At 71.3% G+C, this 57,671-nt stretch carries 45 protein-coding genes (1 of these 45 cut by a window edge); 23 read left to right on the top strand and 22 right to left on the bottom strand.

The annotated features are described in order from the left end of the window. The 3 genes from ACLQ2R_RS06510 to ACLQ2R_RS06500 form a co-directional block, all read left to right on the top strand. Positions 1-760 carry the 3' portion of a pseudouridine-5'-phosphate glycosidase gene (locus tag ACLQ2R_RS06510; RefSeq protein WP_425958407.1) on the top strand. It extends 179 nt beyond the left edge of the window, so the window shows 760 of its 939 coding nt (coding positions 180-939); its start codon lies off the left edge, out of view; the stop codon is at positions 758-760. A 7-nt stretch (positions 761-767) separates the two neighbouring features. After that, on the top strand, positions 768-1,718 hold the full coding sequence (locus ACLQ2R_RS06505; RefSeq protein ID WP_425958406.1) for a carbohydrate kinase family protein: 951 nt from the start codon (positions 768-770) through the stop codon (positions 1,716-1,718). A gap of 64 nt (positions 1,719-1,782) precedes the next feature. Beyond that, complete coding sequence (locus ACLQ2R_RS06500) at positions 1,783-3,579, top strand: hypothetical protein (RefSeq protein ID WP_425958405.1); 1,797 nt, start codon at positions 1,783-1,785, stop codon at positions 3,577-3,579. A 116-nt stretch (positions 3,580-3,695) separates the two neighbouring features. Here the strand turns inward: ACLQ2R_RS06500 and ACLQ2R_RS06495 are convergent, their stop codons facing one another. Together ACLQ2R_RS06495 and ACLQ2R_RS06490 are read right to left on the bottom strand one after the other, a co-directional pair. Continuing rightward, complete coding sequence (locus tag ACLQ2R_RS06495; protein ID WP_425958404.1) at positions 3,696-5,702, bottom strand: hypothetical protein; 2,007 nt, start codon at positions 5,700-5,702, stop codon at positions 3,696-3,698. After that, positions 5,699-6,415, bottom strand: a complete 717-nt coding sequence (locus ACLQ2R_RS06490; RefSeq protein ID WP_425958403.1) for an SIR2 family NAD-dependent protein deacylase — start codon at positions 6,413-6,415, stop codon at positions 5,699-5,701. Before ACLQ2R_RS06490 ends, ACLQ2R_RS06495 begins: the two co-directional genes overlap by 4 nt. Positions 6,416-7,081: 666 nt before the next feature. Here ACLQ2R_RS06490 and fxsT (ACLQ2R_RS06485) point away from each other — a divergent pair. Continuing rightward, a complete protein-coding gene (fxsT, locus tag ACLQ2R_RS06485) occupies positions 7,082-9,613 on the top strand; it encodes an FxSxx-COOH system tetratricopeptide repeat protein (protein WP_425958402.1) in 2,532 nt (843 codons plus the stop codon). Positions 9,614-9,676: 63 nt separating this feature from the next. On the opposite strand, the gene ACLQ2R_RS06480 is transcribed toward fxsT (ACLQ2R_RS06485), so the two are convergent. Further along, positions 9,677-10,915, bottom strand: a complete 1,239-nt coding sequence (locus ACLQ2R_RS06480) for an FxsB family cyclophane-forming radical SAM/SPASM peptide maturase (RefSeq protein WP_425958401.1) — start codon at positions 10,913-10,915, stop codon at positions 9,677-9,679. Between the two features lie 359 nt (positions 10,916-11,274). Between ACLQ2R_RS06480 and ACLQ2R_RS06475 the strand changes: the two genes are divergently transcribed. Next, complete coding sequence (locus tag ACLQ2R_RS06475) at positions 11,275-12,582, top strand: HEXXH motif domain-containing protein (protein WP_425958400.1); 1,308 nt, start codon at positions 11,275-11,277, stop codon at positions 12,580-12,582. On the opposite strand, the gene fxsT (ACLQ2R_RS06470) is transcribed toward ACLQ2R_RS06475, so the two are convergent. Continuing rightward, positions 12,579-15,053, bottom strand: coding sequence for an FxSxx-COOH system tetratricopeptide repeat protein (gene fxsT, locus ACLQ2R_RS06470; protein WP_425958399.1), 2,475 nt, complete (start codon positions 15,051-15,053; stop codon positions 12,579-12,581). The genes ACLQ2R_RS06475 and fxsT (ACLQ2R_RS06470) overlap by 4 nt on opposite strands. Positions 15,054-15,401: 348 nt before the next feature. Here fxsT (ACLQ2R_RS06470) and ACLQ2R_RS06465 point away from each other — a divergent pair, with 348 nt between their 5' ends. After that, the gene (locus ACLQ2R_RS06465) at positions 15,402-15,590 is read left to right on the top strand and encodes a hypothetical protein (RefSeq protein WP_425958398.1); all 189 of its coding nucleotides are present in this window, start codon (positions 15,402-15,404) and stop codon (positions 15,588-15,590) included. Positions 15,591-15,835: 245 nt separating this feature from the next. Then, on the top strand, positions 15,836-17,539 hold the full coding sequence (locus ACLQ2R_RS06460; protein WP_425958397.1) for a tetratricopeptide repeat protein: 1,704 nt from the start codon (positions 15,836-15,838) through the stop codon (positions 17,537-17,539). Positions 17,540-17,608: 69 nt separating this feature from the next. Here the strand turns inward: ACLQ2R_RS06460 and ACLQ2R_RS06455 are convergent, their stop codons facing one another. After that, the gene (locus ACLQ2R_RS06455) at positions 17,609-18,430 is read right to left on the bottom strand and encodes a hypothetical protein (protein WP_425958396.1); all 822 of its coding nucleotides are present in this window, start codon (positions 18,428-18,430) and stop codon (positions 17,609-17,611) included. 267 nt (positions 18,431-18,697) lie between these two features. After that, positions 18,698-19,120, bottom strand: coding sequence for a DoxX family protein (locus ACLQ2R_RS06450; protein ID WP_425958395.1), 423 nt, complete (start codon positions 19,118-19,120; stop codon positions 18,698-18,700). A 77-nt stretch (positions 19,121-19,197) separates the two neighbouring features. Here ACLQ2R_RS06450 and ACLQ2R_RS06445 point away from each other — a divergent pair, with 77 nt between their 5' ends. Beyond that, entirely contained in the window at positions 19,198-19,701 is a 504-nt protein-coding gene (locus ACLQ2R_RS06445) for a MarR family winged helix-turn-helix transcriptional regulator (protein ID WP_425958394.1), read from the top strand. Between the two features lie 167 nt (positions 19,702-19,868). Here ACLQ2R_RS06445 and ACLQ2R_RS06440 read toward each other — a convergent pair whose 3' ends face one another. Then, complete coding sequence (locus ACLQ2R_RS06440) at positions 19,869-21,206, bottom strand: glycoside hydrolase family 6 protein (protein ID WP_425958393.1); 1,338 nt, start codon at positions 21,204-21,206, stop codon at positions 19,869-19,871. 546 nt (positions 21,207-21,752) lie between these two features. On the opposite strand from ACLQ2R_RS06440, the gene ACLQ2R_RS06435 reads away from it, so the two are divergent. The 3 genes from ACLQ2R_RS06435 (at position 21,753) to ACLQ2R_RS06425 (ending at position 25,834) form a co-directional block, all read left to right on the top strand. Beyond that, complete coding sequence (locus tag ACLQ2R_RS06435) at positions 21,753-22,904, top strand: sensor histidine kinase (RefSeq protein WP_425958392.1); 1,152 nt, start codon at positions 21,753-21,755, stop codon at positions 22,902-22,904. Between the two features lie 116 nt (positions 22,905-23,020). Then, positions 23,021-23,686, top strand: a complete 666-nt coding sequence (locus ACLQ2R_RS06430; RefSeq protein WP_425958391.1) for a response regulator — start codon at positions 23,021-23,023, stop codon at positions 23,684-23,686. 189 nt (positions 23,687-23,875) lie between these two features. Further along, on the top strand, positions 23,876-25,834 hold the full coding sequence (locus ACLQ2R_RS06425) for an alpha/beta fold hydrolase (RefSeq protein ID WP_425958390.1): 1,959 nt from the start codon (positions 23,876-23,878) through the stop codon (positions 25,832-25,834). A 113-nt stretch (positions 25,835-25,947) separates the two neighbouring features. Here ACLQ2R_RS06425 and ACLQ2R_RS06420 read toward each other — a convergent pair whose 3' ends face one another. From ACLQ2R_RS06420 to ACLQ2R_RS06405, 4 genes are read right to left on the bottom strand one after another with little or no spacing between them, the layout of a single operon-like run. Further along, positions 25,948-27,105: an acyl-CoA dehydrogenase family protein gene (locus ACLQ2R_RS06420; RefSeq protein ID WP_425958389.1), complete on the bottom strand. Its 1,158-nt coding sequence runs from the start codon at positions 27,103-27,105 to the stop codon at positions 25,948-25,950. Between the two features lie 2 nt (positions 27,106-27,107). Next, positions 27,108-28,100: a hydroxymethylglutaryl-CoA lyase gene (locus ACLQ2R_RS06415; RefSeq protein WP_425958388.1), complete on the bottom strand. Its 993-nt coding sequence runs from the start codon at positions 28,098-28,100 to the stop codon at positions 27,108-27,110. Next, a complete protein-coding gene (locus tag ACLQ2R_RS06410; protein WP_425958387.1) occupies positions 28,097-30,115 on the bottom strand; it encodes a biotin carboxylase N-terminal domain-containing protein in 2,019 nt (672 codons plus the stop codon). The genes ACLQ2R_RS06415 and ACLQ2R_RS06410 overlap by 4 nt, the downstream gene beginning before the upstream one ends. Before the next feature lie 44 nt (positions 30,116-30,159). Continuing rightward, a complete protein-coding gene (locus ACLQ2R_RS06405; RefSeq protein ID WP_425958386.1) occupies positions 30,160-31,728 on the bottom strand; it encodes a carboxyl transferase domain-containing protein in 1,569 nt (522 codons plus the stop codon). A gap of 156 nt (positions 31,729-31,884) precedes the next feature. Between ACLQ2R_RS06405 and ACLQ2R_RS06400 the strand changes: the two genes are divergently transcribed. The 4 genes from ACLQ2R_RS06400 (at position 31,885) to ACLQ2R_RS06385 (ending at position 36,789) form a co-directional block, all read left to right on the top strand. Beyond that, entirely contained in the window at positions 31,885-32,484 is a 600-nt protein-coding gene (locus tag ACLQ2R_RS06400) for a TetR/AcrR family transcriptional regulator (protein WP_425958664.1), read from the top strand. A gap of 424 nt (positions 32,485-32,908) precedes the next feature. Then, positions 32,909-33,499: an HPP family protein gene (locus ACLQ2R_RS06395; protein WP_425958385.1), complete on the top strand. Its 591-nt coding sequence runs from the start codon at positions 32,909-32,911 to the stop codon at positions 33,497-33,499. Between the two features lie 438 nt (positions 33,500-33,937). After that, positions 33,938-36,154 (top strand): thiamine pyrophosphate-dependent enzyme, encoded by a 2,217-nt coding sequence (locus ACLQ2R_RS06390; RefSeq protein WP_425958384.1) that lies wholly within the window; start codon positions 33,938-33,940, stop codon positions 36,152-36,154. A 230-nt stretch (positions 36,155-36,384) separates the two neighbouring features. Next, positions 36,385-36,789, top strand: a complete 405-nt coding sequence (locus tag ACLQ2R_RS06385; RefSeq protein WP_425958383.1) for a DUF2730 family protein — start codon at positions 36,385-36,387, stop codon at positions 36,787-36,789. Positions 36,790-36,945: 156 nt separating this feature from the next. Here the strand turns inward: ACLQ2R_RS06385 and ACLQ2R_RS06380 are convergent, their stop codons facing one another. From ACLQ2R_RS06380 to ACLQ2R_RS06340, 9 genes are all read right to left on the bottom strand, one after another. Then, a complete protein-coding gene (locus tag ACLQ2R_RS06380; RefSeq protein ID WP_425958382.1) occupies positions 36,946-37,326 on the bottom strand; it encodes a hypothetical protein in 381 nt (126 codons plus the stop codon). A 111-nt stretch (positions 37,327-37,437) separates the two neighbouring features. Beyond that, positions 37,438-38,958 carry an aldehyde dehydrogenase (NADP(+)) gene (locus ACLQ2R_RS06375; RefSeq protein ID WP_425958381.1) on the bottom strand — a complete coding sequence of 507 codons (1,521 nt, stop codon included), beginning with the start codon at positions 38,956-38,958 and terminating at the stop codon, positions 37,438-37,440. Positions 38,959-39,088: 130 nt separating this feature from the next. Further along, positions 39,089-40,096, bottom strand: coding sequence for an aldo/keto reductase (locus ACLQ2R_RS06370; protein WP_425958380.1), 1,008 nt, complete (start codon positions 40,094-40,096; stop codon positions 39,089-39,091). A gap of 28 nt (positions 40,097-40,124) precedes the next feature. Next, positions 40,125-40,946 (bottom strand): phytanoyl-CoA dioxygenase family protein, encoded by an 822-nt coding sequence (locus tag ACLQ2R_RS06365; RefSeq protein ID WP_425958379.1) that lies wholly within the window; start codon positions 40,944-40,946, stop codon positions 40,125-40,127. 58 nt (positions 40,947-41,004) lie between these two features. Further along, positions 41,005-41,712: a FadR/GntR family transcriptional regulator gene (locus ACLQ2R_RS06360; protein ID WP_425958378.1), complete on the bottom strand. Its 708-nt coding sequence runs from the start codon at positions 41,710-41,712 to the stop codon at positions 41,005-41,007. A gap of 32 nt (positions 41,713-41,744) precedes the next feature. Further along, the gene (locus tag ACLQ2R_RS06355; RefSeq protein WP_425958377.1) at positions 41,745-42,770 is read right to left on the bottom strand and encodes an ABC transporter substrate-binding protein; all 1,026 of its coding nucleotides are present in this window, start codon (positions 42,768-42,770) and stop codon (positions 41,745-41,747) included. Between the two features lie 105 nt (positions 42,771-42,875). After that, positions 42,876-43,904, bottom strand: a complete 1,029-nt coding sequence (locus ACLQ2R_RS06350; RefSeq protein ID WP_425958376.1) for an ABC transporter permease — start codon at positions 43,902-43,904, stop codon at positions 42,876-42,878. Continuing rightward, complete coding sequence (locus ACLQ2R_RS06345; protein WP_425958375.1) at positions 43,901-45,610, bottom strand: sugar ABC transporter ATP-binding protein; 1,710 nt, start codon at positions 45,608-45,610, stop codon at positions 43,901-43,903. The genes ACLQ2R_RS06350 and ACLQ2R_RS06345 overlap by 4 nt, the downstream gene beginning before the upstream one ends. After that, positions 45,607-46,911 (bottom strand): enolase C-terminal domain-like protein, encoded by a 1,305-nt coding sequence (locus ACLQ2R_RS06340; RefSeq protein WP_425958374.1) that lies wholly within the window; start codon positions 46,909-46,911, stop codon positions 45,607-45,609. Before ACLQ2R_RS06340 ends, ACLQ2R_RS06345 begins: the two co-directional genes overlap by 4 nt. Before the next feature lie 387 nt (positions 46,912-47,298). Between ACLQ2R_RS06340 and ACLQ2R_RS06335 the strand changes: the two genes are divergently transcribed. Both ACLQ2R_RS06335 and ACLQ2R_RS06330 read left to right on the top strand, forming a co-directional pair. Next, on the top strand, positions 47,299-48,201 hold the full coding sequence (locus ACLQ2R_RS06335) for a fumarylacetoacetate hydrolase family protein (RefSeq protein ID WP_425958373.1): 903 nt from the start codon (positions 47,299-47,301) through the stop codon (positions 48,199-48,201). Then, positions 48,198-50,111 (top strand): aldehyde ferredoxin oxidoreductase family protein, encoded by a 1,914-nt coding sequence (locus ACLQ2R_RS06330; RefSeq protein WP_425958372.1) that lies wholly within the window; start codon positions 48,198-48,200, stop codon positions 50,109-50,111. Before ACLQ2R_RS06335 ends, ACLQ2R_RS06330 begins: the two co-directional genes overlap by 4 nt. 62 nt (positions 50,112-50,173) lie before the next feature. Here the strand turns inward: ACLQ2R_RS06330 and ACLQ2R_RS06325 are convergent, their stop codons facing one another. Then, complete coding sequence (locus ACLQ2R_RS06325) at positions 50,174-51,316, bottom strand: magnesium and cobalt transport protein CorA (RefSeq protein ID WP_425958371.1); 1,143 nt, start codon at positions 51,314-51,316, stop codon at positions 50,174-50,176. 10 nt (positions 51,317-51,326) lie between these two features. After that, positions 51,327-51,803, bottom strand: a complete 477-nt coding sequence (locus ACLQ2R_RS06320; protein WP_425958370.1) for a nuclear transport factor 2 family protein — start codon at positions 51,801-51,803, stop codon at positions 51,327-51,329. Between the two features lie 171 nt (positions 51,804-51,974). Between ACLQ2R_RS06320 and ACLQ2R_RS06315 the strand changes: the two genes are divergently transcribed. The 6 genes from ACLQ2R_RS06315 to ACLQ2R_RS06290 all read left to right on the top strand — a co-directional run bounded on the left by ACLQ2R_RS06315 (position 51,975) and on the right by ACLQ2R_RS06290 (position 57,555). Further along, a complete protein-coding gene (locus ACLQ2R_RS06315; protein WP_425958369.1) occupies positions 51,975-52,688 on the top strand; it encodes a M50 family metallopeptidase in 714 nt (237 codons plus the stop codon). Between the two features lie 847 nt (positions 52,689-53,535). After that, the gene (locus tag ACLQ2R_RS06310; RefSeq protein WP_425958368.1) at positions 53,536-54,237 is read left to right on the top strand and encodes a sensor histidine kinase; all 702 of its coding nucleotides are present in this window, start codon (positions 53,536-53,538) and stop codon (positions 54,235-54,237) included. 148 nt (positions 54,238-54,385) lie between these two features. Beyond that, positions 54,386-57,052 carry a class III lanthionine synthetase LanKC gene (lanKC, locus tag ACLQ2R_RS06305; protein WP_425958367.1) on the top strand — a complete coding sequence of 889 codons (2,667 nt, stop codon included), beginning with the start codon at positions 54,386-54,388 and terminating at the stop codon, positions 57,050-57,052. A 4-nt stretch (positions 57,053-57,056) separates the two neighbouring features. Continuing rightward, on the top strand, positions 57,057-57,188 hold the full coding sequence (locus tag ACLQ2R_RS06300; protein WP_425958365.1) for a SapB/AmfS family lanthipeptide: 132 nt from the start codon (positions 57,057-57,059) through the stop codon (positions 57,186-57,188). A 51-nt stretch (positions 57,189-57,239) separates the two neighbouring features. After that, positions 57,240-57,374, top strand: a complete 135-nt coding sequence (locus ACLQ2R_RS06295) for a SapB/AmfS family lanthipeptide (protein WP_350944088.1) — start codon at positions 57,240-57,242, stop codon at positions 57,372-57,374. Between the two features lie 49 nt (positions 57,375-57,423). Further along, positions 57,424-57,555, top strand: coding sequence for a SapB/AmfS family lanthipeptide (locus tag ACLQ2R_RS06290; protein ID WP_362511959.1), 132 nt, complete (start codon positions 57,424-57,426; stop codon positions 57,553-57,555). Positions 57,556-57,671: the final 116 nt, after the last annotated feature.

Below are 57,671 nucleotides of genomic sequence, written 5' to 3'. Positions count from 1 at the left end.
GGCGGTACCGGCGACGATCGCGGTGCTGGACGGGGTGGCGCACATCGGCCTCGACAAGGACCGGCTGGAGCGCGTCGCCGGTGAGCCGGGCCTGCACAAGCTGGGCTTCCGCGACCTGCCCGCCGCCGCCGCGCTCGGGGCGAGCGGGGCGACCACCGTCTCGGCCACCTCGTTCCTGGCCGCCAGGGCGGGCATCCGGATCTTCGCCACCGGCGGGCTGGGCGGCGTGCACCGCGGCTGGACCGAGGACCAGGACGAGTCCGCCGACCTCGACATGCTGAGCCGTACCCGCATCACCGTGGTCTGCGCGGGCGTGAAGTCGATCCTGGACGTCCCGGCCACCCTCCAGCGGCTGGAGACGCGCGGCGTCACGATCGCGGGCTACCGGACCGGCGAGTTCCCCGGCTTCTACCTGCACTCCTCGGGCGAGCCGATCGACTGGCGGATCGAGACCCCGGACGAGGCCGCCGGCATCATGCGGGCCCAGGACGAGCTCGGCGGGCCGCGGACCGCGCTGATCGTCGCCAACCCGGTGCCGCGGGACGAGCAGCTCGACCCCGCCCTGCACGACCGGGTCCTGGCCGAGGCCCTCGCCTCGGCGCGGGAGGAGGGGATCACCGGCCAGGCCATCACCCCGTTCCTGCTGGGCTACCTGGTACGCGGCACCGACGGCGCCTCGCTGGAGGCGAACCTGGCCGCCGTACGGGGCAACGTCCGGCTCGCCGGGCGGATCGCGACCTGCTGGAGCCGGGGAGACTGAGGGCGCCGTGACCGGAAACGGCCTGTTGATCATCGGTGACGTGGTGACCGACGTCGTCGCGCTGCACGCCGGGTCCGCCCGGTCCGGCCTGGCCGTCGGCACCGACACCGCCGCCGACATCGTGCTGCGCCCCGGCGGCTCCGGGGCCAACACGGCCTCCTGGGCCGCCCGCCTGGGGGCCGACGTCCGCATCCTGACCCGCGCCGGTTTCGACACCGCCGACTGGCACGCGGCCGAACTGCGGCGCTCCGGGGTACGGGCGCACCTGCGGGTCGACCCCGACCGGCCGACGGCGGTGGTGATCGCCATGGTCGACGTGACCGGGGAGCGGTCCATGCTCACCAACCGCGGCGCCGGAGGGCACATCGGCACGGGCGACTGGGACGAGAGCCTGCTGGAGGGGGTGGGCCACCTGCACCTGTCCGGCTACACCCTGTTCGCCGAACCGGGGCTGCAACTCGCCCGGCTGGCCATGGCGGAGGCGTCGCGGCGCGGCGTCTCGATCAGCGTGGATCCCGCCTCGACCGGGTTCCTGCGCTCGTTCGGCGTCGAGCGTTTCCTGCTGGAGACCGCGACGGCCCGGCTGATCGTCCCCAACCTGGACGAGGCGCTGCTGCTCACCGGGGAGGCCACCCCCGAGGGGGCGGCGGAGCGCCTGAGCCTGCGTTACGGCGCCGCCGCGGTGAAGCTCGGCTCCCGTGGCGCGCTGATGGCCAGGGACGGAAAGTTGGCCGCACGCCTTCCCGCGCTGGCCACCGAGGTGGTTGACTCCATTGGTGCGGGGGACGCGTTCGCCGCCGGGCTGCTGACGGCCCTGCTGAGCGGGGCCGACGACGAGGCCGCGCTCGACGCGGGACGTCGCGCCGGCGCGGAGGCCGTAACGGTCCTGGGCGGTCGGCCGCGTGTCCTTCCGTCTGATTTGGGTACGAACGAGCTTTACCCTCTTAACACCAATTGATAGCTTGCGGCGTAAGCTGCACCACTAGCCACACGCGTCACTCTGGGGAGGTTGCGGTCCGCCGATGGATGCAGAGTCATCGATCTGCCTGAGCGATCTGGTGCCGGCCCTGCGCTGGAGCCGCCCCCAGCAGATCGCCGAAGCCCTGGCCGACCCCCGCCTGCCCGCCGGCTGGTGGTCGTCGGTCTCCCTTCCCAAGGCCCTCGGCACCGCCGGGCTCGACTGGGTCTGCGACGGGCTGGCCCGGCTCTCGCTGTCGCGCTGGGATCACCTGCCGCTGAGCGACGTGCTGCCCGCCCTGCACGTCCACACGGTCGACCCCACCCTGCCGGGCTGGCCCGAGCAGGCCCGCTCGGCCGTCACCGGGCTGGGCGGATGGGCCCGCCTGCGCCGGCTGACCGCCGGGGATCTGAGCGGGCCCGCCATGCCCCCCTCCCCCGAGGTGGTGGTCACCGCGATGTTCCGCGAGGTGCTGAGCCGCATCCCGGGGATCGCCGAGCAGGCGGCACCGGACCCCGCGGCGGCCGGGTCGCACGCCCAGCAGCCCTCGCACACCCAGCAGTCCCAGGCGCAGCCCCAGCCCCCGGTTCAGCCCCCCGTTCGGTCCCAGGCTCCCGCGCAGCCGTCCGCGCCCCAGATCCCGGCGCAGGCCCCCGCGCGGACTCCGGTCCCGGCCCGCTCCCCGGCGCCGCGGGTGCCCCAGACCGCGCAGGAGCGGCAGGCCCCCGCACCCGCAGCCGCCGCGCCCACCGTCCCTGCCGCGCCGGCCGCCGAGGCGGCAGGTGCCGACGTGCGCGTCGACCTCAGCGGGTTCCCGCTGGTACGCCTGGTGGACAACATGTTCCGCGACTGGGGCCCGCTGGACCTCGCGGTCGCGGTGGAACGGCTCTTCGCGGTCGACCCCATCAGCCTGCGCGCGCTGGCGCACAAGCTGAACGCCGACCGCGACGCGTTGTCGGCGGCCCAGCGTTCCGCCGAGGAGCGCATCCTGCTCTGGCTGCGCTCCTCGGAGTCCGCACCCCTCACCGGCCACATGTTCGGGCTGACCGAGTGGCTGGGCGCCGCCGCCACCAAGGAGCAGCTGATCGGCGCCGACACCGCGCACCCGGTCGAGGTCCCCACGCTGCGCACCCCGCTCTGGCGGGTGCTCGTCACGCTCATGCCGGACCGGCGTCTCCAGGACGACTGGCTCGTCGTGGGCGACCTGGGCGGCCTGCGTGACCGGACGCGCCGTCTGCTGGCGAGCAAGCCCTCCGATTCCGACGCGGTCGTGCTGATGGAGAACCAGCTCGGCATCCGCGCCCACTCGGCCCAGGCCTGGCTGGACGCCCTCGCCGCCAGCGCCGCGCAACAGCCCTCCCACGAGGAGCCCTCCACGGAGGAGACCAGGCAGCTGCCCCGCCGCACGCCGGGAGCCAACGGCCACCACCATCGCGGCGGCCAGCCGGTCCCGCAGGTCAGCACCAGCTCCATCGACCCCCGTGCCGCGCTGGCCACGCTCTCGGCCCTGTCCGGCGGCAACACCCGGCCGCACCTGATCACCAGCCGGCGGGCCCCGATGCACCCGCCCGCGAGCCCGACCGCCGACCCGAGCCGCTGGCAGCGCATAGAGGTGACCAGCGACCACCTGCGGGGCGGCCCGGTGGCCGTGCCCGAGGGGTACGCCACCCGCCTGGGCATGCGCCCCGGCACGCTGCTCTCGGTGACCGGCCCCGGCGACAACGCCGTGGTCCTGGTCTGGCGGGACCACCCTGTCTTCGACTCGCTGCAACCCGTGCTGATGCGCCTGAACGCCCGCCCCGGCGACCAGGTCTACGTCACGGTGGACGGCTACCGCCTGGACGCCCAGCTCCCCGCCTGAGCTTCGCGAACGTTGCTCCTTCCCACGGACGTCCGTGGGAAGGACACGTCAGGCGAGACCTTGGTGGACGCCAAGGCGCACCGGATCCGTTCCCTCGTCATCGGCCCCGGCGCCCTTCAAGGGGCGGCGAGGCGCAGCCGATCCGCCTCCGCCACCAGATGACGGGGAAGCCTGGGCCTACTCGCCGCCTTCGCACGCCAAGCCAGATCCGCCGCCGAGGCGGCATCGCCGGCCAGCACTGCGACCTTCGCCGCGTACAGCAGCGCCGGGCCGTGCTCTTCCGTCCCCGCCAGCACCGCCTTGATCTCGCGCTCCGCCTCTGGGAACCGCCCCAGTGAGGCGAGCGCGAGCGCGTAGGCGGCCCTGCTGGACGGCCACTGCAGCGGCTTGACCCGAATGAGGTCACGTAACGCCGCCTCCGCGCTGCCTAGTCCGGCGAGGATCTCACCCCGTGCCCGCAACGCCTCGGGCAGGTTCCCCTCCCCGATCAGGACGCCGTCGAGCACCTCCCTCGCCGCGTCGGGATGACCGTCATACCAGAGCATCCAGGCGAGCTCGATCTGAACGCCCATGTCGTGGGGCACTCGGCGCGTCGCCGAGCCCAGTTCCCGTACCGCCTCAGAGGAGCGCCCCTGGGCCAGCCGCAGTCGGCCGATCCCGGCGAGCAGGCCGCCCACGGCGGAGGTCGCGCCCACCGTCTCGAACAGGCCCGCGGCGGTGTGGTAGTGCGAGACGGCCGCCTCGAGGTTCTCCCGGCGATGCGCGATGTTGCCGAGAAGGGATTCGATCTCCGCCCGAGCCCTGGTGCTGTCACCGCACCACTCGAGAGCTTCCTCGGCCTGTTCGGCCGCCTGCGCGAAATCCCCGTCCCGGAGCGAGATCTCCGCCATCCGCAGGTGCTCCTCGAACGACGTCGGGCTCCGAGCCTCCACGGAAAGACGGTCATTCTGCAGGATCGGCTGGATGAGGCGTTCGTGTGACAGTTCACACCACCGCGCACCCGCGTTGACGTCCTCGCGAAGGATGTCCCGGTCCACCAGCGCCTCGATGAGGGCGTTCGGCTCACCGGCGGTGACGGTTTTCCTCAGGTGGACGGTCTCCCGGGTCCCTAGCTCGGTGATGAAGGTGCGGCGCAACCAGCTCCTGAGCCCGTCGGCGTCGCCTCCGAGATGTTCGCGGGCGACGTCGGCGATCATCCGCTCGACGAGGTCGATGAGTGAGCGGTCCGCGTTCGCGAACCTGCGGACGTGATCGGCGGAGATGACCTGTACGTCCCGGGGCAGGGACTGCCACAGGGCGGAACAGACCGCCTGCAACCGCACGGGTTCGACCTCTTCGGTGTCGGCGACGACGTCCTTCCCGGACACCCTGCCGACCCGGATCATCCGGAGGTTCTCCGCGAGTTCCTCCGCCGCGCCCGGGGCGAACGAGCGCCCGGTCCCCTGAAGGGGACCTTCGATCGCCCGGACCGTGTCGGTCATGTCGAGAGGGGCCAGGAAAAAGCGGCTCTTGAGCGGACCGGCCAGTCGCGGCTCGTGGGGAAGGAGCCCTGCGAGGTGGTCGTCCCGGATCGAGACGAGAAGGCGCAGGTTCGGATCCTCGTCCAGCGCCTCGACGAGCTGGCCGACGAGCCCCCTCTGGTACGGCCGACGGTGGGGAAGGTCCGCGAACAGCTCCTCCGCCTGGTCGATCGCGACCAGGGTGAGAACCCGATCGCCGTACGCGTCCCAATGTGCCGGACGCCGCTTCAGGAATTCGCGGATCGTAAGCCCGGCCAGCCGCGTGGGCGTCTCCTCCGGCGACCACGACGACAGCAGCGCGAATACGTGCGGGTTGTGCCGGGAGAGTTCCGCCGACGGGAAAGGGGAACCGTGCGAGACGCGGCCGATCGGCAGCACGTCCGTCCTGCCCGGGTCCAGCAGGGGGAGCACGCCCGCCTGGAGCAGGGAGGTCTTGCCCACCCCGGACGGCCCGTACAGCACGGTCAGCCGTCCGCCCTGCCACAGGTCCGCCACCTGGTAGGACTCCCTGGTCCGGCCGAAGAACTTCGCGTCGTCCCGGCGGCGGAACGCTCGTAGGCCGACGTACGGCTGCCCGGTGGGCGGGTGACGATCCAGGCTCACGACGGATCCATCCTCCGGCGCAGCTCGCCGCAGAACTCCTCCGCCGTTCCCCAGAAAATGGAGATCTGCGAGCTTTCGTAGTATCTGTCCAACCAGCGTTTGACCTCCCTGATGTCCGCCTTCGCGCTGGCGAGCGACGGGGTGAGCTGGACGCTCACGTGCCTGCGGCGGTTGACCCCGCACACCGTTTTCAGCAGCCCGTGGAAAAGCACCCTGAAGGTCCAGTCCCGCAGGCTGTAGCCGACGAACAGCAGGGAACGCGTGGTCAGGGCCGCCCGGATGGAGGGGGGCAGGATTCTCTGGTCACCCTCGACGCCCCCGGCGGCGAGGGTGGTGAGGAATTCCAGGTAGTCGTCCTCGGTGAGCACGATCGACGCCGGATCTCGCAGACTGCCGTGCAGATGGTAGACGAGCGGCGCGCTGGGCCGCGGATTCCAGCCGTCCTCGCTCGCGAACAGCTCCTCCGCGTACTCCAGGCCCTCGTTCCACGGACAGACGGCCGCGTTCGGCTTTTTCCCCTCGAGCTCCAGAGAGCGCGCGATGAAATTGTCATAGTTTGTCGTGAGATACACCGGTAGTCGAAACTCGGCGAGCAGGCCATGAGGCTCCAGCGGCTGACCGTAGTCGGGCTCGTGCCCGGATTTCAGCTCTTCGCAGACCTGCTTCTTGACCCAGAGGGGGTCGCCGTATTTCATCACCGCGTACTGCGTCACCCGGGGAAGATCGTGATCGTCCTCGAAAGGATATCCCCATCGCCGAGCCATCTCGCGGCTCAATCCCACTCCCGTCGGGAGGGCTCCCACACACGCTCCCGACCCCAGGAATGGCGTGCAGTCCCCACTTTTCAGCTGGTCGAGCAGGCGCTCCCACTCGGGTTCCCCCATGTTGTGCACGCAGGGCACCACCTCACGGTCAGGAGGGCGGACAGGCTGACGACCCCGATGTCATCCGACTCTATGTGCACATTCAACCTTCCGGAAGAAAACTCCCTCTCCCACCCGCGTCGCCGACGGAACGACACCGGATCATTCAACGCCCGCTTCGTGAAGCGACGCGGCGGGCACGGGGATCGAGCCATGGAGGTGACGATCGAAGCCCTTCCCCGGAAACGGCCACCGCGCTTTTCACGTCGAAAATCTCCCACATCACCGCCACCCTGAATCGTCGATCTTGAATAACCTTCACATCGGCATGCTCGTTTCACACCGCATCGAACGGACGGCCGCCGGAACCCGAATTCGAGACGTCCGAAAAGCATAATGAGCATCTCTCCCAATTCGGGTCATCACTTTACGCGTACGATGGGAAGTCGCGCTTTCCAGAACCGGCCTTCAGAATGGCCGCAGGCTTTCCGGTGGCGAGAAACGAGGCCCCAGGCGATGGAACTCTCACGTGCGGCGAACACCGTGCCCGAACGGCAGCCCGAGGTCTGGGAGAGGGTACCGCCCCGCAACCGGAACTTCACCGGACGGGACGACCTGCTGCGCAGTCTCCGTCAGAACATGAACACCGTGACGGCCATCGTGCCTCAGCCCCAGGCGCTGCAGGGATGGGGCGGCGCGGGCAAGACCCACCTCGCCATCGAGTACGCCTACCGCTACCGCTCGCACTACGACCTGGTCTGGTGGATCCCGGCCGACCAGCGCGTGCTGGTGCCCTCCGCGCTGGCCGCGATGGCGCCGTACCTGGGTCTTCCCCCGGCATCGGCGACCGGCGTCGAGGAGGCCGCGGAGTCCGTCCGCAGAGCCCTGCAGAACGGCGATCCCTACCGCAGATGGTTGCTGGTCTTCGACAACGCCGAGGAGCCCGGACAGGTCGAGGAGTTCATCCCCCGCGGGCCCGGCCACGTCCTGATCACCTCTCGCAACCCCAGGTGGGAGGACCACTTCGACACGCTCCGGGTCGACGTCTTCATCCGGGACGAGAGCATCGCGTTCCTGAACAAGCGCCTGCGCCGGGATGTGCCCACCGCCGACGCCTTCCGCCTGGCCGAGCAACTCGGCGACCTTCCGCTGGCCCTGGAACAGGCCGGCGCCCTCCAGTACGAGACGGGCATGTCCATCGACGAGTACCTGGAGCAACTCGAAGAGCAGACCAGCCTGCTGCTGGGCGTCAACAGGGCGTCGGGATACCCGCTCTCGATGACGGCCGCCTGGAAGGTCTCGGTGTCGCTTCTGGAGGACCGCCTGCCGGAGGCCGTCACGCTCCTGCGCACCTGTGCCTTCTTCGGCCCGGAACCGATTCCTCGCGACGTCTTCCGCAGGGGCGGCAAGGCCGCCGCAGCCTCCCCGCTGGGCAAGATCCTGTCCGACCCGATCCTGCTCGCCAGGGCGTTGAGCGAGCTGGGGCGCTTCGCACTGGCCAGGATCGAGTCCACGAACCGGACGATCCAGGTACACCGTCTCATCCAGGCGCTTCTTCGCGACGACCTGGCCGAGGAGGAGAAGAGGAGGACACGGCACGAGGTCCATCTGCTGCTTGCGGGCAGCGCGCCGAAGGACCCCGACAACACCGACAAATGGCGGAGTTTCGAGGAACTCGTCGCCCATGTCATTCCCTCAGGCCTGGACGGATGCTCCGATCCCTCGGTGAGGCGGTTCGCCCTCGACGTCATCCGCTACCTGTACACCTCCGGCAACTACCAGTCGGCCCTCTCCTTCCTCAAGGGTTTCATCGACCGATGGACCGCGGCCGACGGGGCGAAACACCCGGACGTGCTGATCGCCCACCGGCACCTCGGTAACGTCCTGCGTGGGCTCGGCAGGTACACGGAGGCGTACGAGACCGACCGTGTCACCGTCGGTAACATGGGAGCGATCCTCGGCGAGAACAACTCCGAGACCCTTCGGGTGGCCAACGGATACGGAGCGTCCCTGCGGGCTCGCGGCGACTTCGCCGCTGCCCGAGAGCTGGATGAGAAGTCCCGGACCGCCCACGAGGAGCACCTGGGGCCGACCTCTCCGGCCACCCTGCGCCTGCTGAACAGCCTGGCCCTCGACTACGCCCTCACCAGCGAGTACGAGGCGGCGCGGCGGCTGCATCAGGAGACCTACACGGAAAGCAGCGACGCGGTGGAGGGGGTCAGCAAGAGTTTCCTGCTCCAGGCGTGGAACGGCCTGGCCAGGGCCGTACGGCTGTGCGGTGACTACACGGAGGCCTGCGATCTGGGCGAAGACGCCTACGCCTACGGGGTCAAGGAGCTGACGCCCGATCATCCCTACACCCTGCTGGCCGCCAAGGACCTGTCCATCGCCAAGCGCCGGGCGGGAGAGACCGCCGAAGGGCTGGACCTCGCACGCGACACGCACACCCGGTTGCAGAGGCTCTTCGGGGACGAGCATCCCGACACGATGGCGGCGGCGATCAACCTTTCCAACGCTCTGCGGACGGCCGGTGACCTGGACGAGGCGTTCGTCACCGCGGACAGGACGATCGCCCTCTACCCCAGGGTGTTCGGCGACCGTCATCCCTACAGTCTCGCCTGCAGGGGAAACCTGGCGATCCTTCACCGGCTTCGCGGTGAGGTCACGATCGCCCGGGACCTCAACCGGGAGGCCGTGAAAGAACTGATCGTCAAGGTCGGCCCGAAGCACCACTATCCGCTGTCGTGCGCCATCGGTCTCCAGGCGGACCTCTCCGCGCTGGGCGAGCACGCCGAGGCATGCCGGATCGGCGGGGAGACGCTCACCGGCCTGCGCGACCTCTTCGGCGAGGATCACTTCCTGACCATGGCCTGCGCGGCCAACCTCTCCCTCGACCTGAAAGCGGCGGGCGCCGACGAGGAGGCCGGACTCCTGCGTGCGAACACGATGTACCGCTACGAGCGGCCGCTGCGGTCCGGACACCCCGACGCCGTCATGGCGAGCAGGGGTCAGCGGATCGAGTGCGACTTCGACCCCCCGCCGATCTGACCACCCCACCGGCCGCTCTCACTCTTCGCCACCGGGGGCATGTCGGGCACCCCCGGCCTCCGCTCACCGGCTCGCCCTCAGTGCCGCGACGTCGCGCGCGAACCTGTCGCGAATGTGGGTGATCAGCCGGTAGAGGTCGGGACAGTAGACCGAGGCTCCGAGGAATCCCCCGGCCTCGCTGTAGCGGTGCGCGTACAGTCCGCCGCCGCAGACGGAGTGGAGGTCGCAGGCCAGGCAGACGGGGGCGAGCGCGAGCTCACCGATCTGCCGGGCGACCATCGCGGGGTGCGTGAGCGCGGCATCGAAGGGATCACGCAGGAGATGCAGCCGGGTCGCGGCGGCCCCGTGATAGCTGGACTTGAGGATATCCGACTGCTCGATGCCGCCGTCGGTCTCGACGACGACCATCCTGGCGGGCGACAGCCCGATCGTCTCGCTCCGCGAGGAGCGGCCCGCCAGCAGGCGCATGATCTCTCCGAACAACCGGATCTCGGTCTGTTGGCCGGCCGATCCGTACCAGAGATCGAAGATCGGGATGAGCCAGTCGGCGTACGGCGTGTCGGCCGATCCGGGAACGCGTCCCGGCGGGGGCGTGAACCAGTTGCCGTGCGGGAGCAGGAAGTCGACCGCCGGCGGATCGAACCCCAGGAGCGCCTCATAGGTCGCGATCGGGTCGTTGCGTACGTCGACCGTGCAGAGAAGACCGCTGAAAAGGCGATGATACGGACCGGCGGTGAGGCGTCTCAACGCGGCCGTCACGGCCGCGTGGCTTCCCCTGCCGTCCGCGTAACGCCTGTGCCGGTCATGGCCCTCGGCGTAACCGTCCATGCTCACGCCGACGCCGATCTCCAGGGCGTCGAAGAGCCGGAGGTAGGTCTCGTCCAGGCGCAGTCCGTTGGTCTGCACGCCGACATGGACACGGGTTCCGACCTCGGCCGCCTCCTGCCTGATCGTGCGGACGGCGTAGGAGATGAACTCGCGCCCCGCCAGCAGCGGTTCCCCGCCGTGCAGGACGACCTCCACCTCGGCCAGTTCGTGGGTGAGGGCATGCTCGGCGATCCGTCGCGCCGTGCAGTCGGCGATCGCCGTGGACATCCGCCGCGGCTGGGCCTTCCAGGACTGATCCGCCATTTCATACACATAACAATGCTTACAGGCGAGATCACACCTGCTGTGTATCTTCAGGATGAATTGCCGGAAAGCCGCCGGCCGCCATCCCGTCGACAGCAGTTCCGGAACGTCGAGCGTGTCCGGGAAAACGCCTCCGGGAAGCGGTAGCCTAAAATTAGACTTATGCGACAAAATACATCACCTTTCTCTTAACCGGCACAGGGCAACGAAGCTCGCAAAGCACTACATACATTCTTCGGCGGGCTGCGCGGACCGCCCGCACATGGCGGTAGCCTCTATCCCCGGGATCGCCTCCGTCATTACACAGCGCGATCGCGCATGGATCAAACACGTGATCAGTCCCGCCCCATGGGCCGGTTGCGACACGCGACGAAATCGCATAGGACAGGCATCAAAACCTGCGACACGACAGCGGCATGGATATCGTGGTCGGAACGGTTCTCCCAATGCGGCGGCCCGCCGTCGCGTCCGTACCGCCTGGCGTGTTCAGGAGCACATCCCGGTCGAAGGAACAGAGCGAGAAGGTCACGATGAACCTGCGTGAGCACCGGATCCCGGTCGAGGAGTTCTCCGAGCTCGCCGAGGGTGGCGGGGGGGCCGCCGTGCTCACGGAGCTCTCCGCGGCCCAGCACAGCAAGCACATCCTCCTGGTCCGGGGGGTCCTGGAGGCGGCGCGGGCGAACGGCCATCCCGACGCCGACGTCACCCGCCGCGCCTACGACCTGCTCGCCGCCGTCCAGCGTCGTCATCCGGAGGTCGTCGGCACGGTTCTGCGTCACCCCTCGGTCGGCGCCTGGGCACGCCGGACGGTGAAGATGCTCGACCGCGGCGACCCGGATGCGGCGCCGGGGCAGCTCGCGGCGGTCGCCGCCGCGGCGGCGATCCGGTCCGGTACGGCCTGCGAGATCGACGTACCGGCCGTGAAGGGGGTCGTCACCCTGCCGTCACTGGGCCAGGCGGTCCTCTCCCCCACCGTCTCCACGGCCACGGTCGAGTGCGCCGTGGACGGCACCGAGGTCGCGGCGGACGGGATCATCGTCCGGATCCCCCCGCACCCCCACCGGGACGCCCCCGGCTGGAAGGGACTGCGATCGTTGTCGGCCCAGGCGGACGGCATGCCGCTCAGCCTCCTCATCGACGACCTCGATCCCTACCGGATGCCCCAGACGGCGAACATCGGGGCGCGTCTCAGCGAACACGAGACCGCGCGGTGGCAGTCGACGCTCGACCGGGCCTGGGAGCTGATGGTCCGCCACCACGAGGCCGTGGCGCGGGAGGTTTCCACGACGATCACCGTCCTCACGCCGCTGGTCGCACCGGCCCAGGGCCAGACGAGTTCGAGCTCGCGGGAGACGTTCGGCTGCGTCGCGCTCTCGACGCCTCCGGACGCCACCACCCTCGCGGTCACCCTGACGCACGAGACCCAGCACGCGAAGCTCTCGGCCCTGCTCGACCTCGTCCCCCTGACCCTCCCCGACGACGGCTCCCGCTACTACGCCCCCTGGCGCGAGGACCCCCGGCCCGTTCCCGGGCTGCTCCAAGGGGCCTATGCCTTCCTGGGCGTGGCCGGTTTCTGGGGACGTCAACGCCACCTGGAGCAGGGGGCGGCCGCCGTGCACGCGGGCGCCGAGTTCTTCCGGTGGCGTGAGGCCGCGCGCCTGGTCACCGACACCCTGCACGGCAGCGGGCGGTTGACCGCCGCGGGCGAGACGTTCACCGCGGGAATGGCGCGGCGGCTCGACGAGTGGTCACGGGAGACGGTGCCGGCCGACGCCCGCGACCTCGCCCTTGAGCGCGCGGAGCACCACCGTGCCCGCTGGCTCGAACGCCACGCCTAGACGGCGGGCGGGTCGAAGTCGAAGTCGAGCCGCTCGCCGCTCATGGCCACCTGCGTGTCGGGATGGTTCTCGCCCAGCACCCGCCGGTACCGCTCCAGGGTGTCGACGCTCAGCGCCTCCGCCTCGTCGGAGGAGCCCTCACTCCTCAGGTCGATGATCAGGTTGTTCGCGCAGGCGAGCGTCAGCGGATGGTCCTCGGTCAGCAGCCCCCGCAGCCGGGTCAGGGTCTGCCGGCCCAGTCGCGCGGCCTCGGCCACGTCCCCTCCGGTGGCCAGGTCGCTGGCGAGGTTGACCGCGCACGTGAGCGAGTAGTGGTGCGTGCGGCCGACCGTACGGTCGAGACCCTCCAGGGATCGCCGGTCGAGACCGGTCGCCTCCTCGACCAGATCGCTGACGCGCAGGAGCAGTGCGAGGTTCATGTCGCAGCCGAACGTGAAGGGGTGCGACTCCTCGTACCGCCTGGGGTAGCGGGCCGCCGTGTCACGCAGCAACGCCAGGGCCTCGGTGACCTGCCCGTTGCTGCGCTGCGCGTTGGCGAGACAGAGGGCCGTCGCGAGCGTGTCGGGATGGTCCCGCCCGAAGATGCGCTCGGCCCGCTCGAACGCCGACTCGGCCAGCTCCCCCGCCTCCTCGACCAGTCCCGCCCTGCGCTGGGCGATGGACAGGTCCCTGGCCGTGCGCAGGGTCCACAGGTGGTCGGGGCCGAGTTCCCGCATGCCGAACTCGTAGGCGTCCTGGCCGATGTCACAGGCCTCGGAGTAGTCACCGCGGAGCCGGACGATACGGGCCAGGCCGTTCCAGGAGGCGATGACGGCCTGCTTGCCCACGTCCCTGCCTGAGGACGAACGCTGGAGCGAGTGGACCTTCTTCTGCAGTTCGAACGCCTTGGTGTAGTCACCGAGCAGCATGTGGTCGACGGCGAGGTTGTTCATGACCCGTAGCGTCCGGGGGTGCTCGGGGCCGAACGCGGCCTCGTGCCGGCTCAGCGAGTTCTCGTCGTGCTCCAGCGCTCCGCTGAAATCGCCCCTCGTCCTCAGGTCGGCTCCGTGACTGTTGGTCATCAGGAGCGTCTCCTCGTGATCGACTCCGAGGACCTCCCGCATGCGTTCCAGGGTCGCGCTGTTGAGCCTGAAGGCGGTCTTGTAGTCGCCGAGCTCGCGCAGCACCAGGCCGAGATGCCGCTGCGCGGAGAGCACGTACGGGTCGTCGTCGCCGCTGTCGGCCCGCCATCGTGTGATCAGACGCTCGACCAGGTCGACGGCCAGTCTGTACGACGCCGACGAGTAGAGGAAGCGCACCATACGGAGGGCGAAGCGGCGCACGCGCGGATCGTCGCTCACCTCCACCTCGGCGGGCTTCAGGTGGCTGAGCAGTTCGGTGAAGCGCGGCCAGAGGGCGTTGTCGTCGGGACTCTGGGGTGCCGTCAGCGCCAGCAGGAGGTGCACCTCGCGGCGGAAGGACTCCTTCTCCTTCCCGCTCAGCTCGTCCCGCAGAAGGGCCTGGACCAGCCGGTGCACCAGGATCGTCCGGTTGCCCGGGTCGATCCGCACCAGCGCGTAACGTCCCAGTTCCCTGATCGCCCTGCTCAGCAGCAGCGGATCGTCGAAGAGGGGCCCGAGGCGTGACTCCGAGGCGAACCCCTGGGGAAGGGTGTCGAAGACGTCGCGGGGGATGGGATCGGGGCCGAAGAACGCGCAGCAGCGCAGAAGTTCCACGGCCTCGGGAAGTTTGGCCTTGAGCTGCGACACCGACAGCGACCAGGCCGCCGTCATCGACAGCGGGTAGCCGGTCGCCCTGTTGGCGTCGAGCACCTTGGTCGTCTGCTTCTTGAGCAGCGTGAGATACCGCTCGACGGACATCCCCGTCTCGTACTGCAGCGCCCCGGCCTGCTCCAGGGCCAGAGGGAGGTCTCCGAGTTCCTCGGCCAGCCGGTCCCTGTCCTCGTCGCTGCTGGAGCCGGCCACCTTCTTGCGAAGGAACTCGACGCTCTCCGCCCTGCTGAACACATCGACGGGGACGGTGTCGACCACGCTCTCCCAGGCGTGGTTGCGGGAGGTGATCAGGACGTGTCCCGGGCCGCGCGGGATGATGTCGTTGATCTCCTCCGGCCTCTCGGCGTTGTCGAAGATGAGCAGCCACCGCGAGTAGGGCTCGCCGCGGCGCAGGGCGTCCAGCACGGCGGCGGACGCCTCCTCCACGCCCATCACCGACGAGGACTCCACCCCAAGGTCGGGAGCGAGCCCGGCCAGCGTGGAGCGCACGAGCATCGGCTGGTCGGCGGGAATCCACCAGACCAGGTCGTACTCGTCCTGGAAGCGGTAGGCGTACTCGATCGCGACGTGGGTCTTGCCGACACCGCCGAATCCGTGAAGCGCGTGCGGCACCACGGCGGTGACCTCGGAGGTGACCCCGGCGTGCAACTTCTCGAGGAGGTCCTCGCGGCCGGTGAAGTTCTTGTTCCGTGGTGGCACCCTGCCCCAGACCCGGGGCCGGCGTCCCCGTGTCCGAGAAGCCGCCGACGACTCCGAACTGGACATGCGATCGCCTCCGCTCGTCCGATCCCGGCTCAGCCTAAGAGACCCACCCACGCCAAAGGCATGCACGCGGAGGTCATAGTCCCATGCGAGATTGCCGAAGAAGAAATACGGCACGCATGTATCCCCCACTCTTTGCCGCACCAAAACAACCGGCTACGCTAGGTTGGCAGTGCTCGTCAAGCGTGGAAAGACGACACTACAAGTGATCCCGCCGAGAAGACAACCTTATACGGATCACTTCAAGAAGAAGACAAGGGGAGCCCTGTGGCCAGGAAAACAGACATGAAAGACGCGCACGTGAAAGGCCGCCTGGTCGACGTGACCGGACTGACGTTGGCCGACCTCGACCGGATCGAAGGGTCGGCGTTCAGGGACGCATTGCGGCACATACTCGATGATGACGATATGGGGCCTGTCGCCGGATTCTCATCGGTCGTGCAGAAAACCGTGACCTCAACGCTGCCGAAATAAGCGGTATAGAGTGTTGTAAGGACATATCTCCTTGGTCAGGGTGGCTCATGTACGGTGTCGGCCGGGAAGGCCGATCGATTCGCTCGCCGGAAACGTCCACGCCCTGGGAGGGGTCATGCAGGTCCGTCTCCTACCGGTGACACCCCGTGTAACCGGCACACCGTCGGCCACCGTCGTACGTGTGCCGGCGCCCATGCCCCCGATCGAACGGGGAGAGGGCACGGCCGAGAACAGAAGCGGGTGAGATGACGATCACGGCCTCCACCGGAGACGGCTCCCTTGCACCGTACGCGGGGCTGCGCTCCTACGACAGAAACGATCACGCACTGTTCTTCGGACGGGACCACGAGGCCCGCGAGATCGCCACCATGTGGCCGGCCACCGGTCTCGTCGTCCTGCTCGGCGCGCCGGGTGTGGGGAAGTCCTCACTCCTGCGGGCGGGCGTCCTGCCCCGCATCGACGCCGGGCACGCGGACATCCTGCCCGTCGCCCGCGTATCGCCGCACAGGCTCTCCCCGCCGTTCCCGGACGATCCCGGCAACACCCACGTCCTGGCCCTGCTGTCGTCATGGGCCCCCGAAAAGCCGCTGTCGGCCCTGGCCGGTCTGACGATCTCGGACTTCCTGAGGGAGCACCCGGAGCGGGTCGACAGATACGGTGACCCGATCCCCGTCCTGGTCGCCATCGACCAGGCCGAGGAGCTCTTCAGCGGCCCCCCCGACCAGGAGGAGGAGCGCCAGGAGCTGCTCCTCCAGCTGACCCGGGCGGTGAGGGAGCACGCCGGGCTGCACCTGCTCCTGTCGCTGCGCGAGGAGTGCCTGGCACCCATGCTGCCGTACGAGCGCCTGCTGGGCCGGAGCTCACGGACGCGCTTCCGCCTGCTCCCCCTCTCGCGGGCGGCGGCCCTCGACGCGGTGACCAGGCCCCTCGGAGGGACCGGCCGTTCCTTCGCCCCCGGCGCCGCCGAGCGGCTCGTCGACGGCCTGGCGGCCTCTCCCCTCACCGGCCACGCCGGGGAGACCTCCCGCCTCCGCGCGGTCGAGCCGGTCCGCCTGCAGATCGCCTGTTCCGCGCTGTGGGAGGCGCTGCCTCCCTCCCTGACGGAGATCACCGCCGGGCACGTGAACCTGCCCGAGGACGTCGACGCCTTCCTGGCGGGGTTCTGCGACCGGATCCCGGAGCAGGTCTCGGCCGGATCGGGGATGACGGCGTACGGGATCCGCTCGTGGCTGCGCACGACCTTCCTCACCGACGCGGACAGGCACACCACCGTCGACGAGGGCCCCCACACGACCGCGGGCATGCCGAACCGCGTGGTCAGGGCGCTGGAGGACCACCACCTGCTGCGCAGCGAGCAACGGCTGGGACTACGCCGGTACGGGGTGCTGGACGACCGCATGCTGGCCTCCCTGCGCCGGTCGCGCTCCTCGGCCACCTGCCTCACCGAAGCGCGGGCCGCCCTGGCCGGGGGGGACCTGATGAGGGCGCGCGACCGCGCCGAGGAGGCGTGCTCCCTGGAGGCCGGTGAGACCTCGGTGCGGGCCGAGGCGCTGGTGGTCCTGGGCGAGGTGGCGGCGAGAACGGGAGAGGTGAAGACCTCGCGACGTCACTTCGCGCGGGCGGCGGACATGTTCGCGAAACTCCAGCGCTTCACCGGCGTGGCCGTCGCGCTGACCGGGGAAGGACGGCTCTGGCTCGGCCAGGGGGACTACGACCGGGCGGTCGAGCGGCTCTACACCGCCTTGCCCTGGGCTCCCAACGATCTGTCCGTACAACTGGCGCTCGGTGAGGCCCTCTGGTGTCAGGGCAACCCCCGTCCGGCCCTCGCCCTGCTCAACGGGGTCGTTTCCATGGCCGACACCCCTTCCCCCCGGATGCTCGCGTTGCGTGACGAGATCCTCGCCGATCTCGACCGGCTTGAGGCCCTGGGCGACCTGGAGCCGGTCTGACGGCACCGGCGGCCCGGCACGATCACCGCCAGGCCGCCTGCTCCGCCCCCGAAGGGCGGCTCGACGCGGTCAGTCCCGGGCTTCCACCGCGTCTTCGGAGACAGGCCGGGGATTCTCCGCGGGAGCGGAGAAGCGCCTGAGGTCCGGCGTCGCGGTGCGCCAGATGTGGTCGAACTGCTCCACCCAGTAGGCGTACCAGCGCTCGTCGCGACCGCGGGTCAGCTCAAGGTGCATGCGCGAGGAGGTCGACGGGTTGTGGAATCCGTGGATCTCCACGATGATCCGGCCCCTGGGCGTCTCCGGGTCGACGAGCACGAGGCTGAATCCCGGGCTGTAGGGGAGCATCCGGTACTCGAACCCTCCGGCGACCTTCCAGTCGCCCATCAGGCGGAGGCGTTCCATCGTCCCCTCCAGGGAGGCGGGGAGCCGTTGCACCGGGAACTCGATCGAGTCGTCGAGCTGCCTGGCGGCCAGCCGGACGGCCGCCTTCTCGGCCGGGTCGAGCACGACGATCCTCACCCGGCCCTTCTCCCGCGCGAGCACCGTGGTGCGCAGGATCTCGCAGGTCTGCGCCGACAGCAGGTTCACCGCGGACGGGGCGAACACGCGGACGTCGCGCGCGTGGGCGAACAGCGACGACAGCGGCGCCGTGTCGTACACCGACCGGTCGTGCAGCAGGTCGGCAGGCGGGGCCTCCGTTCCTGCCGGCAGGGTCAGGCGGTAGATCAGCAGCCCCAGACCGGAGAACAGGGCCGCCCACCTCAGCTCCTCGCTCAGGAGGTCGTTGAAGGTCGACAGGAACGCGAACGCGAAGACGACGATGGTGAGCGCGTACGCGTCGAGGTGCTGACGGGCCTTGAGATCCGCACCGACCCTGCGCAGCCATCGCATACCGACCCCCCAGCCATCGGGCACCGTCGCAGATGACTATTCCCGCTGTACGCGGCCGGGACCACCGGACGCGCGATGTTTCGCGCCTTTTCCGGCCGGGCCGCCTCCACGGGGAGGACGGCCCGGCGTTCCGGACAGGACGAAGCAGGACAGTGGCCGGGCCAGACAGGACAGGACAGGACAGGACAGGACAGGACAGGACAGTGGCCGGGCCGGGCCGGGCCGGGCCGGGCTCGCCGGATGTGCGTGGGCGGACGGACGCGGGGATCAGACCGCGACCGGCTGGCGGCGGCGCTGCCAGATGCTGTCGACGGCGAGGGCGCCGCCGCCGCTGAAGCCGACGGCCAGGGTGGTGACGGCGAGGACCAGGACGTACTCGTAGCCGCCCTTGGCGGCACCGAAGCCGTTGGCGCCGTGCACGAAGAGGATCGCGCCGAGCATGGTGAGCGCGAGCAGGGTGCCGAAGACGGGCAGGGCGGCGCCCAGGATGAGCGCGATGCCGCCGACGACCTCCAGGACGGCCACCACCGGGGCGGCGACGCCCGCCAGCGGGATGCCTGTCGAGTCGAAGAACGCCGTGGTCTGGGCCAGGCCCATCGTCGTGAACTTCTGCCAGCCGTGCACCACGAAGACCACACCCAGGACGACGCGTGCCACCAGCAGGGTGTAGGGGTGAATCCTGTCAACCATGATGACTCCTCATGTCATTCGAATTTGTACAGAACCCTAGCGGTTAGTTCAAATTCGAACAAGCATAAGATGTAGGGGTGAGCGAGACGAGATGGCTCAACGAGGCCGAGATGGCCGCGTGGGTGGCGTATGTGGCCGCCACGCACCTGCTGGAGCGTCGCGTCGAGGATCAGCTGAAGGCCGACTCCGGCCTGACCCATGCCCAGTACGAGATCCTGGCGAAACTCTCCGCCTGCCCCGGGGGGCAGTTACGGATGACGGAGCTCGCCCACAGACTGATCGTCTCCAAGAGCGGGCTCACGTACCAGATCGGGCAGCTGGAGAGGAAGGGGCTCGTCACCCGGGCGAGTTGTCCCTCGGACGAGCGGGGGGTGCTCGCCGTGCTCACCGAGAAGGGAATGGACTGCCTGCGAAGGACCGCGCCGGGACACGTCGCCGTCGTGCGCGCCTTCCTGATCGACCGGCTCACCCCCGAGGAGATCGAGGCCATGCGGCAGATCATGACGAAGGCCACCGCCGCCATGGAGTCGGTGCCCCCCGGCCCGCTCCGCGCCCCGGGACCGGGCGAGACCCCGGGCTGACCGGCGAGACACTTCCCCGACGGGCGCCGGGGCGTGGATCTCCCCCTGTACCGTGCCTCCGCGCAGAGGGAATCCCCGGCCGGAGGCGGACCACAAAAAAGGATCCGGTACGGCTCGCACGGGGGGCATACCGTGTGAGCCGTACCGGATCACGCCACATCGCCGGGTCAGGCGGCGGTGCAGCCGATCTGAGAGGGTGCCTGGTTGCTCCCGGACCAGCTACCGGTGAACCCGAAGCTCGCCGAGGCGCCCGCGGGGAGGGAGCCGTTGTGGGAGACGTTGCGCACCGAGACACCCGAGCCGTTCTGGGTGTGCTGGCCGTTCCAGAGCTGGGTGATGCGCTGGTCGCCGGGGAAGGACCAGGTCACCGTCCAGCCGGACAGCGGCGCGGTGCCGGTGCTCTTCACCGTCACATCACCCTGGAAGCCGCCCTGCCAGGAGCCGGACACCTTGTAGGAGGCCGTGCAGGCCCGCCCGGCGGTCGGCGTGACGGTCGGGGTCGGCGTGGGGGTGGGCGTGACGGTCGGGGTCACGGTGGGGGTGGGCGGCGGCGAGCCCGCGAGGGCCAGCTCGTAGGCGCGCTGCGGCACGAACTGCCCGGCCGCGGCGATGCATCCGTCCGCCTCGCCCGGCAGCTTGATCCACAGGAACGCGTCGATCATCGAGTCGCCGGTGGCGTTGGTGCTCGGCGTGCCGATGGCCCGGCCGCCCGGGTCGCACCACTCGCTGCCCTGCGGGCCGTTGCCGTTGCGGCTGGTGTCGATCACCGCGCGCAGGCGGGAGACGCCGGTGGCGGCGATGACGTTCTTGGCGTACGGGACCTCGGTGGAGTTCGACCGGTAGTTGGAGACGTTGAGGGAGATGCCGTCGGCGCTGTTGGCCACGTCCGCGGCCCTGAGCCGGGCCGCGGCCTCACCGGCCGAGAGCCAGCCCGAGTGGCCGATGTCGAAGTAGACCTTGGCCGAGGAGGACCCGGCCTTCAGCTTCTTGCCGGCGTACGCCATGGAGGCGTTGGTCTCCTGCTGCTGGGAGGAGCTCATGCAGTTGGTCATGATCGGGAGCACGTCCGGCTCCAGGATGATCGACGCCGGGCGTCCCTGCAGGCCGGCGGCGACCTCGTCGATCCACTGCCGGTAGGCCGTGTGGTTGGGAGCGCCACCCGTGCTGGCCCCGCTGCAGTCGCGGTTGGGGATGTTGTAGACGACGAGGATGGGGATCTTGCCCGCGGCGGCCGCGGCCCCGACGAACGACGACACCTGGCCGCGGACCGTGGAGGTGTTGGTGGTGGTGTACCAGCGCGCCTGCGGGACGGCGGCGATCCGGTCGCGGATGATCGCGGCCCTGGAGTCGCCGGGGTTGGCGGCGACCCACTTGGCGGCGCCGGTCTCGGGGTCGACGTAGAAAGGCGAGTCAGCGGCGGAGGCGCCGGTGGCGACGGCGACCGCGCCACCCGACACGATCGCGACCGCAGCGCAGAGCGTGGCGAGGATGGACCTTCTCGGCATGGATCGAGCTCCTTCAAGGAGGGCATGGGAGCGCTCCCAACATAGGTGCGCGGGTGCTCCGGTAGACAGCCCCGGTGCCTCCGCCCTCACACCACGCCGCGCTGACCTGTGCGAACACCGGCCGCACCCCATGAAAGTTTCAGCACATCGGCCGGACGGCGTCGCCCGCGTGGGAGGGGTCCGGAAGAGCGCGGGGAACCGCCCGGCACGGGGAGTCCTCGTTCCCCCGCGAACACTCGCCGGAACACCGCACCCGCTGAGACCATATGAAGTCATGATCTTCCAGATCGAACGCCCAGGATCCCCCTTCCTTTCCCGGACCGTCGTCCCGGATCGGCCGGGTACGGGGCCGGCTCACCCCTCGGGCCGTGCCGGCGCCCCCGGGATCGGACGGCACCGCGAAGGGGCACGACGGTGAGGGGTTTCGCGAGGACCTCCCTCGTCCCCGGCAGGGCGCGCACCGCGTTCACGACGGCGGGCGCGCGCCTCGGGACGGCCGTGAGGTCCCGGATGCTCGGAGACGGGTGGCCGACGAACCGTTCGCGGGTGGCGGACGTCGTCCTCGCACTGGGTGTCTGGCTGCTGTACGTCGCCCTGACCGTCCTGCAGGGCAGGCTCTCCTCGCAGGGCTTCTCCGTCCTGCTGTTCACGTTCTTCACCGTCTCGTCCGCGGCCCTGCTGTGGCGGCGGAGCCGGCCGGGTGTCGTCGTGGCCGTCACCGCGATCTGCGACAGCGTGATCGTCGTGTCGACGGGCTGGAAGGGGTACGGCCTGCAGGTGATGCTGGCCCTGTACGCGGCGGGCAGGCACGGCGAGGCCCGGCGCGCCTGGATCGCGGCCGTGGCCGCGGCGCTGTTCTATCCGGCGGTGGCGACGGGCGTCCAGCTCGTCACGGCGGCCGATCGCCGGGATTCCGGTTCCGTGGGACTGGTCGTCCCGCCGCTGCTCGTCGGGGCGGGCAGGCTCGTGCGGCTGCGCCGGGAGACCGTCCTCGCCGAGGAGGCCGAACGTGCCGAGGAGATCGTACGGGCGGAACGCCGTCACATCTCCCGGGAGCTGCACGACGTGGTCGCCCACAACATCAGCACGATGCACATCCTGCTGGGAGCGGCGCGCATGACCATGGCCGACGACCCCGCCGCGGCCGAGACCTCCCTGCTCGGCGCCGAGCGCGCCGGACGCGAGGCCCTGGCGGAGATGCGCCAGCTCCTGCGCGTACTCCGTGCCGACCAGGCGAACGATCCGGCCGGCGCGGAGACCTCCCCTGAGCCGGCCGCCCTCCCCGCCCGCGGGGCGGCCGCCCTGCCCGCGCTGGTCGTCCGGGCACGCGAGGCGGAGCAGCCGGTGTCCCTGGAGGTGACCGGCGAGCCCTGCCGTCTGCCCGCCGTGGTCGACCACGCGGTCTACCGGATCGTCCAGGAGTCGCTGACCAACGCGCGCAAGCACGCCGGGAACGCGCCGGTGAGGGTCAGGGTCGTCTACGATCCCTCGGCCGTCGAGGTGGAGGTGGTCGACGACGGGCCCGGCACACCCTCCGGTGGCCGGAGACACGAGGGCCAGGCGGGGGGTGGGTTCGGGCTGGGCGGGATGGCCGAGCGTGTGGCACTCTGCGGTGGGCGGCTGGAGACGGGACCTCTGCCTGAGGGGGGATTCCGGATCCACGCCCGGTTGCCCCTCACGCTCTCCGACACGACCTGACGGCCCGGTCCGGCGGCGACGGCGGCGGGTGGGGTGGTCCGGCGGATTCCGCCGGCCGGTGTCCGGCCGGAAGGCGTCCGGGCGCCGGGAACCGGCCGGACAGGAGGGAGAAGAACATGATCAGGGTGCTGGTCGTCGACGACCACGCGGTGGTGCGCTCCGGCTTCCGGATGATCTTGAACGCCCAGGACGACCTCTCCGTGGTGGGCGAGGCGGGCGACGGCGACGAGGCCCTCGTCCTCGCCCGCGACCTGCTCCCCGATGTGGTGCTGATGGACCTGCACATGCCGGAGACCGATGGCGTCACCGCCACCGGACGGATCACCGCCGAACTGCCCGGCGTGCGCGTGCTCGCGCTGAGCACCTTCGACCTGGACGAGTACGTCGTCGAGGCCCTGCGGGCCGGAGCCTCGGGCTTCCTGCCCAAGGACGTCTCCCCCGAAGAACTGATAGAGGGGGTCCGGGTGGTGCAACGCGGCGACTCGGTCGTCGCCCCGCGGTTGCTGACCCGCCTGATCGGCACCTTCGTCCGGTCCGCACGACCCCGGCCCGCGACGATGCCGCCCGAGCTCGCCGGCCTGACCGGCCGTGAGCGGGAGGTGCTGGTCCTCATCGCGCACGGGCGGTCCAACCCCGAGATCGCCGAAGCGCTCGGCGTGGCGGCCTCCACCGTGAAGAACCATGTGACCGGCCTGTTCGCCAAGCTCGGCGTCCGCGACCGCGCCCAGGCCGTGGTCATCGCCTACGAGGCCGGGTTCGTCACCCCGGGCGCCACCGGCTGACCCGCCCCCGCCCCGCCCCCGCCCGCCTCCTTCTCCGTACACCTCTCACGAGCCTCGCCGGGCCCTCCCGGCGCCGGTCCGGCCTGGGACCGTGCTCCCAGACGGGAGAGCGACCGGCGCCCCGCTCCCAGGCGGGAAATCGTTCCCCGCGACGAGGGAAGGGGCCCGATCGCGGGCGAACCTGGAGACATGAACAGGGACCAGCGATCCATCACACGCCGGGCCGCGGCAGCGCTCGTCACGACAGGAGCCTGCGGGACGCTCCTCGTCTCGCTCCTCACCGCCCCGAACGCCGCCGCCCGAGACCATGACACGCCCTCCGCCGCCGTGCCCGCCGAAGGCCGGGAGGCGAGCGGGGAGACATCAAGGGGCACGAACGGCTCCCGGCATCCGTGCGCCTCCGCGAAGGCCCGCTGCGACGGGGAGATACGGGTACCCCTCGACTGGAGCGATCCGGCGTCGGAGCGGATCACCGTGGCGTTCGCCTGGCTCCCCAGGAAGGACGCCTCCCGCCCCGCGGCCGGAACCGTGCTGGCCAATCCCGGCGGGCCCGCGCCGGCGCTTCCCGCGGTGCCGTCCCTGACCGAGGCGCTCGGGCCGGTGCTCGACCGGCACGACCTCCTGGTGGTCGAGCCGCGCGGGCTGGGGAGGTCCAGCCCCCTGCTCTGCCCGGGACTCGACCTGGAGCGCCAGGAGAGCGTCGGCGCCTGCGCCGCGCACCTGGGCCCGCGCGTCCGGTTCTTCACCGCCGACCAGGCCGTCGCCGACATGGACGCCGTCCGCGCGGCGCTGGGGGTGCCGAAGGTGACGTTCTACGGCGTCTCCTACGGCACCCTGTTCGCCCAGGCGTACGCCGCCCGCCACCCGGACCGCCTGTCGGCGGTGATACTCGACAGCATCGTCCCCACGGGCCCGGACGGTTACGTGACCAGGCCGATCCGCAGCGGCGCCCACCTGCTCGACGTGGCCTGCGCCCCCTCGCGCGCCTGCCGGCGACTGCCGGGCACCCCCGCCGACGCCCTCGCGAGGCTGGTACGGCACCTGCGCGAACACCCCGATCCGGGGGTGCGGCTCCCGTCACTCGGGCACCTGACGAACAACCTCTACCTGCCGATGGTCGGCCGCGAGCTGAACGCGGCCGTCGCCGCGTACCTGGACGGCGACCCGCTGCCGCTGCGCCGGCTGGCGCGGGTGATCGACGCGGCCCCGAGGGCGCCGCTGCGCGGCGCGGAGCTGGCGGGCCTGATCTCCTACACCTGCGCCGACAGCGCCTTCCCGTTCGAGCGCGGGGCCGCGCCGGACGAGCGGCGGCGCCAGCTGGAGCGCCACTACGACGCCGAGCGCCCGTTCAGCCCGTTCACCGTCGCCGATCTCGGCGCGTCCTCCTCGCAGCGGCCGATCCTCGGCATGCAGGACATCTGCGTCGGCTGGCCGACCCCCCGCAGCAGCCCGCCCGTGCCGCCGGGCGCGGTGTACCCGCGGGTGCCGGTCCTGGCCCTGGGCGGTGACTTCGACACGACCACGCCTGCGGAGGCGGCCGCGGTGACCCGCCGCTTCCCGGTCTCCGTCTTCTCCCGGGTCCGTGCCGGCGGCCACGGCCCCACCGTGAGCACGCCGGCGAACGCGTGCGCCCGCGGCGCGATGCGCGCCTTCATCGCCGACCCGTACGCCTCCGGCGGCGCGCCCCGATGCGACGAGGCGACCTACCGCGCCCTGGGTTCCTTCCCGCGGACCGCGGGGCGGGTGCCGCGGGCCCGCGGCACCGGCCTGACCGGCGAGGAGCGGAAGGTCGTCGCGGCCACTCTCGCCACCGTCGCCGACGCGGCGGCCAGGCGCGATCCCCTCAGGTCCCCGTACTGGCAGGAGGCCACCGAGGCGGGCCTGCGCGGCGGCCTGCTGACGTTCGGCGACGGGACCGGCGGAGCGGTCGCGATCACGCTCCGGGACGTCCGGTTCGCCGACGACCTCTCCGTGGACGGCGAGGCCCGCCTGAACGGCGGGGACGCCACGGCCCGGCTGACCGTCACCGGAGCCGGCGGGTCGCACGCCGTGGAGCTGAGGTGGGAGGCGTTCCGCGCCCGGGACGACATCGCCGTCTCCGGCACCGTCACGGGCCGCCCCTTCACCGCGACGGTCCCCGTGCACTGACGCCCCGGCCCCGCCCTCGCGCCCCCGGCCTGCCGGCCCCCGGACTCACCGTCCCGAACCCACCGTGTCACCGGTCACCGGCCGTCGTTCCGAACGCGCCGCCCTCGTACGGCTCAGAGGTCTCCGAGGCCGAGCTGGCGGGCGATCAGCATGCGCTGGACCTCGCTGGTGCCCTCGCCGATCTCCAGGATCTTGGCGTCCCGGTAGAAGCGGCCGACCGGGTACTCGTTCATGAACCCGTACCCGCCGAAGATCTGGGTGGCGTCGCGGGCGTTGTCCATGGCGGCGTCGCCGGCGACCAGCTTGGCGATGGCGGCCTCCTTCTTGAACGGCTCGCCCGCGAGCATCCTCTCGGCCGCGTGGTGGTAGGCCAGGCGGGCCGTGTGGGTGCGGACCTCCATGTCGGCGATCTTGAACTGGATGGCCTGGTAGTGGCCGATGGGGTGGCCGAACGCCTGGCGCTCGCGGACGTAGCGCAGCGACTCGTCCACGCAGCCCTGGGCCAGGCCGACGGACAGGGCGGCGATGGCGACGCGGCCCTCGTCGAGGGTCTGCAGGAACTGCGCGTAGCCGCGGCCGCGCTCGCCGAGCAGGTTGCCCGCCGGGACGCGGCAGTCGGTGAAGGAGAGCTCGCGGGTGTCGGAGCAGTTCCAGCCCACCTTGGAGTACTTCTTCGAGACGGTGAGGCCGGGCGTGCCGGACGGCACCAGGATCGTGGAGATCTCCTTCTTGCCCCCGGCCCGCTCGCCGGTGATCGCGGCCACGCCGATGACGCCGGTGATGTCGGTGCCGGAGTTGGTGATGAACGCCTTCGACCCGTTGATGACCCACTCGTCGCCGTCCAGCACGGCGGTGGTGCGCATGCCGCCGGGGACGTCGGAGCCGCCGCCCGGCTCGGTGAGGCCGAACGCGCCCAGCATCTCGCCGGTGGCCAGCTTCGGCAGCCACTCGGCGCGCTGCTCGGGCGTGCCGAACCGGTGGATCGGCATCGCGCCCAGCGACACGGCCGCCTCCACGGTGATCGCCACGCTGGAGTCGACCCTGGCCAGCTCCTCCAGGACCAGGCAGAGCGCGAAGTAGTCGCCGCCCATGCCGCCGTGCTCCTCGGGCAGCGGCAGCCCGAACAGGCCCATCGCACCCATCTGCCGCACGATGTCGTAGGGGAACTCCTCGCGCTCGTAGAGGTCCCCGATCACCGGGGCCACCACGTCGCGGGCGAACGCCTCGACGGTCTTGCGCAGGTCCTCGTACTCTTCGGTCAGCTTCGGCATGGTCACTCCTTGACGTTGTCCGCGGTCGTGCCCTGACCGGGGGCCGGGGTGGTGGCCCGGCCGGGCCCTGCGGGCGGGGTGCCGCCCAGGGCCTGGACGACCCGTGAGGGGCTGGGGCGGCCGAGCCTCGCGGCCAGCCAGGTGCTGGTCTCCACCAGCGACGCGAGGTCGAGCCCGGTCTCGATGCCGAGACCGTGCAGCATCCAGACCAGGTCCTCGGTGGCGAGGTTGCCGGTGGCGCTCTCGGCGTACGGGCAGCCGCCGATGCCTCCGGTGGAGGCGTCGACCACGGTCACGCCCTCGCGCAGGGCGGCGAGGGTGTTGGCCAGCGCCTGGCCGTAGGTGTCGTGGAAGTGCACCGCGAGCCGCGAGGGGCCGCCGAACGCCTCGATCAGCGCGGCGACGTGGCCAGGGGTGCCGACGCCGACGGTGTCGCCGAGCGAGAGCTCGAAGCAGCCCAGGTCGAGCAGCCTGCGCCCGACGGAGACGACCTGGCCGATCGGGGTGGGCCCCTCCCACGGGTCGCCGAAGCACATCGACACGTACGCGCGGACCCTCAGGCCGTGCGCCAGCGCCCGCGCGACGACCGGCTCGAACATCTCGAACTGCGACTCCAGCGTCCGGTTGAGGTTCCTGGACGCGAACGTCTCGGTGGCGCTGGCGAAGACCGCGATCTCCTCGACGCCGTGTTCGAGGGCCCGGTCGAGGCCGCGCTCGTTGGGCACGAGCACCGGGTAGCGCACGCCCGGCACCCGTTCCATGCTCTCCAGCAGCTCCGACGCGTCGGCGAGCTGGGGCACCCATTTCGGGTGCACGAAGCTGGTGGCCTCGATCACGCGGTGCCCGGCGGCGGCGAGCCGGGCGACGAACTCGGCCTTGACCTCGACGGGGACGATCGCGGACTCGTTCTGCAGCCCGTCGCGCGGCCCGACCTCGTGGATCGTGACCCGTTCGGGCAGCCCTTCAGCCCGGACCGGGTACGGTTCGCGCGTCACGGCTCCTCCCCGCGTACGACGGCCAGCACGGCGTCCATGGCGACCGCCTGGCCCGCGCGGACCCGCAGCTCCTCCACGACGCCGTCGATCGGCGCGGTCACGGTGTGCTCCATCTTCATCGCCTCCACGATGAGCAGTGGCTGTCCCTGGGCGACCCGGTCCCCCGGCGCGGCCTTCACCACCAGGACGGTGCCCGGCATGGGGCTGCGGACCTGCCCGTCCCCGGCGCCGCCCGCGCCCGCCCGGTCGGCGGGGTCGCCCAGGTGGCGGCGGGTCAGGGCCCAGGCGTCGCCGTCGCGGGCGAGCCAGACGGTGTCGCCGTCCAGGGCGGCGGCGTAGCGCCTGGCGGTCCCGCCGACGGTGACGATCACGTCCTCCCCGGCCTCGGCCAGGCGCGCCCGTACGGTCACCGGCCCGGCCTGGTCGCCACCGGCTCCCGGGGTCCCCGCCCCGGCGCCGGAGGCGGACGGCTCGTCACCGGGCAGCCGGATCTCGGCCCCGGTGCCGGGCAGGCCGCGGACGCGGAGCTCGTGGACGCCGTCGCGGCTCTCCAGCCGGTAGACGGTCCACGCCGCCTCGCCCAGCCGCCAGCCGTCGGGGACATCCCACGGGTCGGCCGGCGCCGCGGGGACGTGCTCGCGGTGCAGCAGGAGCGCGGCGGAGGCCAGGACGTCGGCGGGGACGCCCTGGGCGGGGATCAGCTCGTCCAGGTGGCGCTCGACGAGGCCGGTGTCCAGGTCCCCGGCGAGCACCGCGGGGTGGCCGATCAGCGCCCTCAGGAACGCGATGTTGGTGGGCACCCCGAGCACCGCCGTGGCCGCGAGCGCCCCGTCCAGCCTGCGCAGGGCGCTCGCCCGGTCCGTGCCCCAGGCGATGACCTTCGACAGCATCGGGTCGTAGTCGCTGCCGACCACGCCGCCGGTCACCAGCCCGGAGTCGACGCGCACGCCGCGCGGCTCGCGCAGCGCCAGCACCCGGCCCCCGGTGGGCAGGAAGCCCCGGGAGGGGTCCTCGGCGTAGACGCGGGCCTCGACGGCGTGGCCGGTGAGCTGGACCCGGTCCTGGGTGATCGGCAACCGCTCGCCCGCGGCGACCCTGAGCTGGAGCTCGACCAGGTCCAGCCCGGTCACCAGCTCGGTGACCGGGTGCTCGACCTGCAGCCGGGTGTTCATCTCCATGAAGTAGTAGTCGCCGGTGGAGCCCTGGACGATGAACTCGACCGTCCCCGCGCCGGTGTAGCCGACCGACCTGGCGGCCTCGACCGCGGCGGCGCCCATGGCGGCCCTGGTCGCGGCGTCCAGCAGCGGGGAGGGCGCCTCCTCGATGATCTTCTGGTGGCGGCGCTGGAGGCTGCACTCGCGCTCGCCCAGGTGGACGACGCCGCCGTGCGCGTCGGCCATCACCTGGATCTCGATGTGCCGGGGGTTCTCCACGAACCGCTCGATCAGCAGGGTGGAGTCGCCGAACGCGGCCGCGGCCGTACGGCGGGCCGAGGCCAGCGCGTCGGGCAGCTCCCCGGCGGAGCGGACCAGCACCATGCCCTTGCCGCCGCCGCCCGCCGAGGGCTTGATCAGGGCGGGGAACCCGACGCGGGCCGCGGCCTCGGCCAGGTCGTCGTCGGGCTCGGCGCCGCCGGGGACGACCGGGACGCCCGCGGCGGAGACGGTCGCCTTGGCCCGGATCTTGTCGCCCATCGCCTCCACCGCCTCCGGGGGCGGGCCGACGAAGACCAGCCCGGCCCCGGCGCAGCGCCGCGCGAAGCCGGCGTTCTCGGCGAGGAAGCCGTACCCGGGGTGGACGGCCTGGGCGCCGGTGGCCGCCGCGGCGGCGAGGATGGCGTCGACGTCCAGGTAGCCGCCGGGCAGGCGTACCGCGACGTCGGCCTCGCGGACGTGCGGCGCCGAGGCGTCGGCGTCGCTGTGCACGGCGACCGAGCGGATGCCCAGCCTCCTGAGGGTGCGGGTGATCCGCAGGGCGATCTCGCCGCGGTTGGCGACGAGCACGGTGTCGAACATCCGGCGAGACTCCGAAGGCTCCGAGGGATGGGTCATGGTCGCGGTCACATCCGGAAGACGCCGTAGCCGACGGGTTCGAGGGGGGCGTTGGCCGAGGCGGACAGGGCCAGGCCCAGGACGGTGCGGGTGTCGAGGGGGTCGATGACCCCGTCGTCCCAGAGCCTGGCGGTGGAGTAGTAGGGGTTGCCCTGCTCCTCGTACTGCGCGCGGATGGCGTCGGGGTCGGCGTCGCCCACGGTGGACAGGACGTTGGCGGCCTGCTCGCCGCCCATCACCGAGATGCGCGCGTTCGGCCACATCCACATGAAGCGGGGCGAGTAGGCGCGCCCGGCCATCGCGTAGTTGCCGGCGCCGAACGAGCCGCCGACGACCACGGTGAACTTGGGCACCCGCGCGCAGGCGACGGCCGTGACCATCTTCGCGCCGTGCTTGGCGATGCCGCCCGCCTCGTACGCCTTGCCGACCATGAAGCCGCTGATGTTCTGCAGGAACAGCAGCGGGACGGACCGCCGGTCGCACAGCTCGATGAAGTGCGCGCCCTTCATGGCGGACTCGGCGAACAGGATGCCGTTGTTGGCGACGATCCCGACGGGGTGGCCGTGGACGCGGGCGAAGCCGGTGACGAGCGTGCTGCCGTACTCGGCCTTGAACTCGCCGAACCGGCTGCCGTCGACGACGCGGGCGATGACCTCGCGGACGTCGTAGGGGGTGCGGGTGTCGGCGGGGACGATGCCGTACAGGTCGCGGGGGTCGTGCGCCGGCTCCTCGGGCGCGGCGCGCTCCCACGGGGCGGGCGTGCGCGGCCCGAGGGTGGAGACGATGTCGCGGACGATCCGCAGCGCGTGGCGGTCGTCGTCGGCGAGGTGGTCGGTGACGCCGCTGACCCGGGCGTGCAGGTCGCCGCCGCCCAGCTCCTCGGCGGTGACCTCCTCGCCGGTGGCGGCCTTCACCAGCGGCGGCCCGCCCAGGAAGATCGTGCCCTGGTTGCGGACGATCACCGCCTCGTCGCTCATCGCCGGGACGTACGCGCCGCCCGCGGTGCAGGAGCCGAGGACCGCGGCGATCTGCGGGATGCCGCGCGCCGACATGGTCGCCTGGTTGTAGAAGATCCGCCCGAAGTGCTCCCGGTCGGGGAAGACCTCGTCCTGGCGGGGCAGGAACGCGCCGCCGGAGTCGACGAGGTAGACGCACGGCAGGTTGTTGTGGAGGGCGACCTCCTGGGCCCGCAGGTGCTTCTTGACGGTCATCGGGTAGTAGGTGCCGCCCTTGACGGTGGCGTCGTTGGCGACCACCACACACTCGCGGCCCGAGACGCGGCCCACCCCGGTGATGATCCCGGCGGCGGGGGCCTGGTCCCCGTACATGCCGCCCGCGGCGAGCTGGGAGAGCTCCAGGAAGCGCGAGCCGGGGTCGAGCAGGGAGTCGACGCGGTCGCGGGGCAGCAGCTTGCCCCGGGAGACGTGCCGGGCGCGCGCCTTCTCGGAGCCGCCGAGCGCCGCGACGGCGAGGCGTTCGGCGAGCTCGGCGACGAGCCGCTCGTTGACCTCGGTGTTGCGCTTGAAGCCCTCGCCACCCGGGTCGCAGGTGCTTCTCAGCACCGGCCAGCCACTCATCCGAGCCTCCCTCGTCCGGCTCCGTCGCCGCTGTGTCGCCGTCGTGTCATCGCTGTGGCCACCGTGATCGCCGTCATCGCCGTCATCGTCCGCTTCGGGGCCGGCGACCGGCGCCTTCACGGCCGATGTTAGTCATCATTAACGTTACCGTCTACCATACGAGAGGTGACGACCGATCGGACCCCCACCCGCGTCCGCGGCTCGCGGCGCACGGAGATCCTCGACGCCGCGGCCGCGCTGTTCGCGGCGCGCGGCTTCCACGGCGTCTCGATCGAGGACATCGGCGCCGCCGTCGGCACCTCGGGCCCCGCCCTCTACCGGCATTTCAGCGGCAAGGACGCGCTGCTCGCGGAGATGCTGCTCGACGTCAGCGAGCGCCTGCACACCTCGGGATCGCGCCGGGTGACCGAGGCCGCCGACGCCGAGGAGGCGCTGGACTCCCTGCTCGGGTGCCAGATCGAGTTCGCGCTGAACCATCCGGCGCTGATCACGGTGCACGACAGGGAGCTGGGCAACGTCCCCGAGCCCGCGCGCCGGCGGATCCGCAGGCTCCAGCGGCTCTACGTCGAGGAGTGGGTCACCGTGCTGAGCGAGCTCTACCCCGGCCGCTCCCAGGCCGGGCTGCGCGCCGCCACGCACGCCGTCTTCGGGCTGCTCAACTCCACCCCGCACAGCGCCGGCGAGCTGCCGCCCGCGGCGATGGCGGGCCTGCTGCGCGGCATGGCCCGCGCGGCGCTGGCCGCCCCCGAGGGTTAGGAATCGTTAACTCCGCGAGGGACGCCCGAAGAGCCGCGCGTTCCTGGCACGCCCCTGGCGCGGCCCCGACTCCCTGACGCGGCTCCGGCCCCCGGTCCCCGGCTCTCGGTTCCCTGGTTCCCTGGTTCCCAGGCCCCTGGTTTCCCGGCTCCGTGGTTCCCGGCTCCCCGGCGCCGTGGCGGTCGGTCTCCGCCGCGCTACCAGGGGTTTTCCTTGGTCCCCAAGTGAGACGCAAGTTCGTTCTGCGACTTTTGGCGTCCGGCACCGAGATCGCAGGAGATTCTTCATGGGGGTTCGCACCTTCTTCCCGTCCGGGCGGACGCGCGGGTGGACGACACCGTTCCCGCCGTACGCACCCTCCCGGGAAGAGATCCGGGAGGGTGCGCGGCCCGCGCCATGGGCCTCGGCGACTCCGGCGGCCTCGGTGACCTCGGTGCCCGTGGCCGTCCCGCCGCTCTCGCCGTCGTTCTCCCCACCGGACCCGGAGCCCGGGACGGCCGGTGAGAGCACCGTGACGTATGTCCGGCGCGTCCTCAGGGGCCGCGCGCCCGACCGGCCGAGGTCGGCGGCGATCGTCGTCCTCACCGCGGGCGCCACGGTCTCCCTGGTCACCCTGGTCGCGTTCGGCGCCGTGCTCGGCCAGGTCTGGCTGATGCCCCCGCTCGTGGCCAGCGCCGCCCTGGTCTTCGGCGCACCGGCCCTGCCGCTGGCGCAGCCGCGGAGCGTGATCGGCGGCCAGTTCCTGGCGGCGCTCACCGGATTCGCCGTACTGGCCCTCGCGGGTTCCTCCACCTGGGCCGCGGCCGTCGCGGGCGGCCTGGCCCTCGGGGTCACGGCCCTGACGCGTACGCCGCACTCCCCCGCCGCCGCCACCGCGACGATCGTGGTCGCCCAGCACCCGCCCATGCTGCCGTTCCTGGCGATCCTCGTCGCCGCGACCGTCGTCCTGGTGATCGTCGGCATCCTCGTCGGGCGCAGCGGGGTGACACCGCGCTATCCCGCCTACTGGTGGTGACGAAGCGACATCACGGCTCTCCTCACGGTCACCCGCCCCCGCATTTTCCCGGCCCTCACACCGGGGAGGAGAACCCCGTTCGAGGTTTCTCCTTTTATGGCGTACGACGACAAAGGCGTCTTCCGCGCCGCTCTCCCGGAAAAGGTGACGACGGCCGGAACGAAACCGCCTGTACCGGGGAGGCGCCGTCCCCCGGTACGGGTGCCTGCCGACCGTGACACCGCGTCACCTGGCGGGCGGGACGGGCTCGGGCATCCGGCCGGACACGGCGCCGACGACATCACGACATAAACGGAAATAATCGCATTTTCGGTAAGAGATCATTAAATGTGACAGATTGTCATAAATGTCTGTCGTGGAGAATCGGGCGGCCGACATCGGGGCATCAAAGATGTGAAGGTTCGGGACGGCGTCTCCCGATGAGGACATAATCGGGTTGTGGCGCGCGACACTGTTGAGACCCGTTTCACCGAGGCCGTGACCGCCCTGCGCCCCGGGGCACCGCGCGATCCCGGCCTGCCCGTACGGGAGGGCACGACCCTGACCGGGGCCCGCTGCCTGGAGCTGTTCGAGTTCCAGCTCGCCAGCAGGCTGCTGGACGTCACCGCCCGCTGGCTGCGCGAGCAGGGTCAGGGTTTCTACACCATCGGCTCGGCCGGGCACGAGGGCAACGCCGCGGTCGCCGGCGCGCTGCGCGCCACCGACCCCGCCCTGCTGCACTACCGCTCCGGCGCCTTCTACCTCGCACGCTCGGCCATGGCCGGGCGGCTGCCCGAGGAGGGGATACGCGACGTGCTGCTCGGCCTGACCGCCTCGGCCGAGGAGCCGATGGCGGGCGGGCGGCACAAGGTCTTCGGCCATCCCGACCTGGCGGTGATCCCGCAGACCTCCACGATCGCCAGCCACCTGCCGCGCGCGGTGGGCGTGGCCTTCGCCGTCGAACGCTCCCGCCAGCTCGGCCTGCCCGGGCGCTGGCCCGCCGACGCGATCACGGTGTGCAGCCTCGGCGACGCCTCGATGAACCACGCCAGCGCGCTGACCGGCGTCAACACCGCCGCCTACGGCGCGTACCAGAAGCTGGCGCTGCCGATCCTGTTCGTCTGCGAGGACAACGGCCTGGGGGTGAGCGTGCGCACCCCGGACGGCTGGATCCAGGCCGCCCGCCACCCGATGATCGAGTACTTCGACGCCGACGGCTGCGACCTGGCCGACGTCCACGACGTCGCGACGGCCGCCGCGGACCACGTGCGCCGGACCCGCTCCCCCGCCCTGCTGCGCGTCGGCACCGTCCGGCTGATGGGTCACGCCGGTTCCGACGTGGAGCTGTCGTACCGGAACAAGCGGGAGATCGACGCCGACCTGGCGCGCGACCCGCTCGTCGCCACCGCCCGGCTGCTCGTCGAGGCGGGACTGACCACCCCCGACGAGCTGCTGCTCCACTACGAGACGACACGCGAGCACCTGTTCAAGATGGCCATGGAGAGCTCGCGGCGCCCCCGCCTGACCTCCGCCGCCGACATCGTCGAACCGCTGGCCCCGCGCACCCCCGCGGCCGTCGCCGCGGCGAGCGCGACGGCCGCGGCGCCGGAGGTCAGGCAGAGGGCGTTCGGCGGCAGGCTCCCCGAGCAGGAGGGGCCGCTGACCTTCTCCCAGGCGGTCAACCGCACCCTCGTCGACGCGCTGGCCTCCCACCCCGACACGCTGGTCTTCGGGGAGGACGTGGCGCGCAAGGGCGGCGTCTACGGCGTCACTCGCGGCCTGCAGAAGCGCTTCGGGCTCGGCCGGGTCTTCGACACCCACCTCGACGAGCAGGCGGTGCTCGGCCTGGCGCTCGGCTCGGGCCTGTCCGGCCTGCTGCCGGTGCCCGAGATCCAGTACCTGGCCTACCTGCACAACGCCCTGGACCAGATCCGCGGCGAGGCCGCGACCCTGTCGTTCTTCTCCCGGGGTGCCTTCCGCAACCCGATGGTGGTGCGAGTGGCCTCGTACGCCTACCAGAAGGGCTTCGGCGGCCACTTCCACAACGACAACTCCGTGGCCGCGCTGCGCGACATCCCCGGCCTGGTGGTGGCGTCCCCGGCCCGTCCCGACGACGCCGCCTCGATGCTGCGCGGCTGCCTGGCCGCCGCCCGCGTCGACGGCAGCGTCTGCGTCTTCCTGGAACCCATCGCCCTGTACAACACCCGCGACATGTTCGAGGACGGCGACGGCGGCTGGCTCTCCCCCTACGTCCCCCCGGCCCGCTGGGCGGAGACCCACGTCCCGATCGGCCGCGCCCGCAGCTACGGCGACGGCCGCGACCTGACCATCGTCACCTTCGGCAACGGCCTGCGGATGAGCCTGCGCGCCGCGGTCAGGCTCACCGCCGAGGGGTACGGCTGCCGGGTCCTGGACCTGCGCTGGCTCTCCCCCCTGCCGGTGGAGGATCTGATGCGGGCCGCCGACCTGACGGGCAGGGTGCTGATCGCCGACGAGACCCGCCGCACCGGGGGCGTCTCGGAGGGCATCGTCGCCGAGCTGCTCGACGCGGGGTTCACCGGCAGGATCGCCCGGGTGACCTCCTGCGACAGCTTCGTCCCGCTGGGGGAGGCCGCCGGGCACGTGCTGCTGTCGGAGGACGAGATCGAGGCGGCCGCCCGCAAGCTGCTCGGCTGATCCGCTCGAAGCCGTCCGGCCGATCCGCCCGGTTGTTCGCGAGCCGCTCCCGGCCGATCCGCGCGCGGTGCCGCCGGAGCCGCTTCGGCGTTTCGGACGGGATCTCGGAAAACCGCCTCGACCTGTTCGCGGAACGTGTTCAATGCATAACGCGTCGTTACGGAGCATGGCCCTGATCCGGCGACGGTCCTCCCTCCATATCCCCCTGATCAGGAGGTAACATGCCCGACGTGGCGATCAAAAACACCGGTCAGCGCGTGGCTGACCTGGAGGCCTGGGCTTTCCGGACGGGTTCCGACCTGGCCGACATCAAGGAGACCCTGAGCGATCTTCCCACGATCATCCGTGAGGAGGTCATGATGTACACCGCGCCGATGTTCGAAGAGATCATGAACAGGATGGCCACCAAGGAGGACCTCTCCGCGCTGTCCGTCAAGGTGGACGGCCTGGAGACCAAGGTCGACGGCCTGGAAGCCAAGGTGGACGGCCTGGAGACCAAGGTGGACAGCCTGGAAGCCAAGGTGGACGGCCTGGAGACCAAGGTCGACGGCCTGGATGTTCGGATGGGCGCCATGGAGGGGCGCATGGACTCCATGGAGGGCAAGCTGGACCTGATCCTGGTCAAGCTCAGCTGACCGGCGCGTACGGGTCCCGCTGATCGCGGGACCCGGGGCGTCGGACCGGGGCATCTCGGCGGCCGGTGCGTGTCAGATGCCGGGCGACTCCCGCCTGACCGCCTTCGGACCGCGCGTCCCTGAAAGGTTCGCCTGTGGGGGACGGCGCGATGTTCGTCAACGCGGGGAGGCGGCGACGGTCGCCCTGACGCGGCGGTGCAGCCAGATCAGAGCCACGGCCAGGAGCAGGGCGCCGACGCTGAGGTCGTAGCGGCCGCCGAGCCCGACCAGCGCGTCGAGCCCGATGAAGAAACCGATGATCCCCGTGACCACCCAGAGTCCGTCATGTCCCAGCGGCCCCGTCGTGGTCCAGCCGGGCGGGCCGAGTCCCCACCGGTACGCCAGCTCCCGGCACAGCAGGGTCCCGCTGCCGTAGAGCGCCGCGAACATCGCGAGTTTCCACGGCAGCAGCAGGTCGAGCGGGGAGGTGGCGGTCGACAGCACCTCCCCCAGGTACGGCGCCAGCAGGAGCAGTGCGATCACGGGACGCCAGGTCATGCGCCGATCCTGCCCCGGCCCGCCGGTTCCCGGCCACCGTCTTAGGTGGGTACGCCTACGACCGAAGTCGCACCGGGACGTCCCGCACACCGGCCCGGTGGACCCTTCCGGTCACGGTGTCGACGGCGTCCGGAGCTCGCCGTCGACGCGGCGCGGGATCTCGTCGAACCCGTCGCGCAGCTCGGCCGGCAGGACGAACTCGGGCGCGTTCTGCCAGGCCACCGGCCGCAGGAACCGCCGGACGGCGGTGGCGCCGACCGAGGTGTGCTGGGAGTTGGTCGACGGCCAGGGGCCGCCGTGGTGCTGGGCCCAGGACACCGCCACTCCCGTCGGGTATCCGTCGAACAGCACCCGGCCCGACTTCATGCGCAGGGCCGCCTCCAGCCGGACCACGAGGTCGCGGTCGGCCTCCTCGGCGTGGATCGTCCCGGTCAGGGAGGCGGGAAGCTCTCCGATCAGGGAGGGCAGGTCGTCGCCGTCCCGGTATCTGACCAGCAGGACGACGGGGCCGAAGCACTCCTCGACGTCGCGCGGCCTCAGGTCGGCGGCGTCGATCGTGAGCACCCGGGCGCGGACGCCGAACCCGTCCCCTCCGGATCCCGTGCCGGTCGCGACCGTGCCGACGGCGTCGTCGGAGGTCAGCTCGTCGATCCCCCGCCGGTAGGAGGCGGCGATGTTCTCGTTGAGCAGCACGTACGGGGAGGCGGCCGACAGCGACGTCGCGACGATCTCGACGAGCCGGTCACCCGCCTCGCCTGCGGGGACGAAGGCCAGGCCGGGTTTCGTGCAGAACTGCCCGCCGGAGGCGGTGAAGGACGCGGTCAGCCCCTCGGCGATCGCCGGGCCGCGCGCCCCGGCCGCGGCCGGGGTGATCACCAGCGGGTTGATGCCGCTGAGCTCCCCGAAGAACGGGACGGGGTCCGGCCGCTCGTTGATCGCCTGCAGCAGCGCACGGCCTCCGGTCAGGGAGCCGGTGAAGCTCACCGCCGTGACGAGCGGGTGCCTCACCAGGTCGACGCCCGCCTGACGGCCGAACACGAGGGAGATGACCGCGTCGGGCAGTTCCGCCTGGCGCGCCGATCGGCGCAGGATGCCGGCGCACAGCACGGAGGTCGCGGGATGGGAGTCGTGGACCTTGACCACGACGGGACATCCGGCCGCGACGGCGGAGGCGGTGTCGCCGCCGACGACGGAGAAGGCCAGCGGGAAGTTGCTCGCGCCGAAGACGGCGACCGGCCCGAGCGGGACCAGCATGCGGCGCAGGTCCGGGCGCGGTCCCATCGGGGTGTCCCCCGGGGGGTCGAGCGTGGCCTCCAGGTAGCCGCCCTCGGTCACGACCCCGGCCAGGAACCGCACCTGGAAGATCGACCGGGTGAGCTCGCCGCCGAGACGGACGTCACCGAGGGCCGTCTCCCTGTCGGCGATCCGGACGATCTCCTCGCGGTGCTCCTCCAGGGCGTCGGCCCAGGCGCCGAGCAGGCGTGCGCGGCCGGAGCGGCCGGCGTCCTGGAGTGCCTGGAAGGCCCGGAACGCCTCGCCGACGGTCTCGTCGACGAGGTCGGGGCCGGACTCGTCGGCGACCGGGCCGTGGCTCGCGCCGGTGCGCGGATCGATGCTGAGGACGGCGCTCACGTGTTCTCCTCGCGTTCTGCCGGGTGTGTCACCCGGGGGTGGGGGCGCCGGTGCCGGTCGTGACCCGGCGGTCGCCGCGGACGTGTGTCACCCGGGGCGGCCGTGACCCGGTCGTCGTCGTGAACGTCTGTCACCCCGGAGTGGGGGCGCCGGGGGCGATGAGCTTTCGCTCTCGCAGGTCCTCCCAGAGCTGCGCCGGGATCGGGTGGGAGGCGAACCGGTCGTTGTCGCGTACCTCGCGCTCGGTGCGGGCGCCCACCAGGACGCTGCCGATCGCCGGGTGGGCGGCCGGGAACTGCAGGGCCGCGGCGATGAGCGGCACGTCGTGGCGGGCGCAGACCTCGGCGATGTCGCGCGCCTGCCGGAGGCGTCCGGGTGAGGCGGGGACGTAGTCGAAGGTGGCGCCGGGTGAGGGGTCGGCGAGGATGCCGCTGTTGAGGACACCTCCGGCGTTGATCCCGATGCCGTTCTCGAGGCAGAGCGGCAGGAGTTCCTCCATCGCGCTCTGGTCGAGCAGGGTGTACCGGCCGGCGAGCAGGAAGTAGTCGAACCGTGCGTTCCTGGCGAAGTCGGCGAGCATCTCGGACTGGTTCATGCCCACCCCGATCGCGCGGACGACCCCCTGCTCGCGCAGGCTGTCGAGCGCCCGGTACGCGCCGTCCACCGCCTCGGCGTAGTGGTCGTCGGGGTCGTGGATGTAGAGCAGGTCGACGCGGTCGAGCCCGAGCCGTTCCAGGCTCTCCTCCAGGGATCGCATGACCCCGTCGTAGCTGTAGTCGAAGACCGGGTTGGCCTCCCCGGAGGTCTTGTAGAAGTGCTCACCGCCGTGCAGTTGCTCGGGCGAGGGCGGGGCGCCCTCGCGGATCAGGCGGCCCACCTTCGTGGAGATCACGTACTCGTCCCGGGGACGGTCGCGCAGGGCGCGCCCGAGCCTGCGCTCGGACTCCCCGTAGCCGTAGAGCGGGGCGGTGTCGAACGAGCGGATCCCCAGGTCCCACGCCGTCCGGATGGCGGCGGCCGCGTCCTCCTCCGGCACGCCGGTGAACAGGTTGCCCAGGGGGGCGGTGCCCAGCCCGAGGGGGTGGGCGGTTCCGGTCGTGCCGGCCGGCGGGGGCAGCGGGGCGATCGACGAGGTCACGTGATGTCCTTCCGTGCGGGTCGGCGGATCAGGCGGAGGCGGGGGCCTGGACGTCGAACAGGTGGCGCTGCGCCGGGGAGAGCCGCTCGTACAGGCCCTCGGTCAGGTGGTCCTGCTGCACGAACTGCTGCATCAGGTCCCGTCGCGTGTACGTCAGGTGCAGCATGCGGCGGCGGGCGCCGTCCTTGTTGGACGTGCCGCCGTGCCACAGGCTCGCGTTGCAGACGGCGACGGAACCGGCGGGGGCGGTGAAGAGGATCTGGCCGGGGTACTCGGCGTAGGGGTCCTCGGGGAACCTCGTCTGGTCGCCGTACTCGCCCCGCTGCTCCTCGCCCTCGGCCAGGTTCACCGTGGGCGTGTTGTTGTGCGGGAGCCGGTGCGAGCCGGGCACGATGCGCGTCGGGCCGTTGTCGAGGGTCAGGTCGTCGAGCACGATGAGCGCGTTCACCAGGCGCCAGTCCTCCTCCGCGCTCTTGGGCACGTCGCTGTGGAGCGGCTGGTCTCCCCCGCCCTGGTGCGGGTCGCGGATGTTGGCGCCGTGCAGCTTGAAGTCGCCGAGGAGGTAGTAGGAGGCCGCGAGCACCGGCTCGATGGCGAGCGCCGCGTCGAAGACGTCCGACTTGTTGAACAGGTCGGAGAGCCGGGTCGCGCCGGCCTCGGCGTCCATGACCACGCCGCTGCCGGACTCCGCCTCGACGACGCGGTCGAACTCCTCGCGCATGGCCACGCACTGCTGCGGGGTGAGCACGTTCTCGACGATGAAGAACCCGTCGCGGTCGAGGGCCTCGCGCTGCTCGGAGGTCAGGGCGGGGGTCACGCCGAGTTCGGCGAGCGCCTGCTTGGTGTCCATGGTTCCTGCTCCTCTTGCTGTTCCGGCGCGGTGTGGCGCGGCCGGTGACCGGAGATCGTTACGGATGTGGGCGGGCCGGCTCGGCCGACTCGTCGAGGATGGCGCGAAGGCCGCGCTGGGTGGAGTGGACGTGCGCCAGGGCCGTCGCCTCGGCGAGCGCCGGGTCGTGTTCGAGGAGGGCGGTGAAGATGTCCTCGTGCTGGCGCAGGGTGAGCTGGGAGACGTCCTCCTGGGAGGCGACCCGCAGCCGCCGGGAGCGGATCGTGGGATCGGCCAGGCCGCGCAGCACCGCGGCGAGCCACATGTTCCCGGTCGACTCGGCGATGCAGTTGTGGAAGGCGGCGTCGTGCTCGACGAACGACTCGGGGTCGTCGGCGGTGCGCCGCATCGCCTCCAGGTGCGTCCTGAGGGTGTCGAGGGCCTCGTCCGACATGCGCAGCGCCGCGAGGGCGGTCGCGGCCGGCTCCAGGAGCCTGCGGACCTCGATCACGTCGAGAACGGTGTCGTTGCGGGCGAGCTGGGCGGCGAACCCGATCCCGCGGAGCAGTTCCTCGGGCTGCAGGTCGGTCACGTAGGTGCCGTCGCCGCGCCGGACCGAGAGCATCTGGGCGTGGGTGAGGGCTCTGACCGCCTCGCGCATCGATCCGCGGGAGATGCCGAGCTGCTGCGCCAGCTCCGTCTCGGGGGGCAGCCTGGCCCCCGGAGGGAACACACCGGACACGATCAGCTCGCGAAGTCGCTCGATGGCGATGTCTGTGATTCGCACGGTGGATCCCTCCGAAGGTGAGGTCGGTGTCGTTACTTCTCGACCGGCGGGTTGATCAGCTTCTCGATCTTCGGATCGTTGATGTTGTCCTGGGTGACGAGAGTGGCGCCGGTGTCGACATTCTCCCCCTTGCCCCCGTCGATCATCTTCTTCAGCGTCATCACGCTCTCGTAGCCGATCTTGTACGGGTCCTGGACCACGAGGGCGGCCACGGTGCCGTCCTTGAGGGCCTTGACCTCGTCGGGAGCGTTGTCGAAGCCGACGACGGTCACGCCCGTCGCCTTCTTGGCCTCCAGCGCGCGGATCGTGCCGATCACGCTCGGCTCGTTGAGGCCGAAGACGGCGTTGAGGTCCGGGTGGGCGCTCAGGACGTCGTTCATGATGGTCAGGGACTTGTTGACGTCACCGTCGGTGTACTTCTTGGCGACGATCTCGATGTCGGGGTACTTCTCGGTGAGCCGGTCGGTGAAGCCCTTCTCCCTGGCCTGGGAGGTGGCCGAGGTCGCCAGGAACGGCAGGAGGGCGACCTTGCCCTTGCCGCCCAGCTTCTCGCCGATGAAGTCGGCGGCCTGGCCGGCGGCGTTCTCGTTGTCGGTGGCGATGAGCGGGATCGACTGCGGGTCGATGCCCGCGTCGGCGCTCACGATCGGGATCTTGGCCGCGGCGGCCTGCTCGACGATCGGGGCGAGCGCCTTGGTGTCGTTCGCCGCGAAGGCGATGCCGCTGACCTTGCGGTTGACGAAGTCCTGCAGGATGTTCGTCTGGCCGGTGATGTCGCTCTGCGTGGCGGTGCCGCGCCACACCAGCTCGGCTCCGAGCTCGTCCGCCGCGGCCTTGGCCCCGGCGTGCAGACTGCCCCAGTAGAAGTAGCCGGTGGAGCCGGGGACGACGGCGATGGTGAGCTTCTGGCCCCCGCCCCCTCCCGTGGCGCCGGGGGCGGCGGTGGTGTCGCCGCCGTCCCGGCCGCAGGCGGCGAGGACGAGCGAGAGGCACACGACGGGGACGACGGCGAGCGCGCGCCTCGCCCTGCGGCTGGCTGGTTTCCTGGTGGCGTTCATGGTGACCTCGATCAGGCGGGGTGGTTCACGGACGGGCGGGACGGTTCGAGGAAGAAAGGGGTGGTTCACGGAGAGGCAGGGTGGTTCATGGAAGGGCGGGGTGGGTCAGGTGGCCTTTCTGGCCCGGCGGTGGCGGAACTGGTCGTAGAGGACGGCCAGGATGACGACGACGCCGACGATGACGCTCTGCCAGAACGTCGAGATGTTGAGCAGGTTGCTCCCGTTGCCGATGAGCTGCAGGATCATCGCGCCGACGACGGCGCCGACGATCCTTCCCTCGCCGCCGAAGAGGCTGGCACCTCCGATGACGGCCGCCGCGATGGCGTTGAGGTTGTAGTTGGTCCCCGCGGTGGGCTGGCCGCTGACGACCCGCGACGCCTCGAGGATTCCCGCGAGCCCCGCCAGGAGCCCGGAGATCACGTACAGCGCGATGAGGATCGCGGCGACGTTGATGCCCGACAGCCGGGCGGTCTCGGGGTTGCCCCCGATGGCGTACGCCGCGCGGCCGAGGGTGGTGCGGGAGAGCAGGAAGTGCCCGGCGAACGCCACGACCAGCATCACGACGATCGGGACCGGGATCCCGAACACGGTGCCGTTGCCCAGCCACTTGAAGCCGTCGGGCAGGCCGTAGACGGCCTTGCCGTCGGTGATCAGCAGCGCCGCGCCTCCGCAGACGCTCAGCGTGCCGAGCGTGGTGATGAAGGCGGGAAGGCCCAGCTTGCTCACCAGCAGGCCGTTGACCAGCCCGACCAGTCCGCCGGCCACGACGCCGGCGAGCATCCCGAGCGGGACGCCGACCCCGTACTCGACGATGGCCACGGTGGAGACGACCCCGGCCAGGCCGACCACCGTGCTCACCGACAGGTCGATGCCGGCCGCGACGATGACCATGGTGGCGCCGACCGCGATGATGGCGAGGCTCGACATCTGGACGAGGTTGCCCAGGATGTTGGAGGTGGTCAGGAAGTGGGGGGTGAGGATCCACAGCACGACGCAGATCACGAACACGATCGTGAAGGGGGCGAGCTGCTGGCCCAGCGGGGCGACGAGGGCGCGCCAGCGCGCGCCGGGCGGTGACGTGGCCGCGTCCGGCGAGCCGCCCGCAGGCCGCGGGACTTCGTTGGTGGTCTTCACGGACGGTCCTCCGGAGTTCCGGTGGTGCGGGCGGGGTCGGGAGTGCGGGGGGCGGGAGCCACCGGGTTCACCGGATCAACCGGGGTCGCCGGGTCGACCGGGGTCGCCGGGTCGACCGGGGTCGCCGTGGGCACGGGAGGCGCGGGCGGGGCGGGGGGCGCGGGGGCGGGATCGGCGAGGAGCGAGTCCACGTAGCCGGTGACCCGGGTGAACTCCTCGGGTTTGGCCTGGCCGGTGGCGTCGTACATCACCGACTCCGACGTGGCGTCCCCGCGGTCGTACTCGCCGACGACGGCGCCGTCGCGCATGACGAGCACCCGGTCGCTCATGCCGAGGACCTCGGGCAGGTAGGAGGAGACCAGGATGACGGCCTTGCCCTCCCTGGCGAGGTCGTTGACGAGCTGGTAGACCTCCGCCTTGGCCCCGACGTCGATCCCCCGGGTCGGCTCGTCGAGGATCAGCACCTCCACGCCCGCGGCCATCCACTTGCCCAGGACGACCTTCTGCTGGTTGCCCCCGGAGAGCTCGCCGACCTTCTTCTCGACCCCGTTGGTCACGATGCGCAGCCGTTCGGTGGTCGTGACGGCCAGGCGTCTCTCCTGGAGCGACTTCATGACCCCGTAGCGGGCGTTGAGCGACAGGCAGGCCAGGCCGATGTTCTCGCGGACGCTCAGGCCGCCGACGATGCCGCTGGCGCGGCGGTCGTCGGACAGGTAGCCCAGGCCCCTGCGGATCGCGTCGCCGGGACGGCGCGGGTTCAGGGCCGCGCCGTCGAGCTCGACGGTCCCCGAGGTGCGGGGGATGTCGCCCACCAGGCAGCGCATCAGCGCCGTGCGGCCGGCCCCGAGCAGGCCGGCGAATCCCAGGACCTCGCCGCGGTGCACCCGGAAGCTGACGGGGACGTCCCTGCCGTCGACGACGAGGTCGCGGACCTCCAGGATGACCTCGCCCCGGGGGATCGACTCCTTGGGCATCATGTCCGACAGCACGCGGCCGACCATCTCGCCGATGAGCTGGTCGACGTTCGTCTCCGCGGTCCGGTGGGTGGCGATCGTCCTGCCGTCGCGCATCACGGTCACGCTGTCGCAGACGACGAAGATCTCCTCCAGGTTGTGGGAGATGTAGACCACCGCGATGCCCCGGGCCGACAATCTCCTGATCAGCGCGAAGAGCTCCTGCGTCTCGGTCTCGGTGAGGGCGGAGGTCGGCTCGTCGAGGATCAGGACCTTCAGGTCCCCGGCGACCGCCTTGGCGATCTCGACCATCTGCTGCTGGGCGATCGTGAGGGTGCGGGCGAGCGCGTCCAGGGGGACGCCGACGTTCAGCTCCTCCAGGGCCTGGGCGGCCCGCTCGCGGACGCCGTTCCAGGACACCACGCCGTAGGAGGCGGGCGGGCGGCCGAGCGTGATGTTCTCGGCGACGGTGAGGTTGGGCGCCAGGCTCATCTCCTGGAAGACCATGGCGATCCCCAGCTCCCGCGCGTTCCTGGGGGTCTGGTGGGCGACGACCTCGCCGTCGACGCGGATCTCGCCGTCGTCGGGGTGCTCGGCTCCGGCCAGCACCTTCATCAGCGTGGACTTGCCGGCGCCGTTCTCCCCCAGCAGGGAGCGGATCTCCCCCGGTTCGATCTCGAAGTCCGCGCCGTCCAGGGCCTGGGTGCCGGGGAAGGCCAGCCGCACCTTCGACATGGACACGACCGGGCTCATCGGGCGTCCGCCCAGATCGCGCCGCCGGGGTAGGCGTAGTCCCGCAGGGTGCTCTCGTGGATCTGGGCGCTGTAGCCGGGGGCGACGGGGGCGACGTAGCGGCCGTTCCGCATCCGGACCGGGTCGACGAAGTGCTCGTGCAGGTGGTCCACGTACTCCACCACCACGTCGTCGAAGGACGCGCCGACGGCGATGTAGTCGAAGATCGCCAGGTGCTGGACGTACTCGCACAGGCCCACGCCGCCGGCGTGGGGGCACACCGGGATCTTGTGGTGGGCGGCCAGGAGCAGGACCGCGACGACCTCGTTGACCCCGCCGAGCCGGCAGGCGTCGATCTGGCAGAAGCCCATGGCGCCCGCCTGGAGGAACTGCTTGAACATGACGCGGTTCTGGACGTGCTCGCCGGTGGCGACGCGGATCGGGGCGATCTTGCGGGCGATCTCGGCGTGCCCGAGGACGTCGTCGGGGCTGGTGGGCTCCTCGATCCACCACGGGTCGAACGGCGCCAGGGCCTCCATGTTGCGGATCGCCTCGTCGACGTTCCACACCTGGTTGGCGTCCATCATCAGCTTGCGGTCCGGCCCCAGCACCTCGCGCAGGATGCCCGCGCGGCGGACGTCGTCGGCGAGGTCGGCGCCGACCTTGAGCTTGAGGTGTCCCCAGCCGGCCTCGACCGCCTCGGTGGCGAGGGCGCGGAGCTTGTCGTCGCTGTAGCCGAGCCAGCCCGCCGAGGTGGTGTACGCGGGCACGCCCTCGCTGTGGATGAGGGCGGTGCGCCCGGCCCGGCCCTCGACGCGTGACTCCAGCAGCTCCAGGGCCCGCCCGGGCGGGAGCACGTCGCCGATGTGGCGGAAGTCGACCAGGTCGACGAGCTCGCGGGGGCTCATCTCCGACAGCAGGCGCCAGAGCGGCTTGCCCTCCCTCTTGGCGCGCAGGTCCCAGACCGCGTTGACGATCGCGGCCACCGCCAGGTGCACGACCCCCTTCTCCGGCCCGAGCCAGCGCAGCTGGCTCTCGCCGGTCAGCCTCCTCCAGAACCCGCCGAGGTCGGCCAGGGTCTCCTCCAGGTCGAGGCCCACCACGAACGGGGCGTAGGAGTCGATCGCCGCGGCGCACAGCTCGTTGCCCCGGCCGATCGTGAAGGTGAATCCGTGTCCTTCGTGACCGTCGCCGGCGTCGGTACGGATGACCACGTACGCGGCCGAGTAGTCGGGGGCGGGGTTCATCGCGTCGGAGCCGTCCAGCCAGCGCGACGTGGGGAAGCGGAGGTCGATGGACTCGACTGCGGTGATCTTGGTCAAGGGGGCTTCCTTCGTCACGGGTCGCGTGGCGGACCTCGTCGTACCAAACGTCGAATGTTTAGGCCACGAAACACCCAGCCCTCCAGGTTGTCAATAGGTTTCGGGCGGGTAAAAACCCGGCGTTCCGAGCGAGGCGCCTCCCGGGAGAGTGGCGTTCTTCGGCGAAGAAAGGGCTGTTCAGTCCACGATGATCGGAAAAGAAGGGGGTCCACCACCAGGCTGGACCGGGTTTCCGGACTGTTACCTCCCTTAAGGGACGACGACACCCCGAACCCTTGACTTTGATCTCACGGAGACCTAAACATCGTATGTCTAGGGGGAGGTCGGGGTCGTCGCGGCTTCCGGACCACCCAGGAAACCCTCGCGGGCCGTCCAGAGGAGCCTGTTGTGCACATCGTCCGTTACCGCCGGGACCACCGGTCACCCGCCCGCGCAGGCGTGCTCCGCGAGGGGCGGGTCGTCCCGGTCGAGGGGGCCGAGACCGTGGCCGCGTTGCTGCGGCTCCCCCTCGGGCAGGCGCGCGACCTGTGCGAGGGGGCCTCCGGGACGGGGACCGCCCTGGAGGAGGTCGTCCTGCTGCCTCCCGTCGACGGCCGCACCGAGGTGTGGGCGGCGGGCGTGACGTACCAGAACTCGCGGCTGGCCCGGATGGAGGAGAGCCTCAACGAGGCCGACGTGTACGAGCGCGTCTACCACGCCGACCGTCCCGAGCTGTTCTTCAAGGCTCTTCCCTGGAAGGTGGTCGGCGACGGCGAGCCCATCGCGGTCCGGGAGGACTCGGCGATCAATGTGCCCGAGCCCGAGGCGGCGCTCGTCCTCACCGGTGCGGGCGAGGTGTTCGGCCTGACCGTGTGCGACGACGTGAGCTCGCGGAGCCTGGAGGCGGAGAACCCCCTCTACCTGCCCCAGGCCAAGATCTACGACGGCGCGTGCGCCGTCGGACCGGCGATCCGGCCCGCCTGGGAGATCGCCGACCTCGGCGCCCTGACCGTCGAGCTGTCCATCACCCGCGACGGGGACAGGGTCTGGCACGGCTCCGCATCGACCGCGCAGCTCAACCGCACCTTCGAGGAGCTGGCCGGGTACCTGTTCCGCGACAACACCTTCGCCGACGGCGCGGTCCTGTCGACGGGCACCTGCCTGGTCCCCGACCTGCCGTTCACCCTGGAGCCCGGCGACCTGGTCGAGATCGGCCTCGCCGAGGTCGGGACCCTGCGCAACACGGTCGTCCGGGGGGCCGGGGACCACGCCCGCGCGCTGGAGCGGGTCCGCTCGGGGGCGACCTCGTGACCGCCACCCCGGGGTACAACGGGACCCTGCTCAGGATCGACCTCGGCACCGGCGCCACCTCCGTCCTCACCCCCACGGCCGGCGACTACCGACGCTACGTCGGCGGCGGGCTGATGGGCACCAAGCTCCTCCTCGACCTCACCCCGGCCGGGCTCGACCCGTTCGCGCCGGAGGCGCTGCTGACGTTCTGGTCGAGCGTGATCGCCGGGCACCCCTACGTCGGGCTGCCCCGCTTCGCGGTCCTGGCCAAGTCCCCGCTCACCGGCGGGATCGGCGAGGCGCGGGTGGAGGGCCCGTTCGGCCTGGCCCTCAAGGCGTCCGGCCACGACGGCCTGATCATCGGCGGGGCGAGCGAGCGTCCCGTCTACCTCCTCGTCGAGGACGGGCGGGCGGGCCTGCACGACGCCGGGCACCTGTGGGGCCTGGACACCGCGGCCGCCACCGACCGGCTCGTGGAACGGCACGGGCCGCACGCGCACGTGGCCGTCATCGGGGAGGCCGGCGAGTCCCTGGTCCGCTTCGCGAGCATCGTCACCGACCGGACCTTCCCGGCCGCCCGCATGGGGATGGGCGCCGTCATGGGCTCCAAGAGGCTCAAGGCGATCGTCGTCGCCGGCGACCCCGCCCTCACCGCCCCCGCCGTCCACGACGCGGCGGAGCTGGAACGGATCACCGCCGGGTACGCCGCCCGGATGGCGGGCAACGACCTCACGACCGTGCAGCACGACCCCCCGGGGTTCGGCGCGTGGATCGCCGACGGCGACGCGAACGCCGGCTACGGCGGCGGGACGAACTACAGCACCAGCCGCGTCCCCGCGCTGCCCTCCGACATGCGCGAGAGGCTCGTCTCCGCGCTGGTCCGCGGTGAGGGCAACTGCCCCGGCTGCCCGAACCACTGCATCAAGATCTTCGACAACCGCGTCGACGCCCGCGCCGGGGGCCTGCACCAGGAGGCCCTGGCCGCGTTCGGCCTGGGCCTCGGCATCACCGACACCGCGACCCTCCTCGACCTCAACGCCCGCTGCCACCTGTGGGGGGTCGACCCCGTCTCACTGGCCTTCACCGTGTCGTTCGTCTGCGAGGCCGCCGGGCGGGGACTCCTGGACGAGCGCCGTCTCGGCGTCGCGCCGCCGGCCTTCGGGGACACGCCCGCGCTCGTCGCGTTCCTGGAGGCGGTGGCGCTGGGAAGGGAACCCGTGCGCCTGCTGTCAGAGGGGGTCAGGCGGGCCGCCGACGAGCTCGGCGAGGAGTTCGGCCCGCTCGCGATGCACGTCAAGGGACTGGAGATGGTCTCGTTCGAGCCGCGCGCGTCGGCCGGGCAGGCGCTGGCGTACGCCGTGAGCCCCCTCGGGCCACGGTACGAGATCGTCGAGCACGACATCGACTTCGACCCGGTGAGCGGGTGGCGGCACGGCCTCGACCAGATGCGCACGCTCGGCACGCTGGAGTACGAGCCGATGGACCTGCTCGACGAGCGGCGCGTGGTGCGGACCGGCCTTCTCGTCGACATGTGGAGCGGGATGGACGCGCTCTGCCTGTCGCTCTTCGCCGGCCCCCCGGTCCGCGAGCTGGACCTGCCGGGCATCGCGCGCCTGGTGGACGCGGTCACCGGCTGGCGGACGAGCGACACCGAGCTGTTCGTCTGGGGCAGGCGGCGCTGGCAGCTGATGCGCGTCTACAACCTCCGTGAGGGGCTGAGCGCCGCCGACGACGCCCTGCCCCGGCGCTTCCACGAGGAGCCCATCGACGCCGGACGCCACGAGGGGGTCCTGCTCGACGGGGACGCCTTCGCGGCGGCGCTGCGGCTGTACTACCGGCTCACCGGATGGGACGAGGACGGTGTCCCGACCCGGGAGACCCTGCTGGCGCTCGACCTGGGCTGGGCCGAGGCCCATCTCACCCGTCCCTGAGCCGCGCCGGCTCCCGGACGGCGGACACGGGCGCGCGCCGGCCCCCCGGGGGCCGGCGCGGGTCAGAGCCAGTCGCGGCGTTTGAACACCATGTACAGCGTGAGGCAGACGCCCGCCATGAGCATGACCGCGAACGGGTAGCCCCACGTCCAGTGGAGCTCGGGCATGGCGTCGAAGTTCATGCCGTAGATGGTGCCGACGAGGGTGGGGGCGAACAGGATCGCGGCCCACGCGGAGATCCGCTTGACCTCCTCGTTCTGGGCGTTGCTCGCCTCGGTGAGGTTGGTCATGTGCTCGTTCTGCGCCTGGGCGACCATGGTGGAGTTGACCACCAGGATGTCGTGGAGCATCTGGCGGAACCCGCCGACCCGCTCCGCGACGGTGATCGCGTGGTCGGCCACGTCCCGCAGGTAGCGCTGCAGTTCCTGGTCGACCCCGTACTTGGCGGCGCCCGCGATGAACCCCTCGATCATCCCCAGGAGCGGCTGGGTGGCCCGCTGGAACTCGATCACCTCGCGGGACAGCTCGTAGATGCGCCGGGAGACACCGGGCTCGTTGCCGAAGACCTGGACCTCGATCTCGTCGATGTCGTTCTGCAGCCCCGCGACGACGGGGGCGTACCCGTCCACGACCGCGTCCAGGATGGCGTACAGCACGGCCTGGGGACCCTGGGCGAGCAGGTCGGGGTCCTGCTGCATCCGCCGGCGGACCTGGGACAGGTCGGGGGCCTCGCTGTGCCGCACGGTGATCACGAAGTTCGGGCCGACGAAGACGTGCAGCTCGCCGAAGTCGACCTCCTCGGCCTCGTCGAGGTAGCGGGCCGGGCGGAGCACCACGAAGAGCGTGTCGCCGTAGCGGTCGGCCTTGGGCCGCTGGTGGGCGACGATCGCGTCCTCGACCGCGAGCTCGTGCAGGTCGAACTCCTCGGCGACGTTGAGGATGACCCCGTCCTCCGGCCGGTAGAAGCCGATCCAGGCCATGCCGTCGGGGGTGTTCTTCAGGCGCTCGAACGCCTCGGGCAGCGACCCGGGGGTGGCCTCGCGGCGCCCTGCGACGTAGATCGCGTTGTCGATGACGCGCGAGCGCGGCGGGGGCGGCCGGCCCTCGGCGAACCTGGGGTCCATCGACCGTTCCGGGGAGTCCCCCGCGGTGCCCGAACGCCCGCGCACCAGGCTTCGCAGCCCTCTCCGTCGCCGGTCGGTCACGCGTCCCTCCTCATCGGGCGCCCATGAACTCCCGCAGGGACTGCATGGCCGTGCTGCGGATCCTCGCCCTGAGCATAGGGGTCCAGCCGAGGACGATCCCGACCGGTCTGCCCATCGCCATCTTGGACCAGCGCCTGAGGTCGAAGTCGTCGTGGTGGCGGACGATGAGGCCGTCCTCGAAGCGGAACTGGGCGTCGATCTCGTTGACGACCTTCCTGCCCGTCCTGCCGAAGGTGTAGCGGGCGGTCCAGTGCGCGGCGCCCTCGTGGTCGCGGGCGGTCACGTCACGGACGGTCACGCTGAGGTCGGCGCTGCCGCCGAGCAGCATCCGCCACATGCCCATGACCCTGTCGCGCCCCTCCAGCTCCTGGAAGACGGGATCACCGAAGGTGACGTCGGGGTGGTAGCAACGTTCCATCGCGTCGGCGTCGCGGCGCGCGAAGGCGTCGTAGAACGTCTCGATGAGAGCGGCGTTGCGATCGTTCACGAGTCTCTCCCGACCGTCAATGTCCTGCCGGACGCAGTGTAGTGCGCGCGGAGCCCGAGGTCCCAGGGGCCACCGGGGGCTGGAATCATGTTCGGCACGACCTGACTTTATCGCCGCCAGACCTGCGGACGTGGGACGCTTTGCTCCCATGTCGCGAAGGAGAAGTGAGCGTTGTCCGACATCTGGGTGACCCTGACCACGGCCCGTTCCGGACCACCCCTGTGGGTGGTGCTGCTGTCCGCGCTGGTGGCCCTGGGCGTGGTGTCGTGGTCCACCTCCTGGCAGCTGTCCCGGGGGCTGATCACCATCGCCCACGAGGGCGGGCACGCGCTGGTGGCGCTGCTGACCCGTCGCAAGCTGGAGGGGATCCGGCTGCACTCCGACACCTCGGGCGTGACCCTCACCCGGGGGAAACCGCGCGGGTTCGGCATGATCCTGACCGCCGCCGCCGGGTACGTCGCCCCCTCCCTGCTGGGGCTGGGCGGGGCCTGGCTGACCGCCTCCGGGTACGTGGCGGTGCTGATCGCGGTCGTGATCGGGCTGCTGTTCTGCATGCTGCTGCTGATCCGCAACCTGTTCGGCGTGGTGAGCCTGCTGGCCACCGGGGGCGCCATCGCCGCCTTCACCTGGTACGCCGCGCCCGACATGGACGCGATCCTGGCCTACCTGGCGGTGTGGTTCCTGCTGCTGGGCGGCGTGCGGCCGATCGTGGAGCTGCAGGGCAAGCGCCGTCGCGGCCACGCGCCCGACTCCGACGCCGACCAGCTCGCCCGGCTGACCTTCATGCCCGGCGGGCTGTGGGTGTTCCTGTTCCTGGTGGTGGCGGGCGCGTGCCTGGTGGGCGGGACCTACCTGCTGCTCCCCCCGGCGTTCGCGCTGCTCTGAGCGGTTCCCTCCCCGGACGGCCCGATGCGCCCGGCGAGGAACTCCCGCTCGGCGTCGTTGCCGCCGAGCGCCAGGGCCGCCCGGTACGCCTCCACCGCCTCCGCGTCGCGGCCGGGGCGGTGCGGGAGGTCGGCCCTGGTGGCGTGCGGGTAGAGGTACCCGGCCGGGCCGGCCCTGTCGTTCGGTCCAGCTCGTCGACCTCGTCGGGACCCGGCACGGTCCGCGTGGTGACGTGCCGTGGCGGCTTCTGGACGCCCACCACGCCGCCCTTGCCGGTCAGTCCCCGCTCGGCCCCTCCGGCCAGGGGCTCGTAGTCGATCTCCCAGTACCAGCCGGCGGTGTGGAGCGTGAGCGCCTCCCAGACCTCGCGCGGGGTCGCGGGCAGCTCTCCCTGCCACGTCACCTCGAACGCCCGTTCCGCCGCCGGGTGCCCACCCGTTCCCGGCGTGGCGTCCATCGTGGCGTTCACCGTCGCGTCCGTCTTCGTCATCGTCACCGTTCCGGGCCGCCCCTCGTGGTGGCCCCTCACGCCGGCGACACGCGGGAGGGGCCGGAATCGACAACAGCGTGGAAACGCGTTCGCCGGTCACCCACGGTGACCGCTCTCTGGCGCCACGTGTCCCCGGGGCGGCGCGCCGGGAGGCGTACCGGGCCCGAGGAACGGGCATCTCGACGTGGCTGTTTACCCGATTCGCCTAATTATGCTATTTATATCATGATCTTTGCGTAATTATCCGACCCTCACCCCTCGTATTGGTCACGCCCCGCAACCGCACCGCCTGATTGACGCCCGGATCTCTTTTCACGTTTATTATCGCGATATCGTTTCTTCTGGGAGAGGCGCTTGATGTCACACCCCCTTTGCCTCGCCGGAGCCGCCGGGGCGGGGGTGCTTCTGGTATCGCTGGGCGTCACCTGGGCCCTCGCCCTGCGCGTCAGACGGCTGCGCCGGGAACAGGAGCGGGCGCTCTCCCGGGCGCACGAGGGATTCGCCCGCGACATGCACGATCTCGTCGGTCACTGGCTCTGGCTGGCCTCGATCAAGGGGGAGCTGGCCCATCGCCGGGCGGCCGGCGACGGGCCCCTGCGCGAGGACCTCGAGGAGATGCTGCGGGCGGTGCGGCAGGCCGCGCACGCGGTGCGCGACGTCTCGGCCACGGGCCGGCGGCTCTCCTTCCCCGGCGAGGTCGCGCGGGCGAAAGTGCTGATGGAGGGCTTCGGGGCCTACTGCTCGGTACGGGTGGACGTGGACGATCTGCCCGACCCGGTGAGCACGGCGCTGGGCGCGGTGGTCCGCGAGGGCGTGACGAACATCCTGCGCCACAGCCGGGTGAAGCGGTGCGCCATCGAGCTGGTCGAGCAGCGCGGGCGGCTGCGCCTGACCGTCGTCAACGACGGCGCCCCGCGGCGGGAGACGTTCCCGCCGGGCAGCGGCGTGGGCAATCTGCGCCACCGCCTGGGGGAACTGGGTGGCACGGTACGGGCGGGTGGCGGCAGCGATGGGTGGTTCACCCTGATAGCCGAACTTCCTGGTAATTTTTCCGAATAACCTTCACGTCTTTCGCGAAAGCGCAGGTAGTTCACACCTTCACGGCTGGATGTGTGAGTTTCGCATATGCGACTTGTTCAGTTTGTAACTGGTGGTTTCTCGGGTTATCCGTAATTCTCTCTTCTGGAAGACAGCAGGGGAGAATGCCGTGGATGACCAGTATGAGCTTTATTGCCTGGCGGACCCGCTCTTTTATGACACGCTTGACGGCCGCCGGGGAGACCACCCCGACTTCGCACTCGCGAGCCGGGACGTGCCCGAGGGCTGGCAGCACCAGGCGACCGACACCTGGATGCACTACGCGCCGCTGACCGGCCGTACGCCCTTCCAGGGCTGGAAGATCCACGTGTCGGCCCGCGTCGAGGACGCCGAGCGCGCCATGGAGGCGGTCTGGGACTACTGCGTCCCCCGCGGCGTCGCGTTCAAGTTCCTGCGCAGCCTGCCGGTCATGACCATGCTGAACTCCAAGGCCGCCCCCCGCGGCTCCAGCGGCAAGCTCGTGACGATCTACCCGGTGGACGAGGCGCAGCTGGAGCTCACGCTCAAGGAGCTCGACGAGCTGCTGACGGGCGTCGAGGGGCCGTACATCCTCAGCGACCTCCGCTACGGCGAGGGCCCGCTCTTCGTCCGCTACGGCGGGTTCGCCTCGCGGCGCTGCCTGGCCGACAACGGCGAGCTGGTGCTCGCGATCGAGGACGACGAGGGGACCCTGGTCCCGGACGTGCGGGAGCCGGCCTTCGGCGTGCCGTCCTGGGTGACGCTGCCCGCCTTCCTCGAACCGCACCTGGCCGCCCGCAACGCGGTCACCACCCAGGGGCTGCCCTACCGGGTCGAGAGCGTCATGCAGTTCTCCAACGGCGGGGGCGTCTACCTCGGGGAGGACGTGCGCACCGGGGAGCGGGTCGTGCTCAAGGAGGCCCGCCCGCACGCCGGACTGGACGCCGTCGGCCGGGACGCCGTGGCGCGGCTGGGCCACGAACGCGACATGCTGGAGCGCCTGTCCGGGCTGGAGGCGGTGCCCGCGCTGATCGACTACTTCACCCTGGGCGACCACCACTTCCTGGTCGAGGAGTTCGTCGACGGCAACCCGCTGCAGCGCAAGCTCGTGCACCAGTACCCGCTGACCAGGGCGACCTGCGACGACGAGGCCATCGCCGAGTACACCGCCTGGGTGCTCGACACGCTCCCCCGGGTGCGCCGGGCGGTGGAGTCCCTGCACGAGCGCGGGGTCGTCTTCGGCGACCTGCACCCGAACAACATCCTGATGACCGAGGACGGCCGCCTGGCGCTGATCGACTACGAGGTGGCCACGCTGACCGCCGACGGCGGCCGGGCGGCGCTCGCCCACCCCGCGTTCAGCGCTCCCGCCGGCAGGCAGGGCGTCGAGATCGACCTCTACGCCCTGGCGTGCCTGTGCCTGGGCCTGTTCGCCCCGCAGCTCACGATCATGCTGTCGCTGGACCGCGCCAAGGTCGTCGACCTGGGCAGGATCATCCGCGAGACCTTCCCGGTGCCGCCCGAGGTGATCGACGAGGCGGTCCGGACCATCACGGGCCCCGAGCCGGCGGTCATCCCGACCCCGACCCCGAGACCGGGCACCGCGAGCTGGCCCGAGCTCAGGGAGGCGATGACCCGCGCCATCCTGGCGAGCGCCACCCCCGAGCGTGACGACCGGCTCTTCCCCGGCGACGTCGCCCAGTTCCACCCCGGCGGGGGCGTGAACCTCGCCCACGGCGCGGCGGGCGTGCTGTACGCGCTGGAGCGGGCCGGCGCCGAACGGCTCCCCGAGCACGAGGACTGGCTGCGCGCCAGGGCGCTGGCCCCCGCCCCGGGCACCGGGATCGGGTTCTACGACGGGCTGCACGGCGTGGCCTACGTCCTCGACCTGCTCGGGCACCGCCAGGACGCGATCGACACCGTGGACCTGTGCCTGCGCGAGAGGTGGGAGTCGCTGGAGCTGGGGCTCTTCGGCGGCCTGGCCGGCATGGGCCTGAACCTCCTGCACCTGAGCGGCACCACCGGCGAGCAGGCCTTCGGCGACCTGGCCATGAAGATCACCGACATCTGCTCGGACCGGCTGGGCGGCCCCGACGACGTCCCCGAGATCAGCGGCGGCGGCAAGCCCCGCGCCGGGCTCATGTACGGCTCCTCGGGACCGGCCCTGCTGTTCCTGCGCGCCTACGAGCGCACCGGCGACCCCTCCCTGCTGGAACGGGCGGCCGTCGCGCTCCGCCAGGACCTGCGGCGCTGCTCCGCCGGCGAGGACGGGAGCCTGCAGGTGAACCAGGGCTGGCGCACGCTGCCCTACCTGGACGAGGGGTCGGTGGGCATCGGCGTGGTCCTCGCCCGCTACCTGGCCCACCGCGACGACGAGTCCTTCCGCGCCGCCCTGGACGGCTGCCGGCTCGTCACCCGGGGACGGTACTTCGTGCAGTCCGGCCTGTTCACCGGCCGGAGCGGCATGATCGGCGCCCTCGGCTGGGGCCTGGAGCCCGAGCCGCGCGTCCCCGCCCCCGGCGCCCCCGGCGCCCCCGGCGACCACACCTACCTGGCCGAGCAACTCCGCGGGCTGAACTGGCACGCGCTGCCCTACGGCGGCGGGCTGGCCTTCCCCGGTAACCAGTTGCTCAGGCTCTCCATGGACTTCGCGACCGGCACGGCCGGAGTCCTGTTCGCGATGAGCTCCGTGCTGCACGACCGGCCGGTGTTCCTCCCCTTCATCGAACCGCCCGGCGAGACGAACATCCCGGCAGGGGCGTCCGCGCACGGAAGCGCCGGGCGGTTTGGCCCCTGCGACACAGCGAAGGAGGTGTAACGAAATGATCCTTCTCGACCTCCAGTCCCTCGAGGCCCCCACCGGTGGCCACGGCGGTGGCGGCGGTAGCACCCTCACGGTCCTGGGCTGCGAGTCCGGCAAGCCCAGCAACCTGAGCGTCGTGCTCTGCCACTAGTTCCTCCCTCTCCACCCCACGTCAGAAAAACCTGGAAACGGAGCCATTCACATGGTCCTTCTCGACCTGCAGTCCCTGGAGACCCCCGGCGGCGGCCACGGCGGTGGCGGCGGCGGCAGCACCCTCACGGTCCTGGGCTGCGAGTCCGGCAAGCCCAGCAACCTGAGCCTGCTCCTCTGCCACTAGTCCTTCCCGATCCCCGCAAGAACTCAGAATCAGAAACGGAGCGATTCCCATGGTCCTTCTCGACCTGCAGTCCCTCGAGGCCCCCACCGGTGGCGGCGGTGGCGGCGGCGGCAGCACCCTCACGGTCCTGGGCTGCGAGTCCGGCAAGCCCAGCAACCTGAGCGTCGTGCTCTGCCACTAGTTCGTCCCCCTCTTCACCACACCACATCGAAAAACCTGGAAACGGAGCGATTCCCATGGTCCTTCTCGACCTGCAGTCCCTCGAGGCCCCCACCGGTGGCGGCGGTGGCGGCGGCG

Source organism: Streptosporangium sp. DT93, assembly GCF_049844535.1.
Lineage (GTDB): Bacteria > Actinomycetota > Actinomycetes > Streptosporangiales > Streptosporangiaceae > Streptosporangium.
The sequence above is the reverse complement of the archived record's forward strand: the minus strand, read 5'-3'. Positions and strand labels throughout refer to the sequence as shown.

What these genes read in the sequence shown, in the direction of transcription:
- ACLQ2R_RS06430 (WP_425958391.1), top strand. Translation starts at nt 23,021, where the DNA reads ATGATCAGGGTGCTGGTCGTCGACGACCACGCGGTGGTGCGCTCCGGC.
- ACLQ2R_RS06410 (WP_425958387.1), bottom strand. Translation starts at nt 30,115, where the DNA reads ATGTTCGACACCGTGCTCGTCGCCAACCGCGGCGAGATCGCCCTGCGG.
- ACLQ2R_RS06440 (WP_425958393.1), bottom strand. Translation starts at nt 21,206, where the DNA reads ATGCCGAGAAGGTCCATCCTCGCCACGCTCTGCGCTGCGGTCGCGATC.
- ACLQ2R_RS06365 (WP_425958379.1), bottom strand. Translation starts at nt 40,946, where the DNA reads ATGGACACCAAGCAGGCGCTCGCCGAACTCGGCGTGACCCCCGCCCTG.
- ACLQ2R_RS06295 (WP_350944088.1), top strand. Translation starts at nt 57,240, where the DNA reads ATGGTCCTTCTCGACCTGCAGTCCCTGGAGACCCCCGGCGGCGGCCAC.
- ACLQ2R_RS06465 (WP_425958398.1), top strand. Translation starts at nt 15,402, where the DNA reads ATGAAAGACGCGCACGTGAAAGGCCGCCTGGTCGACGTGACCGGACTG.
- fxsT (WP_425958402.1), top strand. Translation starts at nt 7,082, where the DNA reads ATGGAACTCTCACGTGCGGCGAACACCGTGCCCGAACGGCAGCCCGAG.
- ACLQ2R_RS06345 (WP_425958375.1), bottom strand. Translation starts at nt 45,610, where the DNA reads ATGAGCCCGGTCGTGTCCATGTCGAAGGTGCGGCTGGCCTTCCCCGGC.
- ACLQ2R_RS06290 (WP_362511959.1), top strand. Translation starts at nt 57,424, where the DNA reads ATGGTCCTTCTCGACCTGCAGTCCCTCGAGGCCCCCACCGGTGGCGGC.
- ACLQ2R_RS06455 (WP_425958396.1), bottom strand. Translation starts at nt 18,430, where the DNA reads ATGCGATGGCTGCGCAGGGTCGGTGCGGATCTCAAGGCCCGTCAGCAC.
- ACLQ2R_RS06425 (WP_425958390.1), top strand. Translation starts at nt 23,876, where the DNA reads ATGAACAGGGACCAGCGATCCATCACACGCCGGGCCGCGGCAGCGCTC.
- ACLQ2R_RS06310 (WP_425958368.1), top strand. Translation starts at nt 53,536, where the DNA reads ATGTCACACCCCCTTTGCCTCGCCGGAGCCGCCGGGGCGGGGGTGCTT.
- ACLQ2R_RS06300 (WP_425958365.1), top strand. Translation starts at nt 57,057, where the DNA reads ATGATCCTTCTCGACCTCCAGTCCCTCGAGGCCCCCACCGGTGGCCAC.
- ACLQ2R_RS06420 (WP_425958389.1), bottom strand. Translation starts at nt 27,105, where the DNA reads ATGCCGAAGCTGACCGAAGAGTACGAGGACCTGCGCAAGACCGTCGAG.
- ACLQ2R_RS06355 (WP_425958377.1), bottom strand. Translation starts at nt 42,770, where the DNA reads ATGAACGCCACCAGGAAACCAGCCAGCCGCAGGGCGAGGCGCGCGCTC.
- ACLQ2R_RS06460 (WP_425958397.1), top strand. Translation starts at nt 15,836, where the DNA reads ATGACGATCACGGCCTCCACCGGAGACGGCTCCCTTGCACCGTACGCG.
- ACLQ2R_RS06500 (WP_425958405.1), top strand. Translation starts at nt 1,783, where the DNA reads ATGGATGCAGAGTCATCGATCTGCCTGAGCGATCTGGTGCCGGCCCTG.
- ACLQ2R_RS06380 (WP_425958382.1), bottom strand. Translation starts at nt 37,326, where the DNA reads ATGACCTGGCGTCCCGTGATCGCACTGCTCCTGCTGGCGCCGTACCTG.
- ACLQ2R_RS06405 (WP_425958386.1), bottom strand. Translation starts at nt 31,728, where the DNA reads ATGAGTGGCTGGCCGGTGCTGAGAAGCACCTGCGACCCGGGTGGCGAG.
- ACLQ2R_RS06450 (WP_425958395.1), bottom strand. Translation starts at nt 19,120, where the DNA reads ATGGTTGACAGGATTCACCCCTACACCCTGCTGGTGGCACGCGTCGTC.
- ACLQ2R_RS06475 (WP_425958400.1), top strand. Translation starts at nt 11,275, where the DNA reads ATGAACCTGCGTGAGCACCGGATCCCGGTCGAGGAGTTCTCCGAGCTC.